Raw genomic sequence first — 54,940 nt, 5'->3', positions numbered from 1 at the left:
GGCTACGACCGCAAACACCAGTCGGAGCTGGTGCGCACGCTCGGCGTCTTCCTCGACTGCGCCGGATCGTGGAACGCCTGCGCGGAACAGCTCCACGTGCACGTCAACACGGTGCGTTACCGCATCCGCAGGATCGAGGAGCTGACGGGCAGAAACCTGTCGACGATGGCCGATCGCGTCGACTTCTTCCTGGCGCTCAGGGACACGGGCACGCCGCCCTCTCGGTGACCCGGGCGGCCTGAGCATGGTGATGAGCGGCTCCGGTTACCGCCGGAACCGGCAGGGGCAGAGGGGGCACACGGTGACGAGGATGTTACTCGTCGTCCCCAAGTCGTCCTCTCGTGGGCACAGTGCGGTGTCGCGCCCTTGAGGTAGGGCGTATGCCCCCCTTCTGCCGGGCTTACCTCAGCAGCAGTCGCTTGAGTCCTGGTTCATGTTGTAGGGAGACGTTTCGGCACCGGCGGCCGTAACATTGGCTCCGACGGTCACCGCGACGACTACCGCGGCGACCAGTGCGGACAGAGCAATGCGCATTCGCATGGGGGTTCTCCCTCGCCTATGTGGGTTGCTCGAACTTTATCTTCTCAGGGAGCGACGGCTGTGACTACATCTGACCTGGTCGGACTCCGCATTAAGACGGTCCGGCGACAACGCGGCCTGTCACAGGCACAGCTCGCGCATCCCGAGCTGTCTGACAGCTACGTCTCGTTGATCGAGAGCGGCAAGCGTACCCCGACTCCTGCTGTTCTGGAGCTTTTGGCCCAGAAACTGGACTGCTCGCTGTCCTACCTGATCAACGGCGTCACCGCCGAGCAGATGGAGGACATCGAGCTGGCTCTCGGCTACGCGCGGCTGGCCCTCGAGAACGGCGAGGTCACCGAGGCCCGCACCCGCTTCACCGAGCTCCTGGCGAACAACAACCTGACAGGGCTCACCACCCTTCGTCAAGACACGAAATTCGGGCTCGCGCTCGCGACCGAGGCGTGCGGCGAACTCGACGAGGCGATCTCCATCCTCCTCCAGCTGCGCGAGGAGGAACTGCCCCAGGAGCGCCGCATCGAGGTCGCCATGGTGCTGTGCCGCGCCTACCGCGACAGCGAGCGGCTCACCGAGGCCGTCGAGGTGGGGGAGCAGATGATGGGCGGCAGCGCCCGCCTGCCCTGGAGCGACCCGCTGGTCGAGCTGGCCGCCACCCTGCTGTCGGCCTACATGCACCGCGGCGACCTGCTGCGCGCCCGCCAGTTCGCCGCCGAACTGCTCAACGCGGCCGACGCGCTCGGCACGCCGCGCTCCATCGTGGCCGCCAACTGGATGGCCTCCAACGTCGCCTACAACACCGGCCACAACGAGGAGGCGCTGTCGTTCGCCGAGCGGGCCATGGCGGTGCAGCTGGAGAACGGCCACCCCCGCAGCGTCGCCAGGATGCGCCTGGCGCTGCTGCAGCAGCGGCTCAAGGCCAGGCCCGCCGAGGCCGCGTCCCTGCGTGATGCGCTGCGGGCGGCGGTCGCCGAGTTCGAGCAGACCTCGACCAGCACGGTCGACAAGGCCCGCGTCCACATCGAGCTCGCCTACGCCGAATACATGAGCGGCGACTTCGACAAGGCCGCCGAGCACGCCATGCTCGGCAGGAGCCTGGTCCCCGAGTTCGGGCACGTGCTCGGGGCCGAGGCGGGCCTCCTGCTCGGCCGGGTCCACGGCGCTGTCGGCCGCTCGCAGGAGGCCGACAGGCACGTCACGTCCGTGCGCGACTGGCTGACGCCGCTGCCCGACTCCCGCCGATCGGCCTCGACCTGGTACGCCACGGCCGAGACGCTCGAGCAGCTCGGCGACGCCGAGGGCGCGGTGGAGGCCTACGAGCGGGCCCTGGTCTGCGCGGGGCTGTAGCGGCTGTCAGGACCGGGCACCGGCCTGGGTAGCCTTGAATCGTCATGAAGAGATCCCCGCTCGCGGCCCTCACCGCGATTCTCGCCGCTCTGCTGGTGCTCGGCACCGCCGTGCCCGCCCTGGCGCACGACGCGCTCAAGAGCAGCTCCCCGGCCAAGGACGCCACGGTCAAGACCCTCGACGAGGTCAGGCTCGAATTCACCGCGAAGGTGCGCATGCCATTCGTGATCGTGCGGGGTGCCGGTGACGCCCGGCACGAGAGCGGCGGGCCCGAGAGCGACGGGGCGGTGGTGACGCAGGCGCTCGACGGGCCGCTGGCCGACGGAGAGTACACGATCGCCTACCGGGTCGTCTCCTCCGACGGCCACCCTATCGAGGGCGAGATCCCGTTCACGGTGAAGGGCGCACCGGCGCCCAGCCCGAGCGAGTCCCTCTCGCCGTCGGCCACGCCCGTTCCCGAGCAGGCAGGTTCCGCCCCCGCGGCGGCGGCGCAGGACAGCTCGGCCCCGTCGGCCGCCGCCACCTCGCCCGCGGCCGTCGACACGGCCTCGGCGGAGCAGGGGGTGGCGTTCCCCGTGTGGCTGATCATCGTGATCGGCGCGCTCGTCGGCATCGGCATCGGCTTCCTGCTCAGCGCCCGGGGCAAGAAGCGATGAGCGGCCCGCGCGTGGCCAAGGAGCCCGTGGACGGGCAGGGCGCGCAGAGCGCGGTCATCGGCAGGGCCGCGCGGCTCGCGCTGGCCGGCGCCGCCGTCGCGATCGTCGCCCTGGTGCTCGGCATGATCGTCGGAGGCCGGGCGTTCCCGAGGATCATCCCGGGGCTGCCCGACTCTGGGGCGGTCGTGCGGTGGGGGCTGCCGCTGTCCAAACTCGCCATGGACGTGGCCGGCGTGGTCACCGTCGGCCTGCTGCTGATGGCCGCCGCGCTGCTGCCCAACGACAAGGGTGTGCTCGGCAGGACGGCCGTCCAGTACGTCAAGGCCGCCTCGTGGGCGGCGCTGACCTGGGCCGGCGCGGCCTTCCTCGCCATCGTCTTCGGCGCCGCCGAGTCCATCGGCAGGACCGTGCCCCAGATCCTCGAACGCACCATCCTGACCAGCTACGCCACCCAGACCACGCAGGGCGTGGCGCTGACGCTCGTGGTGCTGTTCGGGGTGGCGATCGCCCTGTTCTCGCGCGGCGCGATCACCGCGGGGGCGGCGGCGGGGCTGCTGGTGTTCGCCCTGGTGACGCTGCTGCCCGCGCCGCTCACCGGGCACACCTCCTCCTCGCCCAACCACGACCTGGCCACCTCCTCGGTCTCGCTCCACCTGCTCTCGCTCGCCCTGTGGGTGGGCGGCCTGGCCGTCCTGGCCCTGCACGCCGTCCGAGGGCAGCCGCAGCTCGAGGTGGCCGCGGCCCGCTTCTCCCGGATGGCGCTGTGGTGCTACGCCGGAGTGGGGCTGTCGGGGGTGTTCGCGCTGGTCGCGCGGCTGGGCTCGGTGTCCGACCTGTGGGCCTCCGAGTACGGCCTGCTGGCCTTCGCCAAGATCGTGGCCTTCGTGCTGCTCGGCTACGTCGGCTACTGGCATCGGCAGCGCACGCTGGCCGACCTGGAGGCGGGCCGGCCGCGCGCGTTCACCCGGCTGGCCGGCGGCGAGATGCTCCTCATGCTCGCCACCATGGGCGTGGCCGCGGCGCTGTCGCGCACGCCGCCGCCCGAGTTCAGCATCCCCGCCGACCGGGCCTTCGAGCTGCTCGGCTTCCCCCTGCCTCCCGAGCTGACCATCGCGAACATCTTCACGCTGTGGTGGTTCGACCTGTTCTTCGCCGTGGTGGCCGTCGTCCTGGCCGGGCTCTACGGGCTCGGCGTGTACAGGCTGCGGCGGCGGGGCGACGCCTGGCCCTGGGGGTACACGGCGTCCTGGTTCGTCGGCGTCGCGCTGCTGGTGTTCGCCACCCAGAGCGGCCTGGCCAGGTACGCCCAGGTCATGTTCGACGTCCACATGATCGAGCACATGACGCTCTCCATGGTCGTGCCGATCTTCCTCGTTCTCGGCGGGCCCGTCACGCTGGCCCTGCGCGCGCTCAAGCCAAGCTCCCGGCGCGGCGACAGGGGGCCGAGAGAGTGGATCACCACGATCCTGCACAGCAGGTTCACCAAGATCATCACGCATCCCGTGGTCGCGACGTCCATCTTCGTCGCCTCGACGTACGCGCTCTACTTCACGCCGCTGTTCGAGTCGGCGATGAAGGAGCATCTCGGCCACATCTGGATGACCCTCCACTTCCTCCTCACCGGCTGCCTGTTCTTCTGGGTGATCATCGGGGTCGATCCCGGGCCTGGGCGGCTCCCGCATGTCGGCCGGCTGCTGATGCTCTTCGTCACCATGCCCTTCCACGCGTTCTTCGGCATCGCGCTGATGATGACAGGCACCGTCATCGCCTCCGACTGGTACGAACAGCTCGGCCGGTCATGGGGCGACAGCCTGCTGCAGACACAGCAGGACGGCGGGGCCATCGCGTGGGGGTTCGGGGAGATCCCGACGCTCATCGTGCTGCTGGCCATCGCCATGCAGTGGTACAGAGACGACGAGAGGCAGGCGCGGCGCGCCGACCGCAGGGCCGACCGCGCGGGCGCGAAAGACCCAGAACTCGACTCCTACAACGCCTACCTCGCCCGCCTCAACAAGGGTGACAAGGGCGAGTAGCGGTTCGGTCATGGCCGGCTGTCTTCACCCTGCACATCTCCCTACCTGCCGGGTAGCCTTTCTCGCAGGGGAGACGGGTATGACCCCGTCCAGCGTGTGCGGTCCTTGAGGGGGGATGCGCATCGCGCGGTAGGGCGCGCCGGAGTGGGGACCGGCGCGGCGGCCCGGGGTGCCGAGGAAGGCTGAACCAGTGGCGGAAGAGACACGGATGCGCGGGGGCCAGAGTCTGGCGGAGGCGCTTGAGAGCTGTCTCGCCGAATGGTCGGAGCGTACGGGGGTCACGGTCGAGACGTGGGCCTTGCCGGCCACCGACGTGCCCGCGCGCGTCTCCAGCGGGGTCATGACCACGATGCGGGAGGCGCTGTCGAACGTCGAACTGCACAGCGGGGCCCGCACCGTGTCGATCGCCGTGACGGTCGGCAGGGGCGGGCTGCGCATGACGATCAGCGATGACGGCCGGGGCTTTCCCACCTCGGGGGCGGGGCGCGGCATCGCCAGGATGCGGGCCGCGTTCGCCGAGATCGGCGGGAGCCTGTCGGTCAACAGCGTGCACGGCGAGGGCACGACGGTGACCGGGGCGGTGCCCTGGCGGGTCAGGGGAGAGTGAGGATCTCGCTGCCCGTCTCCGTCACCAGGATCGTGTGCTCGAACTGGGCCGTGCGCTTGCGGTCCTTGGTCACGGCGGTCCACTTGTCGGGCCAGATGTCGTAGTCGATCGTGCCCAGCGTCAGCATCGGCTCGATCGTGAACGTCATCCCCGGTACCAGCTCCACCCGCAGCGACGGGTCGTCGTAGTGGGGCACCATGAGGCCGGAGTGGAAGCTCGTGCCGATGCCGTGGCCGGTGAAGTCGCGGACCACGCCGTAGCCGAAGCGCTTGGCGTACGCCTCGATGACCCGGCCCACCACGTTGAGCTGGCGGCCGGGCGCGACGGCCTTGATCGCGCGCATCGTCGCCTCGCGGGTGCGCTCGACCAGCAGCCGCGACTCATCGTCCACCTCTCCCACCAGGTAGGTGGCGTCGGTGTCGCCGTGGACGCCGCCGATGTAGGCGGTGATGTCGATGTTGATGATGTCGCCGTCGCGCAGCACGGTGTCGTCGGGGATGCCGTGGCAGATGACCTCGTTGAGCGAGGTGCACAGCGACTTGGGGTAGCCCTTGTACCCGAGCGTGCTCGGGTAGGCGCCGTGGTCGATGAGGAACTCGTGGCCGATCCTGTCGAGCTCGTCGGTCGTGACGCCCGGCCGGATGTGCTTGCCGACCTCCTCGAGGGCCTGGGCGGCGAGCTTGCCGGCCACCCGCATGCGGTCGATGATCTCGGGGGTCTTCACGTCGGATTCGCCGGTCTTGGGGCGCTTCTTGCCGACGTACTCCGGCCGCTCGATGTGGGCGGGAACCTTTCGCATGGGCGAAACTCGCCCGGGCTGGAGCAGTGTCGTCATGAAACATGAGTCTACGGGGCAGAATTGAGCCTGTGAGCGAAGGCCAGTGGTGGTTCTGTCTCAAGCACATGCGGGTCGAGCCCGACAAGGGCTGCCCCAACAAGGACCGGATGGGTCCCTACGCCTCCGAACAGGAGGCGGCCGGGGCGCTGCAGCGCGCCGCCGACCGCAACAAGGCGTGGGAAGAGGCCGACCTGGACGACGATGACTAGGCGACGATCGCGCAGGCCCTGATCGGGAAGGTGCCCATGCCCCCGGTCATCGGGCCATCCCCACGCGCGCGAGCTTCACCAGGGCGACCACGCCGATGGCGGCCCACACGAGGTTGAGGCCGACCGACGGCCAGGCGGCGCTGTAGGCGCTGTTGATCATCAGCCCGAGTGAGCCCGCCAGGTTGACGAGCTGGTATGCCACACCGTCCGCCGACATGCGCGAGGACGAGACCAGCGCGTAGCCGGTCAGCAGCAGGGCGGCGCCGATCCAGCCGACGGCCGAGAGGAGAAGATCCATGGCGGCAATTGTCGCGCTCAGTCGGTGTACTGCGGGCCGCTGACCTTCTCCAGGAGACGGGCCAGGCGCGCGCGCAGGCCCGGGCGCCGCACCGGCTCGCCGGCCGCCGCGCTCACCAGGTGCTGGGCCCCGTCGAAGGTCACCAGCCCGTCCTTCGGCACCGCGATCGAGTCGTGCGCCAGCCCCGCCAGCTCGGTGTCGCCGCCCCCGATCGCCAGGATGGTCGCCCCGGTGCGCCGTGCGTCGTCGACGCGTTCGAGCAGCGGCACCGGCGCCTGCTGCTCCGACAGCACGAACAGGGTCTCGCCCTTGGCCGTGTGCTCCAGGCGTTCGAGGCCGACGCGTAGATGGGGTGGCGCGTCGGCGGGCGGCGCCCAGCGCACCAGCGTGGGCGTGAGCTGCGTCAGGCCGGACAGGCGGGCCTCGTCGCCGAGGTGGGCGGTCAGGTGCCAGGGCTCGTCGTCGGGCGTGCCCACCAGCAGCAGGCCGCCGGGCGAGCGGGTCGTGCGCAGGGCGACGCCCAGCTCGCGGGCCTGCTGGAGCCAGCCGGTGTCGGCCAGGAGCTCGCGCAGGAGTGCCACCGATCCCGAGTCCATGTGTTCCATGGTGCCTGACGCGCACGCCCGGGGTGGCTGATTCGCGAGTGATGGACGGTGTGTTTCCCCATCATTTCGGGCCTTGACATGGAGTTACTCCCGGGTAACGATCCTCTCGCGGCGCCGCCGTCCCAAGGGTATTCCTCACGGAGAGGGGCGGCACATGACCTTACGTGTGCGCGTCAGCATGTCCATGATCCTGTTATCGATCATCTCCCTCGTCGCGGCCCCGGCCCACGCGGCGGCGCCGGGCGACGTGGTCTCCGCCCGGTCCACCACCGTCTACCTCCTGCCGGGCAAGCTCCTGGAAGTGCCGGTCAACGCCTGGCACATCCTGTACAACTCGACCTCCGCCACGGGCGCGCCCAACACCGTCTCGGGCACGCTGCTGGTGCCCAAGAGCGGTTACCCGCTGGGTGCCCGCCCCATCGTCGGGTACGCCGTCGGCACGCACGGCCTCGGCGACCAGTGCGCCCCCTCGGTCAGCATGAGCCAGGGCAAGGAGGCCGAGCTCGCGCTGGTCAGCCTGTTCCTGCTCAAGGGGTTCGCGGTGGCGATCACCGACTACGAGGGCCTCGGCACGCCCGGCAGGCACACCTACATGGCCGGGATCTCGCAGGGGCACGCCGTGCTCGACTCGATCAGGGCCGCCATCCGCGTGCCGGGATCCGGCCTGTCGGACCGGGCGCCCGTCGCCGTCATGGGCTACTCCCAGGGCGGCGCGTCGGCGGGGTGGGCCGCGCAGTTGCAGCCCGCGTACGCGCCGGAGCTCCGGCTGAAGGGCGTGGCCGCGGGCGGCGTGCCCGCCGACCTGCACGCCGTGGCCGACCACCTGGACGGCGGCCCCGACTTCGGCCTGGGCGCCGCGGCGGGCATCGGGTACGACGCCGCCTACCCCGAACTGAACCTCGACGCCGACCTGAACGCCCGGGGCCGCGCCCTGCTCGACGACGCCGCCGACGACTGCGTGGGCGACCTCGACAAGCTCGCCGGGCTCAGCTTCGCCGACCTGAGCCCCGTCGACCTGCTCAACCAGCCCAAGTGGCTGGCGCGGCTCGGCGAGAACCGCCTCGGCGCGATCGCGCCGAAGGTGCCGATGTTCCTCTACCACGCGCGCGGCGACCAGATCATCCCGCTGGCGGTGGGATCCACACTGCGCTCGGAGTACTGCCGGGCCGGAGTGAAAGTGCGCTGGACCACCCTGCCCGCGCCCGATCACGTCACGGGGGCCGTCGAGGGAGGGCCGCTGGCCATCGAGTGGCTGGCCCTGCGCATCCTCGGCCTGCCCGCCTCCGGCAACTGCTGAGCTCGGCCGCCGGCCGGGCCCCCGCCATGGCCCGGCCGGCGGCTGGCATGATGCAGGTATGACTGAGCTGAACGGGCTTTCCATCGCCATCCTTGGCGGCACCGGTGACCAAGGGAAGGGGCTGGCGCGGCGGTTCGCGCTGGCGGGGCACCAGGTGCTCATCGGCTCGCGCAGCGCGCAGCGCGCCCAAGAGGCGGCCGACTCGATCGGCGCGGGCGCGGGCGGGGGCGAGAACGCCGACGTCGCGGCCCGTGCCGACATCGTGATCGTGGCGGTGCCGTACGAGGGGCACAAGGCGCTGCTGGAGTCGTTGCGCGGCGAGCTGGCCGGGAAGATCGTGATCGACTGCGTGAACCCGCTCGGGTTCGACAAACAGGGCGCCTACGCGCTGCCCGTCGAGGAGGGCAGCGCGGCGCAGCAGGCCGCGGCGGTGCTGCCCGACAGCCGGGTGGTGGCGGCCTTCCACCATGTGTCGGCCGTGGTGCTCATGGACCCGGCGGTCGACAAGGTCGACCTCGACGTGCTGGTGCTCGGCGACGACCGGGAGGCGACCGACACGGTGCGGGCGCTGGCCGAGGCGATCCCGGGGGTGCGGGGCGTGTACGGCGGGCGGCTGCGCAACGCGCACCAGGTCGAGGCGCTCACCGCCAACATCATCTCCGTCAACCGCCGCTACAAGGCCCACGCGGGGCTGCGCATCACCGACATCTGAGGTTGGGGCACCTGAGGCACTTGGGGCATCTGAGGCATTTGGGTATTTGAGGCTATTGAGGCACCTGGGGCATCTATGGCGCGCAACCGGCCTCCTCGGCTCGGCAGGCGCCTGCAACAGGGCCTCCCCGTCCTCGGCGGGCGCCTGCTACGGGCCTCTGCGGCTTGGCGGGCGGCTGCTACAGCCAGCCGGCGTCCTCGGCGATGCGGATGGCGTCGATCTTGTTGCGGGCGCCGGTCTTGGTGATGGCGCCGGTCAGGTAGTTGCGTACCGTGCCGGGCGACAGGTGCAGGCGGGCGGCGATCTCCTCGGCCGCCTCGGCCGCCGCGCCCTGCCGCAGCACGGTCGCCTCGCGTGGCGTCAGCGGGCTCTCGCCGTACTCCATCGCCGAGGAGACCAGCTCGGCGTCCAGCACGCGCAGCCCGGCGGCGGTACGCCTGATCGCATCGGCCAGCCGGTCGCCGGGGGCGTCCTTGACCAGGAACGCCTCGATGCCCGCCGCCAGCGCCCTGCGCACGTGGCCCGGCTGGCCCATGGCCGTGAGCACCAGGATCCGGCAGGACGGCAGGCGCTCGCGCAGCGTGGCGGCGGCGGTGATGCCGTCGAGGACGGGCAGGTCGATGTCCACGACCGCGACGTCGGGCCGGACCTCCATGGCCGAGGGCACGATCTCGTCGCCCCGGGTGACCTCCGCGACCACCTCGATGTCGGGTTCGAGGCGGAGCAGGGCGGTGAGGGCGGCGCGGATCATGTGCATGTCCTCCGCCAGGAGCACCCTGATCACGCGGCCACCTCCATGGCCAGCAGGAAGCCGCCGGCGCCGGTCGGCGCGGCGGCGCACGAGCCGCCCGCCTGGGCGGCCCGCTCCGCCAGCCCCGTGAGACCGCCGCCCGCGGGGCCTGCCTCGGGGGCGGCGCCGTCGTTGGCGACCTCCAACCGTAGCCGCCCGCCGTGCAGCGACGTGGTGATCGTGCAGGTCGTGGCCCTGCTGTGGCGCAGCACGTTGGTGACGGCCTCGCGCACCGCCCAGGCCAGCGCCTCCTCGGAACGTCTCGGCAGCGGCGTGTCGGCCAGGTGGGCCTGCGCGCCGACGCCCGACGACTCCAGCAGCGCCATCGCCCTGTTGACCTCGCCGGCCAGCGACATCGCCCGATAGCCCCTGGCGACCTGCCGGACGTCCTGGGCCGCCTCCCTGGCCACCTGCACCAGCTCGCCCACCTCGGAGCGGGCCGAGGCGGGGTCGCGCTCCATGAGGCGGGCGGCCAGGTCGCCCTTGAGCGCGATCGCGGTCAGGCTGCGCCCGAGCCCGTCGTGCAGGTCACGGGAGATCCGCAGCCGCTCCTTGAGCACCGCCGCGTCCGCCAGCTCGGCCCTGGCCTCCTCCAGCTCGGCCGTCACGCGGACGAAGCGCACCAGGGCGTAGATCATCGCACTCGTCGTGGGCACGGTGGCCAAGTAGAAGAAGGTGAGCACAGAGCCTTGCAGGCCGAACATCATGGACAGGCCGATGCCCTCGTACACCATCATCAGCCCCACCAGCGCGCCGCCCCAGCCCAGCGGCAGGAACACCAGCACCGTCCCGGCCAGCAGCGGCGCGGTCACCCCCGACATGCCGCCCGGCAGGAGGACGTCGGGCAGGTAGGTGGCGACCGCCTGGAGCACGAGCGTGGCAGGGAAGCGGGGCGGCCGCTCGCCGCGCAGCCCCGCCCGCATGTTGAGATAGTGGGTGCCGACGACCGCGACTATCGCGGGCACGGCCATCAGGCCCCAGAACGTGTCCTGCACGAAGTACGTCAGCGCGACCATCGTGTAGACGACGGAGACGGCCGTGATGAGGCCGCCGGCGAGCCTTCTGGCGGAGGAGGAGACCACGGCCACGATTATGACCTGCGCGGTTCCCAGCGGAACCACCGCAGGGCGACCAGCCCCACGACCGCCCAGACGGCCAGGTTCAGGGCGGGCAGCGCCGCCTCCCCGGTCCTGACGGCGTGCACCACGGCCGAGGTGGGCAGCAGGTCGAGCGCCGCCTGCAGCCACGACGGCAGCGGGATCGGGCCCATCGCGCCGGCGGCGACCCCGGCCGCCAGGAAGACGGGCATGGTGAACGCGGCCGCCAGTTCCGTGCGCGGGATCACGGCCGTGTAGGCGGCGCCGAGCAGGGACGACACCACCGCGCCCGCGACGGCGGCCCCCGCGAACAGCAGCGGGTTCTGCGGCAGCGCGACGCCCGCCAGCCGCACGGCCACCGCGCACACCGCGATCAGCACCACCGTCTGCGTGGCCGTGCTCGCGATCTGGCCGAGCAGGATCTGGGCGTCGGTCAGACGGCCGGCCCGCAGCCGCTTGAGGACGAGCTGGTCGCGGCGCGTGGTGAGGGTGACCACGATGTTCATGAACGCGGTGATCGACAGCAGGATCGCCAGCGAGCCCTGGAAGATCGCCGCGGCGGCGGAAGGGCTGACGACCTGCCGCATGAGCAGCGGCATCCCCACGGCCAGCCCGACGGGCGTGACCACCGAGGCGAACAACATGGGCTTGTCGCGCCAGAACAGGCGCGTGCCGAGGCGGTAGGTGGCGGTCAGGCTCATCGCACGCTCCCGAGGAAGAGGTCTTCGAGGGTGGCGGGGCGGACCTCCAGGCCCGCCAGCCGCAGGCCACGCCCGGCCGCCCAGGTCAGCAGCGTCTGCGCGGCCAGGTCAGGGTCCTGGGCCTGGCAGATCGCCTGGTCGCCGTCCACGGTGACGGGCAGCGGCAGGTCGGCAGGGTCGACGTGGGCGGGCAGCCGGAAGGTCACGCGTCCGCTCTGCGCCGCGAGCGTCTCGGCCATCCCGCCGGAGGCCACGATCGTCCCCGCGTCCATGATCGCCATGGTGGAGGCCAGGCGCTGGGCCTCGTCCAGGTAGTGGGTGGTGAGCAGGATCGTGGTGCCCTGCCCGGCCAGGTCGCGGATGACGGCCCACGTCCTGGCGCGGGCCTCGGGGTCCATGCCGGTGGTCGGCTCGTCGAGGAAGAGCACCTCGGGTCGTCCGAGCAGGGCCAGCGCCAGGTCGAGCCTGCGCTTCTCGCCGCCGGAGAGCTGGCGCACCCGGGTGCCGGACTTGGCCGTCAGCCCTGCCAGCTCCAGCGCCTCGTCGCGGGGGCGGGGCGCGGCGGTGAAGTCGCGCCAGGTGTCGACGGTCTGGGCGACCGTCAGGTCGGGGAAGAACCCGGCCTCCTGCAGCATGATTCCCACGCGCTGCCTGACGGCCGCGCGGTCGGCGACGGGGTCGAGGCCGAGCACGCGCACGGAGCCCTTGTCGGCCCGCTGGAAGCCCGCCAGCACCTCGATCGTCGTGGTCTTGCCCGCGCCGTTCCTGCCGAGCAACGCGAAGATCTCCCCTTGCGCCACCTCGAACGAGATGCCCTTCACCGCCTCGAACCCCTGGTGGCTCTTGCCGAGCCCGCTCACTTCAATCGTTTTCATGCCTTCCACTGTCGTGGCGGGCGATCTCCGGCGACAGTGAAGAATTCACGACTTCCTGGAGAGCTTGAGCAGCGCGTCCGTGACGCCCTCGGGGTCGATGAGCTGGTGCAGGTGGAGCCCCGGCACGCGGGTCACCGGCCAGCCGCGCCCGGTCGCCTGCTCGGCCACCCCGTCGTACGGCGGGCCGAACCACAGGAACGAGCACCGGACGTCGTCCCACCCGGCGGGCACCGGGATGGGCTGGGTGTAGAAGCCGAGCGGCAGCCGCGGTTGCTCGCCCGCCACCCGCACCCGCATCGCGGGGTCGGGCAGCATGGCCACCACGTCCTCCTCGTCCCACCAGTCCGTCCAGCGCGGCAGCACCCCGTCGGGGCCCGCCAGGCCGCGCAGGAACGGCAGGAACGTCTCCTCGGCGGCCTTGATCAGCCCGGCGCGCGGCGGCAGGTGCGCGTCGGCGAACACGCACGCCACCACCTTGTCGCCCAGCCCCTCCTTGATCAGCGGCAGGAACAGCCCGGCGTTGCTGTGCGCGACCAGCACGACGGAGGTGCCGGGGGTGGCCTCGCGCACCGCGGCCACCACCCGCTGCCAGTGCGGCGGATCGCCGGCCGCCACACCGGTCAGGTCTGGCACCACGGCCGCGAACCCGCGGCGCTCCAGCGACTCGGCGACGGGCGTCCAGGTCGACGGCCCCACGGAGGGGCTGTGCACGAGTACGAAGGTCGTCTCCATCCCTCCACCCTGTCAGACGAAGAGGGGGCGACGAGACACCGAACGGGCCGATCCATCGTAGACCGCCCAGGCCGCGGCCAGGTTGTTCACCGCTCGCGAAAGCTCCTGCTCGGAGAACAGGAAGTGCAGCCGCATGTGGTCGGCGTGACCGCCCAGGGGGTCGAACGAGCGTCCGGGCGCCACGGCCACCCCGTGCCTGAGCGCGACCTGGGAGAAGGAGTCGGCGTCGCCGTGCGGGATCCGCACCCACAGCGTCTGGCCGCCGAGCGCCGGCTCGAACGTCCAGGCCGGCAGGTGCGCGCGCAGCTCGGCGCACAGGTGGTCGTGCCGCCGCCGCAACACGCGGACGTGCTCGGCGCGGATCTCCGGCAGGCGGCGCAGCAGGGCGACGGCGGCGAGCTGGCTGAAGACCTCGCCCCCGAGGTCGTGCACGGCCCGCAGCCTGGCCAGCCGCGACACCAGCGGCGCCGCCGCGCGGATCCAGCCCACCCGCATCCCGCCCCAGACGAGCTTGCTCATCGAGCCGACCGTGATCACGTGCTCGCCCCGGCCGAACGCGGCCAGCGGCGCCGGCGTCTCGCCCGAGAAGCACAGCTCGGCCCGGACCTCGTCGTCGATCAGCGGCACGTCGTGCTCGGCGGCCAGCGCGGCCAGCCTGCGGCGTGAGGGGTTGTCCATGACGGCGCCGTCCGGGTTGCGCAGGGTGGGCACGACGTAGGCCAGCGCGGGGCGCTCGCGCAGGTCCGCGGGACGGATGACGGCCGCCGCGTGCCGGAAGACCTCCAGAGCCCCCGGATACGCCGGCGGCTCGACCGCCACCAGGTCGCCCGGCGCGACCAGCAGCCCGGTCAGCAGCGTCAGCGCCTGCTGCCCGCCCGTCGTCACGATGATCTCCTCGGGCGTCGTCGGCAGGCCGCGCCCGGTGTAGTACGCGGCCAGCGCGGCCCGCAGCGCCTGGTTGCCCGCCGGCTGGTAACCCAGGTCGTGGACGCGGGCCAGCCGCGCGCCGGCCTCCTCGTACGCCTCGAACAGCACCTGCGGCGGGTCGAGGGGCGCGGCGCAGGTCAGGAGCAGTACCCCGTCCGGCGGGTGCAGGATGTGCTGCAGCAGCGGGTTGGCCACCACGCCGTCGGCCGTCCGCGTGGCTGGCAGGTCGAGCGGCGCCACCCGGGTGCCGCTGCCCTGGCGGCGTACCACGCGGCCGTCCTGTTGCAGCAGGTCGTAGGCGGCGACCACGGTGCCCCGGCCCACGGCCAGACGTCTGGCCAGCACGCGGTCCGGTGGGAGCGGCTCGTCGGAGGCCAGCACGCCGTCGTCGATCAGCGCCCGCAGCCTGGTGGCCAGCAGCAGGTACAGCGGGCCCCGGCCCGACGCCCACCGGCCCAGCAGGTCGACCAGGTCGTCAAGATTGGCTCCAGCCATGGACCAATTCTGCCGCATTGGCTCTGACCCCGGAGCCCGCTGCGGGACATCCTTGACTCATGAACCCCGAAACGAGGGTCGTGCACATCCCCCTGCCGGCCGTCGAGGACAGCAGGCCGATGTCCGTGCCCATCTACCAGACGTCCGGATTCATCTTCGACGACCCCGCCGTGATGGGCGACGCGATGGGGCGTCCCGACGGCGCGTTCGTGTACGGCCGCTACACCAACCCCACCGTCCGCGCGCTGGAGTCGGCCGTCTCTGGGCTCGAAGGAGGCGCCCACGGGCTGGCCACCGGGTCGGGTATGGGCGCGATCAACACCGTGCTGCTCGGACTGCTCAAGCCCGGCGACCACCTGGTGGCCCAGCGCTCCCTCTACGGCGGGACGGCCGCGATGATCAACGACCTGGTGGACAGGTTCGGGATCACGGTCACGTACGTGCCGGAGAACGAGCCCGACGCGCTGCGCGCCGCCGTGCGGACCGAGACGCGGCTGGTCTACCTCGAGACGATCAGCAACCCGATGACGCTCGTGGCCGACCTGCCCGGAATGTGCGCCGTGGCCAGCGAGCTGGGAATCCTGTCGGTGGTGGACAACACCTTCGCCACGCCCCTGCTGTGCCGGCCGCTGGAGCACGGCGCGGACATCGTCCTCCACTCCACCACCAAATACCTGTCAGGACACACCGACATCGTCGGCGGGCTCGCCGTCTTCGCCGACCCGGCGCTCTACCAGAAGGTCTGGCACTTCGCGATCGAGCTGGGGGCCTCGGCGGAGCCGTTCACGTCGTGGCTGACGCTGCGCGGGCTGCAGACACTGGCGCTGCGCATGGAACGCCACTGCTCCAACACCGAATACCTGGCCACCCGGCTGGCCGCGCACCCGGCGGTGACCGCCGTCCACTGGGCGGGGCTCCCCTCCCACCCGTCCTACGAGCTCGGACGCAAGCTGCTGTCCGGGTTCGGCGGGGTGTTCTCCTTCGACCTGGCCGGCGGGCGGGCGGCGGGGGAGCGGTTCATGGGCGCCGTACGCCTGGCACACCTGGCGCCCTCCCTGGGCGGCGTCACGACCCACGTGCTGCACCCCGCGACGACCTCCCACCGTTCGCTCAGCGTGGAAGAGTTGTCACGCAGCGGCATCGGCGAGGGAACCGTGCGCATCGCCGTGGGCATCGAGCATCCCGAGGACCTGTGGGCCGACGTGCTCCAGGCCCTGTCGTAGCCTTTGTCCGATCCAAGGGGGAAAACGTTGACCACCGTCACCTATGACGACGTGCTGGCCGCCGCCGGGCGGATCTCCGGGCTCGCGCTGCGCACACCCGTGCTGGAGGTCTCTCCCGGGGTGTACTTCAAGCTGGAGACGCTGCAGCACTCCGGGTCCTTCAAGGTGCGCGGGGCCTTCAACCGCATCCTGTCCGCCGGAGAGCTGCCCGGCAGCGGGGTCATCGCCGCCAGCGGCGGCAACCACGGGCTGGCCGTGGCGTACGCGGCCAGGGAGCTCGGAGCGCGGGCCGAGATCTTCGTGCCCGAGGTGACCAGCCCGGTCAAGGTGGCGGGGCTCGAAGCCCTCGGGGCGCACATCACGCAGACCGGGGCCATCTACTCCGACGCCGCCGAGGCCGCCGCCAAACGGGCCGCCGAGACCGGGGCCCTGGTCGTGCACGCCTACGACCAGGGCGAGGTCGTGGCCGGGCAGGGCACGGTCGGGCTGGAGATCATGGAACAGACCGGGGGCGTCGACACCATCCTCGTGGCCGTCGGCGGGGGCGGCCTGGCCGCGGGCGTCACCATCGGCTCATCCGCCGCGCGGATCGTCGCCGTGGAGCCGGAAGGCATCCCGACGCTGCACGACGCGCTGCGGGCGGGGCGTCCCGTGCCCGTCCCCGTGCGCGGGGTGGCCGCCGACGCCCTCGGGGCCACGCAGCTCGGGCGCGTCGCCTTCGAGGTGCTTTCGTCGTCTCGGGTGTCCAGCGTGCTGGTCGGCGACGAGGCGATCGTGGCGGCCCGGCGGGAGTTGTGGCGGCGGCATCGGGTGGCGGTGGAGCACGCGGGGGCCACTGCGTACGCGGCGTTGTCGTCCGGGGGGTACCGGGCGGAGGCGGGGGAGCGGGTGGCGGTCGTGCTCTGCGGCGCCAACACCGACCCCGCCACCCTCGCCATCGGCTGAACGAGGGCCACCGGCTTCATCCGGCCCCGCCTGGTTCCCGTCGCCGTGCGTCCCGACTCATCCACCGCCCCTGGCCTCCGGTCTCTGGACCATCGGCCTCCGGGCATCGGACGTAACGGGCCGTCGGGGTGTCGGAGGGCCGGTGGCCGGGGTGGGGTGTGGGAGCGGTGGGGACCGGGTTCGGGCACTCGCAGGGGGTGGGTCAGGTGCTGTAGGTGTGTTCGGGGGCCGGGAAAGCCCCTGAGGTCACGTCGGCCGCGAAGGCCCGGACCGCGCGGTCCATTTCATTGGCAAGATCGGCGTACTGCTTGACGAACTTGGCCGGACGCGGCGTGAGCCCCATCAGGTCCTGCCACACCAGCACCTGCGCATCCGTCGCCGCCCCGGCCCCGATGCCGATCGTCGGGATCGCCAGCGAGGTCGTCACCCGCTGTGCCAGCTCGGCGGGCACGCACTCCAGCACCACCGAGAACGCCCCGGCCCGCTCCAGGTCCTTGGCGTCCGACATGAGCTCCTCGCCCGACTGCCCCCGCCCCTGTACGCGATAACCGCCCAGGACGTTGACCGACTGCGGGGTCAGCCCGAGGTGGGCCATGACGGGCACGCCCGCCGCCACCAGCGCCTCCACCTGCGGCAGAACCCGGCGTCCGCCCTCCAGTTTGACCGCGTGCGCCCCCGCCTCCTTCATGAACCGCGCCGCCGACTCCAGCGCCTGCTGGGGCGAGGACTGGTACGAACCGAACGGCAGGTCCGCGACCACGAGCGCGCGCGACGAGCCGCGAACGACGGCCGCCGTAAGGGGCAACAGGTCGTCCACCGTGACGGGCAGCGTGGAATCGTAGCCGTAGACGACCATGGCCGCGGAGTCGCCCACCAGCAGCACGGGGATGCCCGCCTGATCGAACACCCTGGCCGTCATCACGTCGTAGGCCGTGACCATGGGCCACCGCTCTCCGCGTTCCTTGGCCGCCAGCAGATCGCGAACCGTGACCCGCCGACCTGAGATCCCGCCGTACAGCATGTTTGAAGAGGACATGCGTAGCACCTCCAGAACGTCTCGAGGCGCCCTGTTTGCGTCCCCGGACTCACTCCGATGATGTCACGCGCCCGCCCATTCAGGCTCGGGGCGGCAGAGCTGACCGGTTTGGGCGCCGGCTGTAACGGAGGCCACAGGCTCGACACGGGCCGGTCCAGGCGTCGCAGACGCGCCACCGACCTGCCGCTCGCCGACCCCGGGCAGGACGGGAACGGGCGACCCGACGCGAGGAGGCGAGCGCCGGCGTGCCTGGTGCTCGCTCTTCTGGTGGGCGTGGTCCGTGGTGCGGGAGGCGGCCCGGGGCACGGCCGAGCGGCTTGGGCCGAGGCGGGGACGCGCTGGGAGAATCCCTCGGCGAGGAACCGCCAACCAGCGGTCGCCAGCGAGGAGCCGCCAGCGAACGGGCATCGGCCGGCGATCGCCGATCGGGAACCGTCCGCCAGGAACCACCGGGGGAGACGGTCGGGGAGGAAACCTCCGGTGAGGAAGCGTCAGAGAGAAGCCTTCGGGGCGAAACCCGCAGGAAGAAAACCTGTGGCGAAACTGTCGGTGCCTCTTGCCAGAATCAACCCGGAGGTAACACACACCATGGCTCTCGACCCCTACCGACGACTGCTCAAAATTCCGGGCGTCCCCACCCTGCTGTTAGTGGGGTTGCTGGCCCGGGTTCCGACCACGGCCACGGGCATGGCGCTGACCCTGCACGTCGCCGAGATGCTCGACCTGGGCTACACCAAGGCGGGGCTGATCACGCTCGCCAGCACCGTCGGCATGGCGATCGGTTCGCCGTTGTCGGGAAGGTTCGTCGACAAGTACGGCCTGCGTCCCGTGGTCACCGTGACCACGGCCGCGCAGGCCGCATTCTGGGCGTGCGCGTGGGCGTTGCCGTTCCCCGTCCTGGTGGGGACGGCGGCGCTGGCGGGGCTGCTGGGGCTGCCGGTGTTCAGCGTGACGAGGCAGTGCCTGGCAGCCCTGGTGCCGGAGGCTCAGCGGCGCAGCGCGTTCGCGTTGGACTCCATGCTGGTCGAGCTGTCCTACATGACCGGCCCGGCGCTGGCGGTGGCGGGCCTGACGACGCTCGGCAGCGGCATCACCATGACGGTCATCGGGGTCGGCATGACGGTCGCGGGCGTGGGCCTGATCGTCCTCAACCCGCCCACCCGGTCGGCCGCCGAGTTGGAGGAGCAGGCGGAGCGGGCGACGCCGCGGCGGCAGTGGCTGACGCCCGCGTTCGTGGCGCTGCTCGGCACGACGGCGGCGGCCACGTTCGTGCTGACGGCGACCGAGCTCTCCCTCGTGGCCACCATGGACCACACCGGCCAGACCGCGTGGATCGGCCTGGCGGTCGGCATCTGGTGTGTGTTCTCGCTGGTCGGCGGGTTCGTGTATGGCGGCCTCTCGCGTGGCATGTCGCCCTTGGTGCTCATCGCCGGCATGGGCCTGCTGACCATCCCCGTGGGCCTGGTGGGCGAAGACTGGCACTGGCTGGTCCTGGCCCTGTTGCCCGCCGGTCTGCTCTGCGCCCCGGCTCTGTCGTCCACGGTCGACGTCCTCAGCCGCTGGGTGCCCTCCGGGGCCAGGGGCGAGGCGATGGGCTTCCACGGCACGGCCCTCCTGATCGGCGGTGCCATCTCGGCCCCCATCGCCGGAGCCGTCATCGACGGGAGCGGCCCGGAGTGGGCGTTCGTCGTGGCGGGCCTGGTGGGCGTGGTCATGGTCCTGGTCGCCGCCCCGTTCTGGCGCCGCCGCCCCGCCCCCGCGCCCGCCCGCCTGGAGACGGCAGCCGCGCTGGACGAACATGCCGCCAGCGCGCCCGCCGTGGCGGAGCAGGTCGTGCGAGCCGAGGCCATGATGGGGGCGGAGACGGCTACGCGCGCCAAGGGAGCTGAGCCCGTCATGGGGTCCGAGGTGCCCGCATTCGGCGAGAGTGCGCTCGCTCTCGGGGACGGCGAGGCGAGTGCGCGTGGGGGCGCGGCGGTCCTTGCCGAGATGGAGACCAAACCGCAGGAATCAGTCAACTAGCCCAGTTCCGTGACGCGACGCACGCGCCGACGTCGGACTCTCCTCCGCTGGTGACCGCAGAGGAGGTCCGGCACGGGGGCCGGCGCGGGCGTCGCGCCCATCGGTGAAGCTGCGTTGACGACGGGTTGGTTCCGCGTCCCCCTGATGGTGGTGGGCCGGGACGCGGTAGGTCCGGACGATGTGCGTCCTGCCCGCGTTCGGTGGGCCGGCGTCTTCGTGGCGGGCGAAGTGGCGCGGTGACGCATCGAGGGCGGATTGCGGGGGCGTCCGTCTGGGCTGTGGTCCTGGGGGGACGCCACCCGCCGAGGTGCATGGTGCTTGCCCATTTGGCCTTATCTGTTCTGGTTTGCGGCTGCCAGGATCGGCGGTCGTGCCCGCAGCGGCGCATCCACATCTGGGCGTTGAGCGAGGGGGAGCCGTCGAGCGCCTCGTGATGGGGCGTACGGGTGAGGCTCGCCTCATGGGTGTCTTGGCGGTGTATGGGCTGGTCTGGGAGTGTTTACCTGGTGTTTACGAAACGGGACCGTTGCGTATCGGAATGCCTTGCGATACGGTGTCGTTGCGAAACTTAAGCGTATCGAAATTAAGGACCTTTCATGGACCCGAACACGGGACATCCACGCCGGTGGACCATCCTCGGCGTTCTGGTCTTCAGCCTCCTGGCGGTCGTGCTCGACAACACGATCCTCAACGTGGCGATGAAGACCATCGCCGACAAGACAGTCGGTTTGGGCGCGACGCAGAGTCAGCTCGAATGGGCGATCAACTCCTACACGCTCGTCTTCGCCGGCCTGCTGTTCACGTTCGGCGTGATCGGTGACCGGACGGGGCGCAAGCGGATGTTGTTCATCGGCATGGCGCTGTTCGGCCTGGCCTCGCTGGCCAGCGCCTACTCGCAGGATCCGACGCAGTTGATCCTGGCGAGGGCGGCGATGGGCATCGGCGGGGCGGCGATCATGCCGGCGACGCTGGCCATCATCTCGAACGTCTTCCCACCCGGCGAGCGCGGCAAGGCGATCGGCGTGTGGGCCGGTGGCGTGGGGCTCGCGGTGGCCATCGGGCCGATCACGGGCGGCCTGCTGATCGAGCACTTCTGGTGGGGCTCGGTCTTCCTGATCAACGTGCCGATCGTGGTGATCAGCATGATCCTCATCGCGACCATCGTGCCGGAATCGCGTGACCCGAAGCCGTCCAAGCTGGACCCGGTCGGCGTGATCCTGTCGATCATCGGCCTGGTGGCCATCGTGTACGGGATCATCCGCGGCGGCGAGCTGGCCACGGTGGCGAGCGCGGAGGTGCTGGTGCCCACGGTGATCGGCCTGGTGGTGCTGGGCCTGTTCGTGTGGTGGGAGCGGCGCATCGACCACCCGGTCTTCGACGTGCGCAGTTTCTCCAACGTCCGCTTCAGCTCGGCCATCGGCATGATGGGCATCGTCTTCTTCGCGATGATGGGCGGGATGTTCTTCCTGACGTTCTACCTGCAGATCGTGCTGGGCTTCACGCCGATACAGGCGGGCGCGCTGATGATCCCGTTCGCCGCCGCGCAGCTCATCTTCGCGCCGCTCAGCCAGCGGGTGAACGAGCGGTTCGGCGCCAAGCTGTCGGCCACCGTGAGCATGCTCGTGGTGACGGCGGCCCTGGGCAGCTACGCGTTCCTGGACCAGAACACGCCCATCTGGCTGATCGAGGTGATCTTCTTCGTCCAGGGTGCCGCGATGGCGAACATCATGCCGCCCGCCACCACGGCTATCATGGAGTCGCTGCCCAGGGAGAAGGCAGGGGTCGGATCGGCCATGAGCAACACCGTCCGTCAGGTAGCCGGCGCGCTGGGCGTGGCCGTGCTCGGCTCGGTGTTGTCGTCCAGCTACCGCGGAGAGATCGCGCCGGCGCTGGCCGGGCTGCCCTCCAACGTTCAGCACTCGGCCGGTGAGTCGATCATGGCGACGATGGGCGTCGCCCAGACGCTCGGTGAGCAGGGGCAGGCGCTGGTCAAGCCCGCGTTCACCGCGTTCGTGAACGGAATGCATGTCACGGCGCTCGTGTCGGCCGTGATCGCGCTGCTCGGCGTCGCGCTGGTGGCCAGGTGGATGCCCGGCAAAGCGCGCCCCGTGCAGCAGGCGGAATCGAAGGAACCAGCGGTAGTGTGAGGCCGCGATGACGATCCAGGAATCAGGGACTGCCCGGCCCGCGGGGCGGCCGCGCAGCGAGAAGGCGGAGAAGGCGATCATCGAGGCGACCCTCGACCTGATCGGCGATGGCATGGGCGTGTCCGAGCTGTCCATCGAGGCGATCGCGTCGAAGGCGGGGGTCGGCAAGACGACGATCTACCGGCGCTGGTCCAGCAAAGAGGACCTCATCGTGGACGCCCTGTCCACGCTCAAGGCGCCGTTGCCGCCGCTCACCGGGGTGTCGGTGCGCGACGACCTGATCAGCCTGCTGGACGCCATGCGCAAAGAGGCGGGCAACCGGCGCAACCGCTGCGTGATGAACATCGCGATGAACGAGGCCGACCGCTACCCCCGGCTGATGGAGCGCTTCATGAAGCGGGCCGTCGAGCCGCGCAAGGAGGCGCTGCGGTCCGTGATCGAACGCGGCATCGCCACCGGCGAGCTGAGGGCCGACCTGGGCGTCGACATGTGCGTGGCGGTTCTGTCCGGGGCCATGCTGTGGCACACCAAGTGGGGGCCGGCCGGCGATCTCCCGTCGGATCTGGCCGAACGCGTGGTGGACGCGGCCCTGGAGGGGCTGGCTCCCTGACCCTGGATGTCCTTCACTGAGGGAGGTGCCCTGCGGGGTGCCTCCCTCAGTGCGCGTTGCGGGCGCGGACGGCTGGGCGGAGGACAGCGACTTCGTGTTCCGTTCCTCGACGGCGTCGAGCAGTTGATCGCGCGGCGCGAGAGGATGACCCCGAGTGGCTGTCCGGCTCGGTAGGCTGGTCGTACGGTTTTCCGTACACCGCACGGGAAGGTCTACGCATGTCGATCTGGCTGCGCGAGGATGGCCCGGCGCGCAAGCCGCGGCTGTCGCGCGAACGCATCGTCGAGGCCGCCGTCGCTCTGCTCGACGCCGAGGGCCAGGCAGGCTTGTCCATGCGGGCGCTGGCCGCCCGGCTGCGGGCCGGGACGATGTCGCTTTACGAGTACGTCCAGAGCAAGGAGGACGTCCTCGACCTGGCACTCGACACGGTCATCGGCGAGATCGAACCCGCGGGGCCGGGCCCGTGGCGCGAGGTCCTGGTCAGGCAGCTCACGCAGAACAGGCAGGTCATGCGCCGCCACCCCTGGGTGCCCGCGCTCACCGCCACCCGCCCCCTGCTCGGCCCCAACGCGCTCGACCGCTCCCGCCGCGTCCACACCGCTCTGGCCGGGGCCGGGCTCAGCGGCTTCGAGCTGAGCGCCGCCGTCGGAGCCGTCACCTACTACGTGAACGGGTACGTCGCCGCGGAGAACGCCTGGTGGGCCACCATCCGCACCCCCGAAGCCGACGCCGAGATCCGCGAACGGGTCTACCGGCACCTGCGCGAGCACGTCACGGAGCTCGCCACGCTCTCCCAGGTCGAGTACGGCGACTTCGACGGCGCGTTCCTGCTCGGGCTCGACCTCATCCTCGACGGCATCCAGGCCCGGCTTCCGGCGAAGGGCTGACACCACCGGGGTGCGCCCAGCGCCGCGCTCGCCACCTGGTGCCGTCCCGCGAGAAATTCCCAGGCCGGCCATGAATTTCCGTTCAGAACGTCAGCACTTTTTGACGAACGTGATGTGCGTGACGCCGAATCCGGCGTGCCCGACCTTCTTCCTGCCCTTGGTCCCGGCGTTCACGGAGATGCACGCCAGCGTGCCGAATTTTGGCGGCTTCTGGCCTGCGGCGCCCATCACCTTGAACGACCGCCGCTGTTTGCAGTGGTTGTTGAAATAGAAGGTGGTGCTGACAATGCCCGTCTTGTAGGACACGTTGAACTTCTTGCCCTTGGGAGACGTGCACTTGGAGCCCTTGTCGACCAGGATTTCCGGAGCATCGGGCGGATCGCTCGGTGTGGGCGAGGGTATGGCCGTCGGCGGAGCCGACGGGGTCGGCTCCGCGGCGGCGGGAGATGTCGATGTCGTGATGACTCCCAGGGCGATTACCAGCGCCCCCAGGTATCGATGATTCCGCATCTACTCTCTCTCTGTGCATCCGAATTTGCCGATAATGCGGCTTGCGAGATTTCAAAGTATCGACATTCCATACAAAATCCATACAAATTATCTATATCGGCGAACGTTTTACCTGAATCCATGGCGTGATTTCGTCTGGTCATTTCCCGGTTCAATTCCCTGGACCTGGATGAGCAGGGCGGTGATGTTGTCGTGGCCGCCGGCGTCGAGTGCGGTTCCGACCAGATTCCTGGCGTCCTGCAGGAGGTCGCCGTGACCCGGGCGCAGGGCGGGGGCGGGCGGGAGGTGGCGCCAGAGCCCGTCGGTGCACAGCAGCAGGCGGCCCGGGCCTCGGGGGCGGTAGCTGCGGATGCGGGGCTCCGGGGCCTGCGCGTCCGCGCCCAGCCAGGCCGACAGGGCGTCGTGGGCGCCGGTGTCGTCCTCGGTCAGGGCCATCGCGGTGCCCTCGTCGGGCAGCCAGTACGCGCGGCTGTCCCCGATCCAGCAGGCCCAGATGCCATCCTGGCCGGCGATGGCCGCCACGTAGGTACAGGCCGGAGCGGCGCGCACCGACGTGGCCAGGGCGGCGACCGCGCGGGCCGCCCGGATGGCGGACTGCGTGAGGGCGTCTTCCGGCAGGACGTCCGCGCGCAGGGCCGAGGCCAGGGCCGACGTACCCGTCTCCGCCGCCACCTGGGCCGCCCGCTCGGGGCGTGGGGACATGGAGATGCCGTCGCACACCACCCCGATCGTCCACGTCCTCGCGGTGGCCAGCGCCATCGCGTCGGCGTTGCGCCCACGGCGCTTGCCCCGGTCGCTGACCCCGGCCCCGAGCATGTGGCCTGGACCGCAGTTTGCCGTGGATTGTCCGGGCACGGGTGGGTGGGCGGTGTGCTGGTCGGCCATGCGCCGGCCGGACGCCGTCGGTCGTTCGGTCGTGGGCGGGTCGGATGGGGTGGTGGGGCTGGTCAGCGTGATTTCCAGATGGGCGCGGAAGTCCGGTTGCTCAGCGCCACAGTCCCAGCAGAAGCCGTCGGGGGCCACCGTCCCGCCGCACGAAAGGCAGTCTGTCAGCATCCGGCGGTAGCTTAGCCCGCAGCGACGCGGGGAGGACGGGCGATGGAGAGCATGACGATGGAGTTGCTGGCTGCGGCGCGAGAGGGAGACCAGGACGCCTTCGGCCGGCTCGTGGGGCCGTTGCGGGGGGAGTTGCGCGCGCATTGTTACCGGATGCTCGGCTCCTTCCACGACGCCGACGACGCCGTCCAGGAGACGCTGGATCGTGCCTGGCGCAACCTGGAGAGGTTCGAGGATCGGGGGTCGATCCGGCCATGGCTGTATAAGATCGCCACCAATCGTTCCCTGACCCTCATCGAACGCCGGGCCCGGCGCGAACTGCCCGCCGACCTCAGCGGGCCGTCGGCGGAGGTGGCGTGGCTGGAGCCGTACCCGGATCGGCTGATGAGCTGGACGGCGGAGCTGTCGCCCGAGGCCAGGGCCGTGGCGCGGGAGAGCGTGGAGCTGGCGTTCGTGGTGGCGCTGCAGCACCTGTCGGCCCAGCAGCGGGCCGTGCTGCTGCTGCGCGACGTCCTCGGCTACGCCGCCCGCGAGGCCGCCGACCTGCTGGAGACCACGGTCGCGGCGGTCAACAGCGCGCTCCAGCGGGCCAGGAAGTCCCTGGACGACCTGCTTCCCGAGACGACTCGGCCGGACGAGGCCGAGCAGCGGGAGCTGGCGCGGCGGTATGCGAGCGCCTGGGAGGCCGGCGACGTCGAGGCCATCGTGGCGATGCTGACCGAGGACGCGAAGTTCTCGATGCCGCCGCTGACCGCCTGGTACGCGGGCCACGACGCCATCCGCGCCTTCCTGCTCGACGGGCCGCTACGGCACCGCTGGCGGTTCCTGCCCACGCGGGCGAACGGCCAGCTCGCCTTCGGCACCTACATGTGGGACGACGACCGCGCCGCCTTCCTCCCGGCCGGGGTGGACGTGCTCGTCGTGCGCGGCATGCGGGTCGCGGAGGTGGTGTCGTTCCTGGACGCCGATTTCGGCGCGTTCGCACTTCCCGCGATGATTTCCGGCGACGGCCCGGGTTCTACCCCTGACGGAGGCAACTGACCCGGAAGGAACCGTGCCATGCCGACCAACGACGAGCAGATCCGCGCCCTGATCGAGAGCTGGGCCGAGGCGGTGCACCTCGGCGACCTGGAGACCGTCGCCGCCGAGCACGCCGAGGACATCGTCATGTACGACGTGCCCGAGAACGTCCACGGCATCGAGGCGTACCGGAAGGCATGGCCGCCCTTCTTCACCTGGCAGGCCGACGGGGCGGTGTTCGAGATCGAGTCCCTTGACGTCACCGCCGGTGAGGACGTCGCCTTCGCCCATGCCCTGCTGCGCTGCGGCATGCCCGAGGACGTGGCCAGGAACCGGATGCGGCTGACGCTCGGCCTGCGCAAGGAGGGCGGGCGGTGGGTCGTCGCGCACGAGCACCACTCGTTCCCCCTCACCGACGACGGGACCTTCGTTGAGGAGGGAGAAGGGAACGGGGAGCGGGAGGTGCGGCGGAGCGGCGCCTGGTGATGATCCACCAGCACCTCTCGGTTCCGTACGACCTGGACACGGGCGTCGTGAGGAGCGACCTGCGCCCGTAACGGGCCTCGGGGCACGGTTCCCGGCCGGCAACCCCCACAGGGTTGTCTATCGGGGCTGTCCGAGGGCGGTGTCGAGCAGGGTGTCGAGTGCCTGTTGCGTCGCCCGCAGCCGTTCGATCGACTCCGTGATGCGCCGCCGCTCCCGCCGCAGACTGGACAGCATGGTGGGGCAGGAGCTGACCACCATCAGGTCGCCCACGTCATGGACGCACTCCAGCAGCCGGGCGATGACCGCCGTCGGCAGCCCGGCGGCGAGCATGGCGCGGATGTGGCGAACGGCCGCCACGTCCGGCTCGCCGTACTCGCGGTAGCCGTTGGGCAGCCGCTCCGGCCTGAGCAGCCCCTGCTCTTCGTAGTACCGCAGCAGCCGCCTGCTCACCCCGGTCTCCCGAGCCAGGTCGCCGATGCGCATGCCGTCCCCCTTGACCTTCACATGGATGTGACGCCCTAGCGTCGCGCGTATCACACGCAACAACGCGAAGGAGTGGATGATGCCGGGTGCGGTGATCATCGGAGCGGGGCCGGGGATCGGACGGTCGGTCGCCAGGAGGTTCGCACGCGAGGGGATGCCGATCGCCCTGGTGGCGCGTACCCGGGAAAGCCTGGAGGCCGTCCGGCTCAAGGAGGGGGCGCTCACGTACACCGCCGACGCCGCCGACGAGACGGCACTGCGCGCCGCGCTCGACGCGGCGACGGCCGAGCTGGGCACGCCCGACGTCGTCGTCTACAACGCCGCGATCGTCAGGGCCGACACCGTCGCGGAGGCGACCGTGCGCGCCCACCTTGACGCCTGGGCGGTCGACGTGGTCGGCGCGCTGATCGCCGCCGCCCATGTCGGGCCCGCGATGGCGCGGCGCGGGAGCGGCTCGTTCCTCGTGACCGGCGGGATGCCGACGCCCAAGGCGGGGTATGTCAGCCTCTCTCTCGGCAAGTCCGGCGTGCGCACGCTGGTGGAGCTGCTCGACCAGGAGTACGGACCCTCGGGCGTCCACGTGGCGAGCGTCACCGTCGACGGGCCCGTCGCGCCCGGCACCGGCTTCGACCCCGACGACATCGCCGAGCACTACTGGCGCCTGCACACCCAGCCGCGCGGGGAGTGGGAGCGGGAGGTCCTGCACAGCGGCCTCAGCGTGTGAGCTTCCAGAGCCAGCCGACGCATCGCAGCCCGAGCCGGGCGGCGACGCTCTGGGAGGAGCGGTTGCCGGCGCTCGTGCTGTAGAACAGGCGGGTTCCGGGCAGCAGATCGGCCCACACGGCGGTGGTCGCGGCGGCGTAGCCCCGGCCGCGGAACTCGGGTGCGGTCCACACGCCGGCCTCCGCCCCTTCGGGGGTTCTGCGCGCGCTGTGGCAGAGGGAGGCGACCTGCCCGTCCTCGACGATCATCGCCCATGGCGCCCCCGCCCCGCCGCCGACGAGCTCGTCCCACTCCTCCGGGGCCCAGGTGCCTGGACGCAGGGGACGGACGAGCCTGGCGTGCGCCGGATCGTCGGACCGCAGGACGCGGGCGGCGGTGTCGAACCGGATCGGCGGGCAGACCAGATAACTAGGCCCGCCGGAGACTGCCAACCCCTCGCCCAGGAGCGCGCGGCACCGCTCCAGGACGGTCGGCGGCTCCCCGAACGGAGGTGCGTGGGCGTCGTCGGCGATGAGGGCGCGCGGAGGCGGCGGGGTGTCGGTGGTGCTCGGGGTGGGTGGAAGCGGTGGGCGGTTGGTGGTGTCGAGGACGGGCGGAGGTGGCGAGGCGGCGGCGATGAGGGTGAGGAGCTGCGCGGACAGGTCGTCGGGCACGTCGGCGGCGACGGTGGCGGCCAGGCCGTCGGCGGCCACCCCGACCACCAGGGTCGGCGGGACGTCGTCATCCAAGGAGCCGGTCAGCCGCCCTCGGCCGTCGAGCCGCCAGATGACCCCCATCTCCACGCGCAGCAGGTCGGCGTCGCCGGCTGGTCGTGTCATGGTCTTTCCCTCCGGCTCGGGCAGGCCGCCGTCGGCTGGTTGTGTCATGGTCTTTCCCCGGTTCAACGGTCCGGGAAGGCTGTCGCCGGCCGGTTGTGTCATGGTCGCTCCCCCCCAAGTCACCGGTCCGTGAGGGCGTCGTCAGAGGTCAACGTGAACGCGGTGGTCGCGGCCACCCGCCCGTTCACGATCACGTCGAGCTCGCGTGGCCCGGGCGGCTCGCGGCGGGTGGTCACCGGCCGGAACGAGTGGCTCTTGCGCACGACGAACGCCGCCCCGGCCTCGTCAGCCTCCCGCTGGGCCAGGTGGAACACGCGACGCGAGCCCGGCCGCCTGACCGCGTACTTGAGCAGCAGCGGCCCAGGAGCCTCGGCCGTGACCGTGAGCGTGAAGGTCAGGTGGCCACCCACGGCCACGGTGTCGGACTCCAGGCTCAGCGCGTCGACCGAGCCGCTGCCCGGGGTGGCGCCCACCAGCGCGAGCGCCTCCGGATGGCCCGCCCGCAGCAGCCCGCGCGCGGCGTGCCGCAGCACCCGCTCGACGTGTGAGCCGCCGTCGGAACGCCAGCGGGCCAGCAGCTCGATCGCGGCCCGCGGATGGTCTTTGGCCAGGTCGTTGACATGGTTGGCGACCGAGCGGCGGACGTATTCGCTCGGGTCGTCGCGCAGCAGGTCGAGCAGGGGCAGCGTGGGGCCGGGCGTCATCAGCCAGCCCACCCGCGCGGCCCACGGCAGCCGCGGACGCGATCCCTCGGAGGCCAGGCGGCGCAGGTGCTCGTCGGGCGACTCCGCCCAGCCGTACATGATCTTGAGGGCGTCGTCCCGATGGCGCTCAAGGAACGGGCGCACGGCGAACTCGCCCGTGGAGTGCGGTGTGAGCACGGCCAGCGTGGCCATCGCCACGTCGAGGTGGTCGAGCCCGTGGACGGCCGTGTGGTCGGTGGCCGGCCAGCCGCTCCACATGTCGAGCGGCGTGCGGGAGACGGACTCGCGGACGATCTCGGCGGCCTGCGGGTAGGGCAGCGGAAGCGCGTCGTGCAGGACCGCGGAGACGTGCCTGACCCGTTCCTTGAGCTCCAGCCCGTCGAGCCCGGCCAGGGCCCGCGCGGTGAAGCGAGCCCGGGGGAACGGCGCCCACGCGGCGGCCAGCCCGTCGGCGAGCACCGACACGGATCGGGTGTTGATCATGTTCTTCAGCGGTTCTGCCACGCGAACACTTTGCCAGCCGTCACCGACAATCCCGCCGGGGATCCGGTCCCGACCCGAAGCCCATTCCAGCCAGTGCCTAAAGGAAGAGCTGGGTGAGCTTCAGCATCAGCTCGTAGAGCCCGAACGCGAACGGCAGGCCGACCCAGGCCCACGCCAGCGCCATGAGAGCGGTCCTGCGGCTCATCGGGCGACCTCCTGTCCTTCGACCGGCGCGGGCCGTTCGTGGTAGCGCTCGCTCACCGGCCGGATCAGCTCGTTGGCGAGCAGCCCCACCAGGAGCAGCCCGATCATGATGTAGAGCGACGTCGTGTATAGGGCGGGCCCCGACCTCCCCGCCGCCTTCTGCGCGTCGGCGATCGCGTTGACGATCAGCGGCCCGAGCACGCCCGCCGTGGACCAGGCCGTCAGCAGCCGTCCGTGGATCGCGCCGACCTGGTAGGTGCCGAAGAGGTCCTTCAGGTACGCGGGGACCGTCGCGAACCCGCCGCCGTAGAAGGACAGGATGCCCAGCGCGCACACGATGAACAGCGGCCTGGAGGAGTCGCCCGCCAGCGAGATCACGAGGTACAGCAGCGCCCCGACCCCCAGGTAGACCCGGTACATGTTCTTGCGCCCGATCAGGTCCGAGGTCGAGGACCAGACGAAGCGTCCCGCCATGTTCGCCAGCGACAGCAGCGCGACGAAGCCGGCGGCCGCGCCCACGGCGACGGGCGTCGCCGTGCCCGAGAAGAAGTCCCTGATCATCGGCGCGGCCTTCTCCAGGATGCCGATGCCCGCCGTCACATTGCAGCACAGCACGATCCACAGAAGGTAGAACTGCGGGGTGCGGATGGCGTTGCGCGCCGAGACGTCGGCCGTCGTGATCAGCTTGCGGGCCTGGACCGCGGGCGGCGTCCAGCCCGGCGGAGACCAGCCGTCGGCCGGGACGCGCACGAGCAGCACGCCCATCGTCATGAACACCGCGTAGACCAGGCCGTGGATCAGGAACGTGGTGGCGATGCCGCCGGTGTCAGAGCCGAAGGCGCCGAGCATCTGCGCCGACCACGGCGAGGCGATCAGGGCCCCGCCCCCGAACCCCATGATGGCGATGCCCGTGGCCATGCCGGGACGGTCGGGGAACCATTTGATCAGCGTGGAGACGGGCGAGATGTAGCCGATGCCGAGCCCGATCCCGCCGACGACGCCGTACCCGAGGACGACCAGCCAGTACTGCCTGGTGGCCACGCCCAGCGCCGACAGCAGGAAGCCGGAGGAGAAGCAGACCATCGAGACGAACATCGCCCAGCGAGGTCCGTTGCGTTCCACGAGTGTGCCGCCGAAGGCCGCCGACAGGCCCAGCATGACGATGCCGAGCTGGAACGGCAGGGCGCTCTGGGTGCCTGACAGGTTGAGCGAGGACTCCAGCGGGGGTTTGAACACGCTCCACGCGTATGCCTGCCCGATGGCCAGGTGGACCGACAGCGCCGCCGGCGGCACCAGCCACCGGCTCCACGTGGGTGGCGCCACGATACGGGAACGACTGAAGAATCCGGTGCGACTCGCTAGCTGCGTGCTGTCTGTCACGCGACATGGGTACCACATACTGTATGCAGCTTTGGCGAGCTGTACGGCGAACGGTCGTAAATGATCGACGAACGGCATCCGGCTCGTGGGAGTCGCCAACGGGCGGAGGCCGGGCCGCCCGATTTTTCCGGTGAACCCCTGAAATCGCGGATCCGCTGAATTCCAGTGGCGTCCCCGCCCGCCTCTCCTCGGGCGGGGACGACCCCGGTCAGTGCTTAATCAATTTCTGGGTCATTTGCGTGATCAGTGACTGGCGGTGTACCTGCTTGCCCCGGGATTCGGCGGACAGTTCGGTGGTCCATTGGGTGAAGGCGGCGTTGCCGAGGAGTCTGTTCAGCAGGCCGCCGGGGGCCTCGTCGTCGAAGATCCAGGCGGGCAGCGAGTAGTTGCCGTACTCCTTGGAGGCGCCGGCCATGGCGGGCACGTTCGTGATGCCGACCGAATAGAGGACGGCGCAACACACCATGCACACCGGGTTGGTGAGCGCCTGGAACGTTCCATTCTGCAGGTTCTCGCCGGCGTCGTAGGCCTGGTTCAGGCAGTCGACCTCGCCGTGCATGCCGGAGTTGGACGAGCCGTTGTAGGTGTTGCCACCCCAGGCCATGGTGCAGGTGGTCTGCTGGCCCGGGGCCATGATGGCACCGGCCGTGACCATGAGGCCCGGAATGTTCTGCTTGATGTACGTGGCCCACAGGCCCGCGACCTCGGGGATCACGTTCTCCGGAGGCTTGCCCCTGGTCCGCGTCGGCCTGCCCACACTCTCCGCCGTCATGACGCATTCCTTTCTGCCGCGTGCGCGGCAATGCGTGGAAGGGAATGGGAGTCCCCCGAAACGCCTTCCTGGATTCCCCCCGGAATCTCGCCGAAGGCGCACATAACTGGTCATCGTACGGGCGTCCCAGCCGAGCGCAAGGTGGCCTTCCGGTCATATGAAGGTGACCGCGCCGTGCATATGAGAATGCGCATGACTGTCAAATGGCGGCTTACCATGAATTGGTCTCGGTGTGAAATTCCGCCGCCACGTGGGGGTCTCAGCCGGTCGTCTCCCGCCACCGGTTCGTGATCGGCAGGCGCCGGTCCCTGCCGAAGTTCTTCGGGGTGATCTTGGGGCCGGGCGGGTACTGACGCCGCTTGTACTCCGCCATGTCCACCAGCCGGATGACGCGGGTCACCAGCGCCGGGTCATGGCCGGCCGCGATGAGCTCCTGGGAGCCCATGTCCTTCTCGACGTAGTCGTCCAGCAGCCGGTCGAGCACCTCGTACGGCGGCAGCGAGTCGGTGTCGCGCTGGTCGGGACGGAGTTCGGCGCTCGGCTCCTTGGTGATGGAGTTCTCCGGGATCGGTCGCTCGGCCCGCAGCAGGAAGCCCTCGCAGGTGTTGGCGTTGCGCCACCTGGACAGCTCCCACACCATCGTCTTGGGCACGTCCTTGATCGGGGCGAAGCCGCCGGCCGAGTCGCCGTACAGGGTCGAGTAGCCGGTCGCCAGCTCGCTCTTGTTGCCGGTGGTCAGCACCAGGTGGCCGTGCTGGTTGGACAGGCCCATGAGGATCATGCCGCGCACCCTGGCCTGGAGGTTCTCGGCGGCCAGGCCGGACAGCTCGATCTCCTTCTCGAAGGCGGTGACGATGTTGGCGATCGGGACGATCTGCGAGGTGACGCCCTGCCTGCGCACCAGCTCTTCGGCGTCGGTCAGCGAGTGGTCGGAGGAGTAACGGGAGGGCATGGGGACGACGTTGACGCGCGAGGGGCCGATGGCGTCGGAGGCGATCGTGGCCGTCAGCGCCGAGTCGATGCCGCCGGACAGGGCCAGGATGACCGACTGGAAGCCGTTCTTGGCCACGTAGTCGCGTACCGCGAGCACCAGCGCCGAGTAGACCTCCGCGTGCGGGTCGAGCCGTTCGGCGACCGTCGAGGGCACGGGCGGGTAGGGCGGCACGGGGTCGGACGACAACACGACGCGCTCGACGGTGATCGTGGAGCCGTCGCTCGCGTCGTAGGGGAAGCTGCCCGGCTCGGCGTCCGACACCGGCAGGTCCAGGTCCACGACCAGCAGTTCCTCACGGAACTGACCGGCCCGCGCCACCGGCTCGCCCGAGCCGTCCACCACGATCGAGTCGCCGTCGAAGACCAGCTCGTCCTGCCCGCCGACCTGGTTGACGTAGACGAGCGCGCACCCCGCCTCGCGGGCCCGGCGCGCGCACAGCTCCAGCCGTACGTCGTCCTTCTCCTTCTCATACGGAGAGGCGTTCGGCACGACCAGCAGCCCGGCTCCGGCCTGCCCCACGACGGACACCGGCCCGCCCTCCTGCCAGAGGTCCTCGCAGACCGCGATCGCCACGTCGACCCCGTGCAGCCGGAAGATCGGCAGCCGGTCGCCGCGCACGAAGTAGCGGTACTCGTCGAACACGCCGTAGTTGGGCAGGTGGTGCTTGGCCGTGCGGACGACCACCTCGCCCCGGTGGAGCAGCGCCGCCGCGTCCAGGGGGGCGCCCTTCGGCTGGCCGACGCGGGGGGCCAGCCCTGCGCGGTCGACGTAGCCGACCACCACCGGCAGCTCGCCCAGGCCCTCCCGCTCCAGCCTGCGCGCCACCTCCTCCAGGGTCTGGATGCTGGCGTCCACGAAGGACGTGCGCAGCACGAGGTCCTCCACGGGGTAGCCGGTGAGGAGCATCTCGGTGAAGACCACGAGGTGGGCCTCGCGCTCGGCGGCGTCGCGGGTCCAGGCGACGAGCCGGTCGGCGTTGGCCGACAGGTCGCCGACGGTCGGGTTCGTCTGGGCGAGGGCGATGCGCAGTTGTGCCACGCGCCCAGCCTAGTACGACCCGATTTTTATCGTCAAAACGACGAAAAGTGCGCCTTTTCCCCGGGAGTCACCAAACCTGACTCGTAGGCGGCCATCACCAACTGCGCCCGATCGACCAGATCGAGGTGTTCGAGCAGCGCCTTCACCAGCCCCGCCACCTCTTCCTCCGGCAGCGCCAGTGTCCGCCCGATCTGGTGGTTCGACAGGCCGCGGGCGACGAGCTTCAGCACGTCGAGCCGGGCCTCGGACAGCCCGGCCAGCGCCGGGGGAGAGCCGGGGTCGCCGCGCCCGGCGAAGGCGGAGATCAGCCGCGTGGTGACCGCGGGGTCGATGAGCGCGTCCCCGGCCGCGGCCGCCCTGATCGCCGCCAGGAACTGCTCGGGCGCCGAGGTCTTCAGCACGAAGCCGCTCACCCCCGCACGCAGGGCCGCGTACAGGTTCTCGTCGCTGCCGAACGTCGTCATCATGACCACCTTCGGCGGCCGGTCCTCGGCCAGGATCCTGCGGGCGGCGGCCAGCCCGTCCAGGTGCGGCATCTGGATGTCGAGCAGCACCACGTCGGGCCGCGTCGCGCGGACGCCCGCGATGGCCTCCTCGCCGTCGGCCGCCTCGCCGGCCAGCGTCACGCCCGGCTCCGCGCCCAGCATCGCCCGCACCCCGGCCCGGACGAGCGCCTGGTCGTCGGCCACCAGCACCCGCAGCGCGGCGGACTCCTCGGGGACGGGCTCCTCCATGCGCTGGGCGAGCATGTCGGCCTCCAGGATCCGCAGCCCGGCCGACAGGTCCAGGCCCAGCTCCTCCCGCCACACCGAGCGCGCCCTGCGCAGCGCCGCCAGCGCCTCGCCCTGGCGCCCCATCCGGTACAGGGCCACGGCCAGCAGCCGCCAGGCCTCCTCCCGCAGCGGGTACGCCGACGCGTGCGCCTCCAGGTCGGCCGCCAGCGACGTCGCCCTGCCCAGCGCGAGCCCGGCGCCGGCCCGCCGCTCGACGGCGATCAATCGCAACTCCTCCAGCCGCGCCGCCTCCGTCGCCGCCCAGCTCAGCTCGCCGAACTCGGCCAGCGCCGGCCCGCGCCACAACCCCAGGGCGGTGTCCATGGCCGCCCACACCTGGGCCGCGGACCCGTCGGTCTTCACCAGGCTCTCGAACCGCCAGGCGTCCACCTGCTCGGCCGCCGCCCGCAGCGCGTATCCGGGCGTCGCGGAGACCAGCACCCCGGCCTCCTCGCGGGGCGCGCGGGCCGGTTCGAGGGCGCGGCGCAGGCGGGAGACGTAGCCCTGGATCGTGGACAGGGCCTGCGCGGGCGGGTCGCCCGGCCAGAGTTCGTCGATGAGGGTGCTCACGGGCACGGCGCGGCCGCCGGCCACGAGCAGGCGCGCGAGCACCGCCCGTTGCCGCTGGCCGCCGAGGTCGAGTGGGGTGCCGTCGGCCCAGGCCTGGAACGGTCCCAGCGCGGTGAAGGTCAACATGTCAGGCGTAACTGTAGAGGCAGAACGTGTCCGGGTATATGGCGAAACCTCACAGGAAGATCCGCGCGGACGCCGGCGGGCCGGAGTTCTCTCAACGGCGCCGGATCGCAGGGCCGAGCAGCAGCATGCCCACGGCCGAGACCGCGCCGATCCCGCCGATCGTGAACCACAGCGCCTCCATGCCGATCTCCAGCAGCGGCCCGCCGATCAGCGGGGCCAGCACGGCCGCCAGCGACCAGGCGAAGCCGAACAGCCCCGCGTAGCGCCCCCGCAGGTCCGCCGGCGCGAGTGTGGCCACGATCGCGCCCGGGATGCCCGCCGTGACGATCTCACCGGCCGTCCAGACGACGAGTGTCGCGGCCAGTCCGAGCGTGTCGGTGACGAACGCGGTCATCGCGAACCCGGCGCCCATGACGGCCACGCCGAGCGCCAGCGTGCGGGCCGGATCCCTGCGGCCCAGCCAGCCCGACACCAGCGGCTGAACCAGGACGATCAGCACCCCGTTCAGCGCCATGGCCAGCCCGAACTGCCCCGGCGTCAGCTTCACGACATTCGTCATCGCCACCGGCAGCATGGTCATCGTCTGCGAGTAGACCAGCGCCATGCCCAGCATCGCCAGCGTGAAGCCGACCATCGTGCGGTCGCGCAGCACCACCCCGAACCCGCCGGCCGACTCCCGCGCCTGCGGCCGCGTCTCGGGCACCGCCCGCCACACCAGCACCGCGAAGACCACGCTCGAGACCGCGTCGATCCAGAACAGCCAGACGAACCCGAGCCCCGCCAGCCAGCCGCCGGCCGTCATGCCGACCGCGTAGCCCAGATTGATGCCCCAGAACAGCAGCCCGTAGGCCCGGGGCCGCTCCGCGGGCGAGACCAGGTCGGCGACCAGGGCGTTCGAGGCGGGCCTGTAGACGTCGATCACCAGGCCGAGCACGAACATCGAGGCCACGATGGCCGGCAGCGATGAGCTGTAGCCCAGCGCCAGCATGGTGGCGGCGGTGAGCAGCATGCCGCCCGACAGTGTGGCGCGGCGGCCGATCCGGTCGGTCAGCACGCCCGCGAGCAGTTGCGACAGTAGCGAGCCCGCGCCGAACACGCCCATGACCAGGCCGGCCACGGCCAGCGACAGGCCGCGGCTCTGGGTGAGGTAGACGCCGGTGAAGGGCATGACCATGGTGCCCAGCCGGTTCACCAGCGTGCCTCCCCATAACGCCCAGAACGCGCGGGGCAGGCCGCCGAGTTTGGAGTGGAGGAAGGAGGGCTTCTCGATCGTTGTGCTCGACACCCACAAAGAGTGATATTTGAGCTTTTGCTGGGGCGAACGATTTAGCGCACACTAAAAGGATGTCCATCAGCTGGGTCATGACGTCGGGCGACGTCGCGCGCATCCGCTTCGCGTTCTCCCCGGTGTGGGAGCTCGTCGCCAGCCTGCGCACCCTCCAGGGGCCCGCCAGGCAGTCGATCCACCTGCCGTGGCTCAAGGCCGTCCGGCCCCGGCTGGCCGGGCTGGACCTCGCCGAGCTGTTCGCGCTCGTGCCGCCGTCGGGCTACATCGCCGACTTCGTCACCCCGCCGCCCGACACGCCGATGCCGGAGTTCGCCGCGGAACTCGACCGGGTCAGGCGCACGCCGCCGGAACGGGCCCGTGCCGAGGCCGCCAAGGTGCGGGGGGCGGACCCGGCGGCGCTGGCGCGGTTCACGGCCGACCCCGAGGCCGGCGTCGCCAGGGTCGCCGACACGCTGGAGGCGTACTGGCACGGGTGCTTCGCCGAATTCTGGCCCCGCGTGTACGGGCTGCTCGAACGCGACGTCCTGCGCCGCTCGCGGCAGCTCGCCCAGGGCGGGGCCCGCGAGCTGTTCGCCGGGCTCGACCCTGCCGTGGTGTGGACGGGGGAGCGGCTGCTCATCGACCGGCCCTGGTGTGATGCGGGCGGCCTGCACGGCGACGGGCTGGTGCTGGTGCCCAGCGCGTTCTGGGGGCCGACCGTGGCGGTGATGACGGCCCCCTACCAGTCGACGCTGGTCTACCCCGTGCTCGGCGTCGGCACGCTGTGGGAGCAGGGCCCGCCGCCCGCGCCCGGCGCGCTGGCCAAGCTGATCGGCCGCAGCAGGGCGCAGATCCTGCTCGCGCTGGCCGAGCCCGCCACCACCAGCGCGCTGGCCGGGCGCATGGCGCTCACGCCGGGCGCGGTCAGCCAGCACCTGTCCGTGCTCAGCGGCGGCGGCCTCACGGTGGGGATGCGGGTCGGCAAACAGGTCGTCTACCGCCGCACCCCCGCCGGGGACACACTGGCCGGAGCCCCGTGAGCGCCCTCACGCGTACCGTTTCGACTCCAGGAGCCAGTCGAGGTGGGCGCGCGGCGCGGCCAGGTAGGCGCAGGCGACCTTGCTGACGTCCCTGGCCTCCTTGGGCTCAAGGTCGTCCAGCGGCAGCCGCCTGGCCGCCTTGTGCATGTCCTGGCAGCGGCCGGCGATCCGGTCGAGAACCCAGGCGGTCGCCTCCCGCTCGCCCAGCCCGAGCTGGCGCATCGCCAGCACCACGAAGTTGTGCACGTCGCCGCGCTCCTTCGGGCGCGAGGCCACATCGTTGCACCACGCGGTCACATCGCTGCAGGCGCGCACGAGCTGCTGCCACGGCTCGCTCTCCTGCACCCACGACGGCACCTCCACCCGCAGGCACGGCTCGACCAGGTCGTACAGGTACGGGCCCACCGTGCCCCTGCGCAGCGCCGGATACTCCTCCAGCGTCGGCATCCGGCCCGCCGCCCGGTTGTCGGCCTCGGTACGGCAGGCGTCGTACTGACGCTGCAACCCCACCGCGAACCTGGCCCGCCACCGGTCGCTCATCCGCGCGCTCGTCACCCGCCACAGATCCGCGAACGCGGCCTCCAGCGGATGCCGGGAAGCGCCGTTGAGCATGCCGGGGAAGATGTCCAGCGGGCACGACCCCTCGTCCAACTCGTCATCCAGGTGGAACAGCCACGTCAGCCACTGCGCGAACAGCGCCGCCGCGGCCGCGTCGAACTCGGCGAACGCCCGGCCCGCCATGCGGTGGTAGCCGACGCCAGGATCGGCGCGCAGCCCCGTCCGCCTGGCCCAGTCGATGACGGCGGCCTCGATGGCGTAAACGGCCGGGTGCATCCGGCACGGGGCCGCCATCGCGGGCACCCGCTCGGTCAGCGGCAGCAGCGACAGGGCCGCCGAGCCGCCCCTGCGGGGCAGCGGCAGCAGCGAGGTCAGCGCGGAACGCAGCGCGGTGCGCACCGTGGCCAGCACGGTGGTGCTCATGGACGTGCCCACAACGGTCTTCACGGGACTCCTCACCGGGCTCTTCACCGGGCTCTTCACCTGGCTCTTCACTGGGCCCTTCACAGAGGCCCGAAAAGCCAGTTGCCCGTGGCGTTCGGGTCGTCGCTGCGGTAATAGTCGGACGCCGCCAGGACCAGCTCCTCCACGGTGAGCGTGCCCCTGGCCTCCCGGTCGAGCCGGTCGAAGGCCTCGTCCACGTCGTCGTAGGCGACCCCGAACGCGCACAACATCGTCCGGAACTCGCCCGGACCGATCCGGCCGTCCCTGTCGGCGTCGCACAGCTCCGCCACGGCCACCGTCGCCGGTTTGAAGATCGGCTCGTACTGGTCGCCCGTGACGAAGGCGGCCGTCATGGCGGTGCGGAAGTCAGGGCGCGCGATGCCGAAGTCGCCGTCGCGGTCCAGCGTGCGCGACAGGGTGGACCAGATGCCGTCGAAGCTGCTCACCAGGCTGGCCCCGGTGACCGAGGTGGGGGATTCCCCGAAACCCACCAGGATTCTGGCGCCCAGCCCCAGCAGATCCTCGCGCTCGACGACGCCGGTGCCGCTCGCGTCGATGTGGTCGAACGCCCGATCGAGTTTGTGATTGAGCAGGTCGATAGCCACCAATGCCTCCCCCGAGACTGACTGCGTGATCACAGTAAGTCGGGGCGGGCCCTTTGTCAGCGAGGCTCGCACCGGCACCCCCCGTAACGTGTGCGAAACACGGACACGGCATCCTGGATAAGAGACCCGTACTGTCTTCTTGAGGGGATGCCTTGGACCGCCAGCAGGAGTTCGTGCTCCGCACGCTTGAGGAACGCGACATCCGGTTCATCCGGCTCTGGTTCACTGACGTGCTCGGCTTCCTCAAGTCCGTCGCCATCGCGCCCGCCGAACTCGAGGGCGCCTTCGCCGAGGGCATCGGGTTCGACGGCTCGGCCATCGAGGGGTTCGCGCGCGTCTACGAGTCCGACATGCTCGCCAAACCCGACCCGGCCACCTTCCAGATCCTGCCCTGGCGCAGCGAGACGCCGGGCGCGGCGCGCATCTTCTGCGACATCCTCATGCCGGACGGCTCGCCGTCCCACGCCGACCCGCGCTGGGTGCTCAAGCGCACGCTCGCCAAGTGCGCCGACATGGGCTTCACCTTCTACACCCACCCGGAGATCGAGTTCTTCCTGCTGAAGAACCGCCCTGAGCCGGGCCAGCGGCCCGAGCCGATCGACTCCGGCGGCTACTTCGACCACACGCCGCACAGCTCCGGTCACGACTTCCGCCGCCAGGCGATCATGATGCTGGAGTCGATGGGCATCTCCGTCGAGTTCAGCCACCACGAGGGCGCGCCCGGCCAGCAGGAGATCGACCTGCGCTACGCCGACGCGCTGACCACGGCCGACAACATCATGACCTTCCGCCTGATCATGAAGGAAGTCGCGCTGGAGCAGGGCATCTGGGCCTCGTTCATGCCCAAGCCGTTCACCGAGCACCCGGGCTCCGGCATGCACACGCACATGTCGCTGTTCGAGGGCGACAGGAACGCCTTCTACGAGGCCGGCTCCGAGTACCGGCTGTCCAAGATCGGCCGGTCGTTCATCGCCGGGCTGCTCAGGCACGCCGCCGAGATCACCGCCATCACCAACCAGTGGGTCAACTCCTACAAGCGGCTGTGGGGCGGGGCCGAGGCCATCGCGGGCCAGGGCGGTGAGGCGCCCTCCTACGTGTGCTGGGGCCACAACAACCGCTCGGCCCTGGTCCGGGTGCCGATGTACAAGCCGCACAAGGGCGGCTCGACCCGCATCGAGTTCAGGTCGCTCGACTCGGCCTGCAACCCCTACCTCGCCTTCGCGCTGATCCTGGCCGCGGGGCTCAAGGGCATCGAGGAGAGCTACGAGTTGCCCGCCGCCGCCGAGGACAACGTCTGGACGCTGACCAGCGCCGAGCGGCGGGCCCTCGGCATCCAGCCGCTGCCGGGCTCGCTCAACGACGCGATCGCCGTCATGGAGCAGAGCGAACTGGTGGCCGAGACGCTGGGCGAGCACGTCTTCGACTTCTTCCTGCGCAACAAGCGCTCGGAGTGGCGCGAATACCGTCGGCACGTCACCGAGTTCGAGCTCGGCCGCTACCTGCCGGTCCTCTGAGCCGCGCGGCGGGCGGATTCCGCCCGCCCGCCCCGGCCGTTACTCCCTGCGGGAACGGGGTGCGCCGGACGCGTCGAACACGATGGCCTCCAGCAGGTCCGCCTGCGCCCGGCTGACGACGTACGCGCCGCTCGCGGGGGCCGGGTCACCGCCCGTGACCTGCGTGATCAGAGTGTTCCATCGGCGCTCGTGGCGGGCGAACGTCCTCGGCTGCACCACTCTGCCCCGTGCCTGCTGGCCCGCCAGCGCCTCCCTGGCCGGGGCGTCCAGCAGGAGCAGGTGCAGGCTCGCGCCGCGCCTGCGGGCCAGCCAGGCGAAGCCCTTGAGCACGTACGGGCCGCAGCCCCTGTTGTGGGCGACGACCGAGTGGCCGCGGGCCAGGGCCTGGCGGATGCGCCGCAGGTGGGTGACGAACACCACGGCCCTGCGTACCGGGTAGGGCGCCCAGGTGAGCCTGCCGTACCAGTGGCGCCTGGACTGGGCCGAGTCGATCACCACGACCGCGCCCGCGGTGACGGGCAGGGTCTCGCCGCCGTGCAGGTTGTACAGGCGCTCCAGCAGGGTCGTCTTGCCCGCGCCTGGAAGCCCGGTCACGATGACCAGGGATTTGGGCGGATACCGCAACATCGCCCCCTGCACGGGCTCACCCCACCATTCGTCTCGTTCTGTCGGTGCCTTGCGGCGTCAGCATAGGACGCCTGCCTTACAGCCTTGCCAAGGATGGAGGAAGACGCGCACTACGGGCCGTAAGCGTTGCCAACGAGCAGGGCGGAGGCGAGGAGCGTGGGGCGATCTTGGGGGAACGGGTGCGGGAGGAGGGAAAGGCGGGATAAAGTGCCTCCTGACGCCTTGATCGGCCTCACTCCTGGAACACGTGTGGAGTGAGGCCGATTTTCGTTGCTTCTGACCCCCGTGTCACATCCACGCGATGTCCGGCCCCTAGCGTCCCAGGTACCCCTGGTGACGGGACGGCCGGAGCGGGCTGGGAAGTTTCGACCTCGTACTAGGCGTTACGCAGGAGTACTGAGCGGCCTCAAGGACCCCCAGCCTCTCGCTGAACCGGGAGTCCAGTAAAATCGGCCTGCTCATTATGATATTTCAAGACTTGTCGCCAAGCGTGGCGATATTGGAGGGTGTGGCATGACGACGGCTGCCCTGCAGACCGTGTTGACCGTTCCCGAGCGTTTCCGGGGCCCGGCAGGCGTCGCCAATGGCGGCTGGATAGCGGGAACCATGGCGGAGGCGCTGAACGGCGGTCGATCAGCCGTCGAAGTGACGCTGCACGCCCCCACCCCGCTGGAGACCGAGCTACGCCTGGAACACATGGCCAACTCCGTCTCCCTGCTCGACGGCGAGGCGTTGCTGGTCGAGGCCATCCCCGTGGCCGAGGACCTGGAGGGGCCCGGGTTCGTGCCGTTCAACGACGCGGCCCGCGCCGAGGCCGGGTTCGCGGGGCTGAAGGCGCACCCGTTCGCCGAGTGCTTCGCCTGCGGCCTGCGTGAGCCGGGCGACGGCCTGCGCATCTTCCCCGGCCCCGTGGCGGGTACGGACCTGGTGGCGGCCGGCTGGCGGGTGCCGTTCACGGTGACGGGCGAGGACGGCGTGCCCGCCTCGATCGTCGGCGCCGTGCTCGACTGCATCACCGGCTGGGCCCACTTCGGCCCCGGCGAGAGCGCCCTGCTGGGGCGGCTCGCCGTGCAGATCCACCGCCCGGTCCACCCTGGCGGCCGCTACTCCGTCGTGGCCCGCCCGACCGGCACCGACGGGCGCAAGATGTTCGGGCAGAGCGCCATCTACGAGGCGGACGGCACGCTCGTGGCCGCCGCCCGCGCCACCTGGATCGCTCCCCGCTGACCACGGCGGCACGGGACCCCGAGCGAGGGTCCCGTGCTCGGAAAGCGGTCCTGAAAGCCGGGAATCGACGCCTATGCGCAGTGTCGCGACGCCCCGTAAAATCGCTCTATGGCGGGCACAGGCACCCACACTGCAGCTTGGATCGCCGCATGGATCGGGGGCGGGTGCACGCTCGTCGCCGCGTTGATCGGCGCCTACGCCACTCTGGCGGCCCAGGGTTTCCTGCGCCTCGTGAGCACCAAGGGTGCCGGAAATGTGGGCATGCAGATCGACGCCGTCATCTGGGAGCACTAGGCGGGTCACTCGTCGTCGCTGACGGAGGCCATCGACGAGGGGTGACTGGATGACCCGCCTTCATCGCGGAGGCCAGGGCCAGTTCGCCGCCCGTGCTGCGTTACCTGGGGCGCGTCCCTGATCCTGGCCTTGGCCGTCAGATCCTCTACCGGTCGCATGCGTTTCGGTGGTTCGGTGGCACATCAGGGTGAGATGAGCCGCGTCACGACGGTCGAGGCGCAGCGGTCGTCGAACAGGATCGTGTAGTGGTTGCAGTCCGGCACCACCTCGTCGCTCAGCCGGGGCAGGCGGGCGACCCAGGGCAGGGCCAGGTCGTCGGGCAGCATGCCGACGTCCTGGTTGAGCAGGCCGCGCGGGGCCCGCAGCAGGCGAATCGGGGCGTCGATCTCCTGGAGGGCCGCGCCGATCCGCTCCGGCTCCAGGAACATCCACCGCCCGTCCTGCCGCACCGCCTCCTCGACGGTGCGCGAGCGCAGCCCCCCCTCGGGTCCGGTGAGGTCGTAGCGGACGTACGCCTCGACGTCGTCGTTCCAGTGCCCGGCGAAGGCGGGGTGCGCCTTGAAGAAGTCCACGTACGCCTCGGCGGACGGGAACGTCTGCCGCAGCCGCGCCAGGGCCGGTCCCAGGGTGGACTCCAGGGCCTGGTCCGCGTCCGAGCCCTCGGGCGGCGAGGGCAGCGGGAGGCCGCCGTCCACGAGCACCACCCGGGCGAAGTCGTGCCGCGCGGCGGCCAGCGCGGCCACGTACGCGCCCATCGAGTGGCCGGTCAGCACCGTGCCGGGGCCCGCCCCGACGTGCTCGGCCACCCGCAGCACGTCCTCGGCGTGTCTGGGCAGCCCGTATGGGCCCGGCAGCGCGGCGCTGTGCCCGCGTCCGCGCAGGTCCATGGCCACCAGCCGCCACCCCTCCGGGAGCCGCCGTCCCACCGCGCCCCAGGCCATGAGCGAGGCGGTGATCCCGTGGACCGCGATGATCAGGTGCGGCCCTTCGCCGAACGTGGCAAATCTTGTGCCGTCGACCTCGTTCACCTCAAATGTCATAACCGGAGCATTTCACCTCAAATGAGAGAGTGCTGGATATGCGCATCACCGTGATCGAACATGAGGCCGACGCCGGGCTCGGCTACCTCGCCGGGTGGCTGGGGCCCGGATGCGAGGTCGTGCGGCCGTACCTGGGGGAGGAGATCCCCATGCGGGCGGCGGACGGGCTCGTCGTGCTCGGCGGCGAGGCCGCCGCCTGGGAGGACGAACGCAGCCCCTGGCAGCCCGCCACCCGCGACCTGCTGCGCAGAGCCGTCGACGAGGGCACCCCGACGCTGGGCGTCTGCCTGGGGGCGCAGTTACTCACCATGGCCTGCGGCGGCACGGTCGAGCGGGGCGCGAACGGGCTGGAGGTGGGCCTGCGCGAGGTGGTCGCGCTGCCGGCCGCCGCCTCCGACCCGCTGCTGGCGGGCGTGGGGGAGTGCGTGGCCGTGCAGTACCACCGCGATGCCATGACGCGACTGCCCGAGGGCGCGGTGCCGCTGATGACCGGACGGCAGTACCCGAACCAGGCCTACCGGCTCGGAGAGGCGGCCTGGGCGGTGCAGTTCCACCCCGAGGCCACGCCGGAGATCTTCGCGTCGTGGACGCACGCGTCGGGGCTGGACGCCGCCGAGGAGCTCAACACCGAGGTCAAGGCCGCGGAGAAGGCGCTGATCGCGACCTGGCGCCCGGTGGCGGAAGCCTTCGCGCGGGTGGTCAGCACGAGCGCCCGCGCCTGAGCTGCCGCCGGTCCGCGCGTTTGGTGATCGCGTGCGCCAGCCCGTGGACGCCCCCGAGCACCAGCGGCAGCAGGGCCGCCGCGTGCGCGTTCCCCGCCTCCACGGGCACCCCGGCCGCGCGCAGCCGTCTCAGGGCCCACACCGTGAACGGGATCACCACCACGGGCGCGGTCACCGCTCCTGGCGTGTATCCCCGGTAAAGGGCCGCCTGGGCCAGATGTCCCACCCCGTGCGCCCCGAACCCGACCAAGGCGGCCTGGAACACACCGCTGCGCCCGCCCGTGCGCGCGCCGAGCGCCGCGGCCCCGGCCATGACCCCGCCCATGAGCCCGATGGCCACGTTCACGTGCCGCTGCGAGACCTCCAGCCGCTCCCACGGAACCCCGGGGAAGCGCTCCTCCAGTCGGGGCCGCGCCGCGCGGAGCCAGCCCGCCATCGTGGCGAGCTCCTCCGCGTCGTGCACCGCCCACGCGGCCAGTAATCCCCAGGTCACCGTCGCGGGAACCCGTCCCATGCCCGTCTCCATCCAATAAAGTGCAACGCAACGTTGCGTTCTAGGCTACGGGAAATCGCGGGAGAGCTGTCAAGATGGAAGGGTGCCCAGGATCGAATCCACCGCAGCCAGGCTCGCCAAGCGCGGTTTCGCCGACGGTGCCAGGGCCGCCCAACTCCTCCGGCACGCGGAGACCGGCATGGAAGACCTCCTGGACTCCCTGGTGGACGTGGCCGACCCCGACCTCGCCCTGGCGTCGCTGACCCGCCTGGCCGAACGCGAGCCCGCCGTCCTCGACACCCTGCGCGGCGACGAGCGGCTGAGAACCAGGCTCCTTTCCGTGCTCGGCGTCAGCGCGGCCCTCGGCGAGCACCTGGTCCGCCATCCCGGCCAGGTCGCCGGCCTGGCCGCGCCCGACCTGGGCGACGCGCGGGCGGGGCTGCTGCGGGCCGTCGGCGCCGAGCCCGAGGAGGCCGAGCCGCGCGCCAGGACCGAACACGCGCTCGTGGCGCTGCGCGTGGCCTACAGGGAAAGGCTGCTGCACCTGGCCGCGCGCGACCTCACCGGCGAGACCACCCTGAGCGAGGTCACCTCCGAGCTGTCCGACCTGGCGGGCGCGGCGCTGGAGGCGGCGCTGGCCGTCGCCAGATCCGAGGTCGACGACGGCGAGGTGCGCCTGGCGGTCATCGGCATGGGCAAGTGCGGCGCCCGCGAGCTCAACTACATCAGCGACGTCGACGTGATCTTCGTGGCGGAGCCGCGCGAGGGCGCCGACGAGGCCAAGGCGCTGCGCACCGCGACCCGGCTGGCCCAGGCCATGATGCGGGCCTGTACCGTCACCACCTCCGAGGGCTCGCTGTGGGAGGTCGACGCCGGGCTGCGGCCAGAGGGGCGCTCCGGGCCGCTGGTGCGCACACTCGGCAGCCACCTGGCCTACTACCGCCGCTGGGCCAAGACGTGGGAGTTCCAGGCGCTGCTGAAGGCCCGGCCGCTGGCAGGCGACCTGGAGCTGGGCAATGCCTACGTCCAGGCGGTCGACGACCTGGTGTGGACGGCGGCCACGCGTGAACACTTCGTCGAGGACGTCCAGGCCATGCGCCGCCGCGTCGAGGCCCATGTGCGCGGCGAGGGGGAACGCCAGCTCAAACTGGGCCCAGGCGGGCTGCGGGACATCGAGTTCGCGGTGCAGCTCCTGCAACTCGTGCACGGCAGGCTCGACCCCCTGCTGCGCCGCAGGGCCACGCTCCCGGCGCTGGCGGCGCTGTCCAGGGGCGGCTACGTCGGACGCGACGACGCGCGGGGGCTGGCGGAGGCGTACGCGTTCCTGCGCCAGGTCGAGCACCTGCTGCAGCTGCACCGGCTGCGGCGCACCCACATCGTGCCGGACGACGAGGCCGACCTGCGCAGGCTCGGCAGGGCGCTCGGCATGCAGACCGACCCGGTGGGGGAGTTCACCGCGCGGTGGCGGCGCCACGCCATGGAGGCGCGGCGGCTGCACGAGAAGCTGTTCTACCGGCCGCTGCTGCAGGCCGTCTCGCGCCTGCGCGAGTCGGAGGCGCGGCTGTCGACCACGGCGGCCAAGGCCAGGCTGGAGGCGCTCGGCTACGTCGATCCGGCCGGGGCGCTGCGCCACATCGCGGGCCTGGCCACCGGGGTCTCCAGACGGGCGGCGATCCAGCGCACGCTGCTGCCGGTCATGCTCGGCTGGTTCGCCGACACGCCCGACCCGGACGCGGCGCTGCTCGGATTCCGGCAGGTCAGCGACAAACTGGGCAGCACACCCTGGTACCTGCGGCTGCTGCGCGACGAGACGGCGGTGGCCTCCAGGATGGCGCGCGTGCTCGGCACCAGCCGCTACGCGACCGGGCTGCTCATGCACGCGCCCGACGCGGTCGCGATGCTCGGCTCCGACGAAGAGCTCGCCGTACGCCCGGCGGAGACGCTGCTCGGCGAGGCGTCCGCCGCGGTGTCCAGGCACGCCGGCGACCCGGTGACCGCGGTGACGGCCGTGCGGGCGCTGCGGCGCAAAGAGCTGTTCCGTACGGCCGTGGCCGACATCTCCGGGCTCATCGACATCGAAGGAGTCGGCGGCGCCCTGTCGGCGCTGAGCGACGTGACCCTCCAGGCCGCGCTCGACGCCGCGCTGACCAAGGCCCCGGCCGTGACCTCCTTCGCGATCATCGCCATGGGCCGGCTCGGCGGCATGGAGTCCTCCTACGCCAGCGACGCCGACGTCATGTTCGTCCACTCGCCGCTGCCGGGGGTCGAGGAGCGCGAGGCCACCGACGCCGCCTTCGCCGTCGCCAACGAGCTGCGCCGGCTGCTGTCGCTGCCCGCCCCCGACCCGCCGCTGATCATCGACCCCGACCTGCGCCCCGAGGGCAGGCAGGGCCCGCTGGTGCGCACGCTCGCCTCCTACCGCGCCTACTACTCGCGCTGGTCGTCTCCGTGGGAGTCGCAGGCGCTGCTGCGGGCCAGGTTCTCGGCCGGTGACGCCGCGCTGGGCAGGGAGTTCATCTCCATGATCGACGAGCTGCGCTACCCGCAGGGCGGCCTGCACGACGACGCGGTCAGGGAGATCCGCCGCCTCAAGGCCCGCATGGAGGCCGAACGCCTGCCGCGCGGCGCCGACCCGGCCCTGCACACCAAGCTCGGCCCCGGCGGCCTTTCCGACGTGGAGTGGGTGGCCCAGCTCCTCCAGCTCCGCCACGCGGGCACGCTGCCGTCCCTGCGCACCACCCGTACCCTCGACGCCCTGCGCGCTGCCGTGTCCGAGGGCCTGCTCGCCCCGGCCGACGAGAGGGTGCTGGCCGAGGCCTGGCGCTTCGCCTCCCGCATCAGAGACGCGAACATGCTGGTCAAGGGGCGGGCGGGCGACAGCGTCCCGCGCGAGTCCGGCGAGCGCAAGCTGGTCGCCCAGACGCTCGGCTACCCGCCGGACGGGTCGGAGGACTTCCTGGACGACTACCGGCGGGTGACCCGGCGGGCGCGACAAGTGGTGGACCGGGTCTTCTACGGAGAATGAACCCGCCGTCATTGCGGCGTCGTGCCCCGCGGGTGTATCAAAGCGCGGTGCTATCCGTTTACCTGGATCTGGCCCTCGGCCTGGTGATCTCGTTCCTGCTGCTGTCGTTGCTGGTGAGCGGGGTCAACGAGGCGTTCGTACGGTTACTCGCCATCCGCAGCAAGTTCCTGTGGGCCTACCTCAGGGACACCATGGACGGCTCGGACGCCGACGGGAAGTCCTGGCTGCCCGCCAAGGTCCGCGACGTCTTCGCGGCGCTGCCGTTCGTCCGCGACCCCCGTCCCAAGCACAGCGACCAGCCCGCGCCCCCCGAGCCCGGGGCGCTGCCCACGCAGGAGAACAAGGCGGACGACACCCTGGTCAACCTGCTCTACCAGCGGGTTCAGGAAATCGATCACCCCAAGAAGGGGCGCACCAGCATCGCCAACCTCCCGCCCGGCCGGTTCTCGGTCGCGCTGATGGAGCTGGCCGCGACCGAGCCCGACGGCGTCGAAGGCTTCCTGGGCAAGCTCAAGGCGATGCGCAGCCCGCTCCACGGCCACCTGCAGGGCGTGTGGGAGGCCTCGCAGCGCGACCTCGACCGCTTCAGGCAGGGGGTCGAGACCTGGTTCGACGGCGAGATGCAGCGCCTGTCCCTGCTCTACAAGCGCTACGTCAAGTGGGTCCTGGCCGTGCTCGGCCTGCTGGTGACGCTGCTGTTCACGATGGACGGCCTCGAATACGCCAAGACGCTGCTGCGCGACAACGCCTTCCGCGCCTCGGTCACGGCCGTGGCGGGCTCGGGGCAGAACGCCTACGACGAGCTCAAGGCGCGCTGCACCGGCGGCGACCCGGTGCCGTGCGTCACCGAGACGCTCAGCCAGCCCGCCCTGGTCAGGATGCTCGACCAGGCGCTGGTGAGCGTGTCGTTCCCGGAGCAGGGCGACCCGAGCCTCCACTGGAACGGCGGCCCGTGGTGGGACCGGCTGACCACGCCAAGCCACTGGCCGGGGTTCCTGCTGACGTACGTGGCGCTGCTGTTCGGCGCCCCGTTCTGGTGGGACGTCTTCCGCCGGATCACCGGCATCAAGTCACGGCGCTGAACCGCCGTTCCGGCGGCGGCTATCGTTTGACTGATGGAGACGAAACGGTTGATCATGCGCAGGTGGCGAGAGGCCGACAGGGCGCCGTTCGCCTCGATGAACGCCGACCCGGAGGTGATGGAGCACTTCCCGTCCCTGCTGACCCCGGAGCAGAGCGACGCCATGGTCGACAGGATCGAGCGCGACTTCGACACCTACGGCTACGGCCTGTGGGTGCTGGAGGAGCGCGAGAGCGGGCGGTTCATCGGGTTCACCGGGCTGGTGCTGCAGTCGTTCGACGCGCCGCTGCTGCCCGCGGTGGAGATCGGCTGGCGGCTGACGCGTCCCGCCTGGGGGCACGGGTACGCCACCGAGGCGGCGCGGGAGGCCGTCCGCTACGCCTTCGACGAGGCCGGGCTCGACGAGATCGTCTCGATGACGGCCGAGCGGAACACGCGCTCGCGGGCCGTGATGGAGCGCCTCGGCATGACCTACGCGGCCGGCTTCGACCATCCGCTGGTGGCGCGGTTGACCCCGCTGTCACGACACGTCATCTACCAGCTCAAACGCCCGTAGCGGGGCGCTCATGGGCGCGAGTATCGTGATCGACGTGTCCGACCAGGCGCTCATGCGTTTCCAGCATTCCGATGACATGTGGCGGGATTTCCCCGAGCTCGTTCCCGGGGTGATCTTCGCCAAGGGCGTCAGCGCGGACGTCTCCGTGTCCGGCCAGGTCGCCCGCTTCGCCGAGATCGCAGCCAAACGCCTGGCCACCGCCACGGAGGGCGAACTGCCGGAGATCCAGGCGTGGCGGCGGGCGTTCTCGCAGATGGGCCTCAAGCCGACGCAGTACCGCTGCGCGTCCGAGTCGCTGCTGCGCCGCTTCAGGAAGGAGGGCGCGCTGCCGCGCCTGCACCCCCTGATCGACCTCTGCAACGCGGTGTCCATCGCCTACGCCGTCCCGGTGGCGGTGTTCGACGTGTCCAAGATCTCCGGGTACGTCGAAGTCGGGTACGCCACCGGCGACGAGACCTACCTGACCTTCTCCGGCGAGAGCGAGCACCCGCCGGCCGGGGAGGTCGTCTTCGCCGACGCCGCGTCGAGGGCCCATGCCCGCCGCTGGAGCAACCGGCAGAGCGGCCACTCGGCCGTCCGCGACACGACCACCGACGTCCTGATCGTCGCCGAAGCCCTGCACGGCACGGCCCTGGCCGACATGGAGTCCCTGACGACCACGCTCGCCGACGAACTGAGCGCCATCTGGCCGGGGACCCCGCGCTCGGCGATCCTGAGCGCCTCAGAGCCCCGCTTCGAGTTCACGCCGTAACGCCGCCCGGCGCAGGCCGGTGCTCGGTGCCGCCTGCGCATCGGCCCGTCATGGATGGATGCGGGCGCGACCCTTCGGCGGCCTGCTGGCGCTGGGCGCGCTGCGTGCGCACCGTTCCGTTTGTGATCAGACTCGGGCAGGATGGGCAGCATGCGGGGATGGATGCTGGATTTCGCCGAGTACGTCCGGGAGCTGTTACCCGAAGAGCTCGCCGAGCCGTTCATCGCCCTGGCCCGTCCGGCCATCCGGTTGTCGATCGCCGAGGATCGAGAGACCGTTGTCGGTCGGCTGGGCGGACTGCCTCGGCTGCCCGAGGGGATGCCGTGGCCCCGTGCCGGCGGGGGCGGTTCCGCGATGCAGTTCCTGGCCGAACTGGACTGCGCGGCGCTCGCGGCGTACGAGTCGGACATCGGCCTGCCCGCCGAGGGCGCGCTGCTGTTCTTCGCCACCTGGGACGGCGCGGCCGCGCACGTGATCCTGCTGCCTCCCGGGGCCGTTCGTGTGCCCGAGCGCGAGGTGCCCGTCAGCGGGGAGGCGCGGGTGTTCTCGGAGGTCCCGCTCGCCGCCGAGACCGTGTGCACCTGGCCGACGCGCGGCCACGACGACCTCGTCAAGCTGGGCGATGAGCTCTGGGACCGCGTCGTGGGGGAGGAGCCCTGGGAGGTGTTCGCCGACCAGCTCGCCGAGTTCGCCGAAGCGGAGGGCGGTCGTGCGCACCAGGTCGGCGGCTATTCCGACGCCCTGCACTGGCCGATCGAAGCCAAGGCCGCGTACGCAGCCGGGCTTAACCTGCGGGATCCCGGCTTCGCGGCGGAGGCCTCCCAGTGGGTCAACCTGCTCCAGCTCGACGAGGACAACGGGATGATCTTCGGGGATGGGGGTATCCTGATCTTCGGCATCCGCCGGGACCGGTTAGCCGCCTGCGACTTCACCAAGATCTTCCCTTATGTCCAAGGCCACTGACTCACTAACCCAGAAGGCTGGGCTGATCGATCACCCACAACCACGTGCCGTCATCTTGACGGCGAGCCACCTCGACCGTGACACCGCCATCGGGCAAGCGCACCGAGGTAAGCGCCAGATCGCCGTTACGCAGCGTGGGCTGCTGCCGCCCAGGGGCAAAGGTGGGTCCATCGGCGACCAGGCGCTCATACGCCTGACGGATCTCGTCGGCCCCCTGAGCGACCCGGCCGCCCGGCAACGCCAGCACCGCGTCCGGTTCGTACAGCGCCACCAGTCCTTCGACATCGCCCGCGTTGAGCCGCTCGACGATGTACCGGCTGAGGTCCTCGGGTTGGACGGCACGCTTCCGAACGTCATCAATGGTCATTGCCTGTAACTCCCATCAGATCAGAGCAAACTGCCTCAGACGGCAAGTGATCATGCCAGGTAGGTACGACAAACCATCCCTACCAGAGACCCGCAGCCCTAGCCGGGGCAAGGGCTGCGGGACGTTACGGGGAACGGCCCGCAGCGGGGAAGGTCGGTGTGGGGCTATTGGCCTATGGGCGCCGTCCAGTCCCCGCGCCGGAGGGTGATCATTCCCTCCGGGGTGATGGTCGCCCGCGCGCCACGGAACGGCAGTTCGCCGTGACGGATCCACCGGTCCCTGACCGCGTCCAGGTAGGACCAGAGCCTGCGGGGGCCGGACTGGTGCACGGTCACCATGCCGCCGCGTTCCTCGGCACGGGCCCATGACCCATCGGGATGAGCCATGAGTGCGACGCGGTCGCCGTTGTCGGTGATGTAGCGGTGCTCGATGCCGGGGGCGATGAGCTCCAGCATCGTGCCCACGTCCCAGGCGTTGACCACGTCCAGCACCGGGTATCGGCTGGATTCGACGTTCTCGCCCTCCTCGACGCCTGCGCGCTCGAGGAGGGACTGATCACGGGCTGGGTAGTCGGCGCCGGCCCGGGCGCGCATGAACCCGGCACGGTCGTACTCGACCCGGCCGACCGCGCCGCCGTCCTCCTGCTTGTCCGCGGTGAGGATGAGGCTGGTGCCGGTGATCGTGGTCGCCAGCCGTCCGCCGGTCTTCAACGCGGCCAGCCACGAGGGCGGAACCGGTCTGACCGACACGGTGGCGACGATCCGATCCCCTTCCCAGTCGAGCGGGCCGGTCGCGTCGCCGGTGATGATGCGCGGCTTGTAGCCGTTCTTCTCCAGCCGGGCGGCGGCTGCCTCGTTGAGGTAGGGGTCCACGTCGATCGAGGTGACCCGGGCAGCGCCGAGACGGTTGCAGAGGACGGCGGTGCCGTATCCGCTGCCGGTGCCCACGTCCAGAACCGTGCACCGGTCCCCGATCGAGGCGTGCCGGAACATCTGGGCGATCAGGCCGGGCAGCGTGGACGACGACGTCGGGGAGCCGTCCGCGCACGCTCCAGGTTCGGCGTGGTCGGCGTGCAGGTTGCCCACCCTGGTCACGAGCGTCCAGTCGCGGTAGACGGCGGCCAGCCACCGGTCGTGATCGCTGTCGCCATCGCGCAGCTCCCACCCGTCGCGGGTATTCGCCCACCATCGGGGGACGAACGTGTGGCGCGGCGTGGTGGCGATCGGCTCCCGCCAGCGCGACCCCGGCGGGGTCGCGCTGGCGGCAAGCGTGGCCGCGTGGTCTTTCCACTCCATGAGGCAGTATCCCGTGCTCATCGCTCGCCACTCACGGCGCGGACCTGGAGAGCCCGGATGACGGGCAGGACGAGCGCGTTGCCCTCGCATTCGGTCGAGGCGGGCGGGCAGTCGTTGCCGTCTGACGCCGGCGGGCACTCTGACACCGGCGCGCAGGGCGGCTTGTCGCCGCGGCGAGGCACCATCGTGACCAGTTCGCGCCAGACGGGCCCGGTCAGGATCTCGCGGAGGTCGGTTTCACGGACGTTCCCGGCCGAAGGCAGGAACCGCGACATGACGCATATCCGGACGTCCCCGTCTGGGGAGACGGCAGCGCGGCCGTTCCCACACTGGCCGCACAACTCGTTGACGTTCGCCTGGATGTTCATCTCCTCGGCGGCGCGGCCGATGCCGCGCATCCGGTCGACTGGGGCGAGTTGGGGGACGCCGAGGGCTTGCATCTCGGCGTGCGCTTTGTCGGCGCGCTGCCCGTCGAACAGTTCGACGATGGCGACCTTGATCGGGATGGCACGTTCCAGCGCTTCGGCGATCGCGGCCCGCGTCCGTGCGTGGGAGCCGGGACGGCGGGTGACCCTGTCGTGCAGCTTCGCCACGTCGCTGTAGTACGACGTGGCCAGGGTGACGTTCGGCCGGGAGTACAGCTCCCACTGCGCGTCGGTGACGAGGTACAGGTTGGAGAACATCTGCGACTCCAGGCCGACGCCGAGGGCGAACTCAGCGAGCGGGACGAACTCGGGGTGCATGGTGGGCTCCCCACCGATCGGAGATCTAGGGCGCGGACCCCTGGCTTCAGCCATGGGGTAAGCCCTTCTGTCGAATCTTTGAGCGGTAGATAGATCAACGCTGTATGTTGATCTGCGTGGCGGTGACCTTGCGTCAACAGCCGCGCACGAACAGCAATATCGCCTTCCAGCGCGCCTTTCACGTGGTGTGGTGCCCCAAGTACCGCAGGCGGGTGCTGGGCGGACGGATCGAGGCGCGGTTGAAAGAGCTGATCCGCGAGGTGATCGAGGAGAAAAGGGGGCATGGCTGGTGGAGATGGAGATCATGCCCGGCCACGTTCACCTCCTGGTGGAGGTGGATCCGCAGTTCGGCATCCACAAGCTGGTCAAGGCCATCAAGGGCCGCTCCTCCCGCGCCCTGCGTCAGGAGTTTTCGAGTTTGACGTCGAAACTGACGGCATTGTGGACCAACTCCTGCTTCGTGGCCACCGTGGACGGCGCACCCCTGGATGTGATCAAGCGGTACGTCGAGAACCAGAAGAACCGGTGATGGTGGATGCTGACCGGACGTCAGTACCGTCTG

At 71.0% G+C, this 54,940-nt stretch carries 56 protein-coding genes and 1 pseudogene (1 of these 57 cut by a window edge); 28 read left to right on the top strand and 29 right to left on the bottom strand.

All coding sequences use genetic code 11. The features are described 5' to 3' along the window. The 5 genes from ACFOY2_RS47175 to ACFOY2_RS47155 all read left to right on the top strand — a co-directional run. Positions 1 to 228, top strand: the final stretch of a protein-coding gene (locus ACFOY2_RS47175; RefSeq protein ID WP_379534701.1) for a helix-turn-helix domain-containing protein. Its footprint begins 1,272 nt before the window's first position; 228 of the gene's 1,500 nt are visible here — the last part of the coding sequence; its start codon lies off the left edge, out of view; the stop codon is at positions 226 to 228. Positions 229 to 600: 372 nt separating this feature from the next. Then, positions 601 to 1,884, top strand: a complete 1,284-nt coding sequence (locus tag ACFOY2_RS47170; protein WP_379534700.1) for a helix-turn-helix domain-containing protein — start codon at positions 601 to 603, stop codon at positions 1,882 to 1,884. A 44-nt stretch (positions 1,885 to 1,928) separates the two neighbouring features. After that, on the top strand, positions 1,929 to 2,540 hold the full coding sequence (locus ACFOY2_RS47165; protein WP_379534699.1) for a copper resistance CopC family protein: 612 nt from the start codon (positions 1,929 to 1,931) through the stop codon (positions 2,538 to 2,540). Then, positions 2,537 to 4,573, top strand: coding sequence for a cytochrome c oxidase assembly protein (locus tag ACFOY2_RS47160; protein ID WP_379534698.1), 2,037 nt, complete (start codon positions 2,537 to 2,539; stop codon positions 4,571 to 4,573). Before ACFOY2_RS47165 ends, ACFOY2_RS47160 begins: the two co-directional genes overlap by 4 nt. A gap of 208 nt (positions 4,574 to 4,781) precedes the next feature. Beyond that, positions 4,782 to 5,180: a sensor histidine kinase gene (locus tag ACFOY2_RS47155; protein ID WP_379534697.1), complete on the top strand. Its 399-nt coding sequence runs from the start codon at positions 4,782 to 4,784 to the stop codon at positions 5,178 to 5,180. On the opposite strand, the gene map is transcribed toward ACFOY2_RS47155, so the two are convergent. Next, positions 5,167 to 6,015, bottom strand: a complete 849-nt coding sequence (gene map / locus ACFOY2_RS47150) for a type I methionyl aminopeptidase (protein ID WP_379534696.1) — start codon at positions 6,013 to 6,015, stop codon at positions 5,167 to 5,169. The genes ACFOY2_RS47155 and map overlap by 14 nt on opposite strands. 5 nt (positions 6,016 to 6,020) lie before the next feature. Between map and ACFOY2_RS47145 the strand changes: the two genes are divergently transcribed. Then, the gene (locus ACFOY2_RS47145) at positions 6,021 to 6,227 is read left to right on the top strand and encodes a hypothetical protein (RefSeq protein ID WP_379534695.1); all 207 of its coding nucleotides are present in this window, start codon (positions 6,021 to 6,023) and stop codon (positions 6,225 to 6,227) included. Between the two features lie 46 nt (positions 6,228 to 6,273). On the opposite strand, the gene ACFOY2_RS47140 is transcribed toward ACFOY2_RS47145, so the two are convergent. Continuing rightward, entirely contained in the window at positions 6,274 to 6,525 is a 252-nt protein-coding gene (locus ACFOY2_RS47140) for a CBU_0592 family membrane protein (RefSeq protein ID WP_379534694.1), read from the bottom strand. A 17-nt stretch (positions 6,526 to 6,542) separates the two neighbouring features. Further along, positions 6,543 to 7,121, bottom strand: coding sequence for a hypothetical protein (locus tag ACFOY2_RS47135; RefSeq protein ID WP_379534693.1), 579 nt, complete (start codon positions 7,119 to 7,121; stop codon positions 6,543 to 6,545). Between the two features lie 163 nt (positions 7,122 to 7,284). On the opposite strand from ACFOY2_RS47135, the gene ACFOY2_RS47130 reads away from it, so the two are divergent. Together ACFOY2_RS47130 and npdG are read left to right on the top strand one after the other, a co-directional pair. Then, positions 7,285 to 8,427 carry a lipase family protein gene (locus ACFOY2_RS47130; protein WP_379534692.1) on the top strand — a complete coding sequence of 381 codons (1,143 nt, stop codon included), beginning with the start codon at positions 7,285 to 7,287 and terminating at the stop codon, positions 8,425 to 8,427. 58 nt (positions 8,428 to 8,485) lie between these two features. Continuing rightward, positions 8,486 to 9,139, top strand: a complete 654-nt coding sequence (gene npdG, locus ACFOY2_RS47125; RefSeq protein WP_379534691.1) for an NADPH-dependent F420 reductase — start codon at positions 8,486 to 8,488, stop codon at positions 9,137 to 9,139. Between the two features lie 178 nt (positions 9,140 to 9,317). Here npdG and ACFOY2_RS47120 read toward each other — a convergent pair whose 3' ends face one another. Genes ACFOY2_RS47120 through ACFOY2_RS47095 form a run of 6 tightly spaced genes read right to left on the bottom strand, consistent with a single transcriptional unit; the run spans position 9,318 to position 14,756 of the window. Next, positions 9,318 to 9,923, bottom strand: a complete 606-nt coding sequence (locus ACFOY2_RS47120; RefSeq protein ID WP_379534690.1) for a response regulator — start codon at positions 9,921 to 9,923, stop codon at positions 9,318 to 9,320. After that, entirely contained in the window at positions 9,920 to 11,011 is a 1,092-nt protein-coding gene (locus ACFOY2_RS47115) for a sensor histidine kinase (RefSeq protein WP_379534689.1), read from the bottom strand. The genes ACFOY2_RS47120 and ACFOY2_RS47115 overlap by 4 nt, the downstream gene beginning before the upstream one ends. 8 nt (positions 11,012 to 11,019) lie before the next feature. Beyond that, on the bottom strand, positions 11,020 to 11,727 hold the full coding sequence (locus ACFOY2_RS47110) for an ABC transporter permease (RefSeq protein WP_379534688.1): 708 nt from the start codon (positions 11,725 to 11,727) through the stop codon (positions 11,020 to 11,022). Continuing rightward, complete coding sequence (locus ACFOY2_RS47105) at positions 11,724 to 12,602, bottom strand: ABC transporter ATP-binding protein (RefSeq protein WP_379534687.1); 879 nt, start codon at positions 12,600 to 12,602, stop codon at positions 11,724 to 11,726. The genes ACFOY2_RS47110 and ACFOY2_RS47105 overlap by 4 nt, the downstream gene beginning before the upstream one ends. 45 nt (positions 12,603 to 12,647) lie before the next feature. Then, positions 12,648 to 13,334 (bottom strand): alpha/beta hydrolase, encoded by a 687-nt coding sequence (locus ACFOY2_RS47100; protein WP_379534686.1) that lies wholly within the window; start codon positions 13,332 to 13,334, stop codon positions 12,648 to 12,650. Between the two features lie 12 nt (positions 13,335 to 13,346). Continuing rightward, positions 13,347 to 14,756, bottom strand: a complete 1,410-nt coding sequence (locus ACFOY2_RS47095; RefSeq protein WP_379534685.1) for an aminotransferase-like domain-containing protein — start codon at positions 14,754 to 14,756, stop codon at positions 13,347 to 13,349. A 59-nt stretch (positions 14,757 to 14,815) separates the two neighbouring features. Between ACFOY2_RS47095 and ACFOY2_RS47090 the strand changes: the two genes are divergently transcribed. After that, complete coding sequence (locus tag ACFOY2_RS47090) at positions 14,816 to 15,979, top strand: trans-sulfuration enzyme family protein (protein WP_379534684.1); 1,164 nt, start codon at positions 14,816 to 14,818, stop codon at positions 15,977 to 15,979. Between the two features lie 27 nt (positions 15,980 to 16,006). Next, the gene (locus ACFOY2_RS47085; RefSeq protein ID WP_379534683.1) at positions 16,007 to 16,924 is read left to right on the top strand and encodes a serine/threonine dehydratase; all 918 of its coding nucleotides are present in this window, start codon (positions 16,007 to 16,009) and stop codon (positions 16,922 to 16,924) included. A 202-nt stretch (positions 16,925 to 17,126) separates the two neighbouring features. On the opposite strand, the gene panB is transcribed toward ACFOY2_RS47085, so the two are convergent. Beyond that, entirely contained in the window at positions 17,127 to 17,960 is an 834-nt protein-coding gene (gene panB / locus ACFOY2_RS47080; RefSeq protein WP_379534682.1) for a 3-methyl-2-oxobutanoate hydroxymethyltransferase, read from the bottom strand. 588 nt (positions 17,961 to 18,548) lie between these two features. On the opposite strand from panB, the gene ACFOY2_RS47075 reads away from it, so the two are divergent. The 4 genes from ACFOY2_RS47075 (at position 18,549) to ACFOY2_RS47060 (ending at position 23,626) form a co-directional block, all read left to right on the top strand. Next, positions 18,549 to 19,982, top strand: coding sequence for an MFS transporter (locus ACFOY2_RS47075; protein WP_379534681.1), 1,434 nt, complete (start codon positions 18,549 to 18,551; stop codon positions 19,980 to 19,982). 596 nt (positions 19,983 to 20,578) lie between these two features. Then, on the top strand, positions 20,579 to 22,129 hold the full coding sequence (locus ACFOY2_RS47070) for an MFS transporter (RefSeq protein WP_379534680.1): 1,551 nt from the start codon (positions 20,579 to 20,581) through the stop codon (positions 22,127 to 22,129). A gap of 7 nt (positions 22,130 to 22,136) precedes the next feature. Next, positions 22,137 to 22,739, top strand: a complete 603-nt coding sequence (locus tag ACFOY2_RS47065) for a TetR/AcrR family transcriptional regulator (protein WP_357805646.1) — start codon at positions 22,137 to 22,139, stop codon at positions 22,737 to 22,739. Positions 22,740 to 22,957: 218 nt separating this feature from the next. Next, positions 22,958 to 23,626, top strand: coding sequence for a TetR/AcrR family transcriptional regulator (locus ACFOY2_RS47060; RefSeq protein ID WP_379534679.1), 669 nt, complete (start codon positions 22,958 to 22,960; stop codon positions 23,624 to 23,626). A gap of 90 nt (positions 23,627 to 23,716) precedes the next feature. Here ACFOY2_RS47060 and ACFOY2_RS47055 read toward each other — a convergent pair whose 3' ends face one another. Then, entirely contained in the window at positions 23,717 to 24,136 is a 420-nt protein-coding gene (locus ACFOY2_RS47055) for a hypothetical protein (protein WP_379534678.1), read from the bottom strand. Between the two features lie 108 nt (positions 24,137 to 24,244). Continuing rightward, on the bottom strand, positions 24,245 to 25,192 hold the full coding sequence (locus tag ACFOY2_RS47050) for a PP2C family protein-serine/threonine phosphatase (RefSeq protein ID WP_379534677.1): 948 nt from the start codon (positions 25,190 to 25,192) through the stop codon (positions 24,245 to 24,247). Positions 25,193 to 25,234: 42 nt separating this feature from the next. On the opposite strand from ACFOY2_RS47050, the gene ACFOY2_RS47045 reads away from it, so the two are divergent. Both ACFOY2_RS47045 and ACFOY2_RS47040 read left to right on the top strand, forming a co-directional pair. Continuing rightward, on the top strand, positions 25,235 to 26,233 hold the full coding sequence (locus ACFOY2_RS47045; protein WP_379534676.1) for a sigma-70 family RNA polymerase sigma factor: 999 nt from the start codon (positions 25,235 to 25,237) through the stop codon (positions 26,231 to 26,233). 18 nt (positions 26,234 to 26,251) lie between these two features. After that, the gene (locus tag ACFOY2_RS47040; protein WP_379534675.1) at positions 26,252 to 26,698 is read left to right on the top strand and encodes a nuclear transport factor 2 family protein; all 447 of its coding nucleotides are present in this window, start codon (positions 26,252 to 26,254) and stop codon (positions 26,696 to 26,698) included. A 117-nt stretch (positions 26,699 to 26,815) separates the two neighbouring features. On the opposite strand, the gene ACFOY2_RS47035 is transcribed toward ACFOY2_RS47040, so the two are convergent. After that, positions 26,816 to 27,181 (bottom strand): MerR family transcriptional regulator, encoded by a 366-nt coding sequence (locus tag ACFOY2_RS47035; RefSeq protein WP_379534674.1) that lies wholly within the window; start codon positions 27,179 to 27,181, stop codon positions 26,816 to 26,818. 76 nt (positions 27,182 to 27,257) lie between these two features. Between ACFOY2_RS47035 and ACFOY2_RS47030 the strand changes: the two genes are divergently transcribed. Continuing rightward, positions 27,258 to 27,905 (top strand): SDR family NAD(P)-dependent oxidoreductase, encoded by a 648-nt coding sequence (locus tag ACFOY2_RS47030; RefSeq protein ID WP_379534673.1) that lies wholly within the window; start codon positions 27,258 to 27,260, stop codon positions 27,903 to 27,905. On the opposite strand, the gene ACFOY2_RS47025 is transcribed toward ACFOY2_RS47030, so the two are convergent. The 8 genes from ACFOY2_RS47025 to ACFOY2_RS46995 form a co-directional block, all read right to left on the bottom strand. Then, complete coding sequence (locus tag ACFOY2_RS47025; protein ID WP_379534672.1) at positions 27,895 to 28,770, bottom strand: GNAT family N-acetyltransferase; 876 nt, start codon at positions 28,768 to 28,770, stop codon at positions 27,895 to 27,897. The genes ACFOY2_RS47030 and ACFOY2_RS47025 overlap by 11 nt on opposite strands. Before the next feature lie 71 nt (positions 28,771 to 28,841). Next, positions 28,842 to 29,930 carry a DNA alkylation repair protein gene (locus ACFOY2_RS47020; protein WP_379534671.1) on the bottom strand — a complete coding sequence of 363 codons (1,089 nt, stop codon included), beginning with the start codon at positions 29,928 to 29,930 and terminating at the stop codon, positions 28,842 to 28,844. A gap of 76 nt (positions 29,931 to 30,006) precedes the next feature. Further along, positions 30,007 to 30,114: an MFS transporter small subunit gene (locus ACFOY2_RS54770; protein ID WP_449290161.1), complete on the bottom strand. Its 108-nt coding sequence runs from the start codon at positions 30,112 to 30,114 to the stop codon at positions 30,007 to 30,009. After that, positions 30,111 to 31,511 carry an L-lactate MFS transporter gene (locus tag ACFOY2_RS47015; RefSeq protein ID WP_379534670.1) on the bottom strand — a complete coding sequence of 467 codons (1,401 nt, stop codon included), beginning with the start codon at positions 31,509 to 31,511 and terminating at the stop codon, positions 30,111 to 30,113. Before ACFOY2_RS47015 ends, ACFOY2_RS54770 begins: the two co-directional genes overlap by 4 nt. 190 nt (positions 31,512 to 31,701) lie before the next feature. After that, positions 31,702 to 32,265, bottom strand: a complete 564-nt coding sequence (locus tag ACFOY2_RS47010) for a hypothetical protein (protein WP_379534669.1) — start codon at positions 32,263 to 32,265, stop codon at positions 31,702 to 31,704. Between the two features lie 259 nt (positions 32,266 to 32,524). Beyond that, entirely contained in the window at positions 32,525 to 34,297 is a 1,773-nt protein-coding gene (locus ACFOY2_RS47005; RefSeq protein WP_379534668.1) for an NAD+ synthase, read from the bottom strand. Between the two features lie 32 nt (positions 34,298 to 34,329). Next, positions 34,330 to 35,766 carry a BTAD domain-containing putative transcriptional regulator gene (locus ACFOY2_RS47000; protein ID WP_379534667.1) on the bottom strand — a complete coding sequence of 479 codons (1,437 nt, stop codon included), beginning with the start codon at positions 35,764 to 35,766 and terminating at the stop codon, positions 34,330 to 34,332. A gap of 91 nt (positions 35,767 to 35,857) precedes the next feature. Continuing rightward, positions 35,858 to 37,051 (bottom strand): MDR family MFS transporter, encoded by a 1,194-nt coding sequence (locus ACFOY2_RS46995; protein ID WP_379534666.1) that lies wholly within the window; start codon positions 37,049 to 37,051, stop codon positions 35,858 to 35,860. 59 nt (positions 37,052 to 37,110) lie between these two features. Here ACFOY2_RS46995 and ACFOY2_RS46990 point away from each other — a divergent pair, with 59 nt between their 5' ends. Then, the gene (locus tag ACFOY2_RS46990; protein ID WP_379534665.1) at positions 37,111 to 38,073 is read left to right on the top strand and encodes a DUF5937 family protein; all 963 of its coding nucleotides are present in this window, start codon (positions 37,111 to 37,113) and stop codon (positions 38,071 to 38,073) included. A gap of 6 nt (positions 38,074 to 38,079) precedes the next feature. On the opposite strand, the gene ACFOY2_RS46985 is transcribed toward ACFOY2_RS46990, so the two are convergent. Together ACFOY2_RS46985 and ACFOY2_RS46980 are read right to left on the bottom strand one after the other, a co-directional pair. After that, complete coding sequence (locus ACFOY2_RS46985; protein WP_379534664.1) at positions 38,080 to 39,078, bottom strand: terpene synthase family protein; 999 nt, start codon at positions 39,076 to 39,078, stop codon at positions 38,080 to 38,082. Between the two features lie 56 nt (positions 39,079 to 39,134). Further along, positions 39,135 to 39,680: an EF-hand domain-containing protein gene (locus ACFOY2_RS46980; RefSeq protein WP_379534663.1), complete on the bottom strand. Its 546-nt coding sequence runs from the start codon at positions 39,678 to 39,680 to the stop codon at positions 39,135 to 39,137. 152 nt (positions 39,681 to 39,832) lie between these two features. On the opposite strand from ACFOY2_RS46980, the gene glnA reads away from it, so the two are divergent. Continuing rightward, complete coding sequence (glnA, locus tag ACFOY2_RS46975; RefSeq protein ID WP_379534662.1) at positions 39,833 to 41,194, top strand: type I glutamate--ammonia ligase; 1,362 nt, start codon at positions 39,833 to 39,835, stop codon at positions 41,192 to 41,194. A gap of 39 nt (positions 41,195 to 41,233) precedes the next feature. Here glnA and ACFOY2_RS46970 read toward each other — a convergent pair whose 3' ends face one another. Beyond that, the gene (locus ACFOY2_RS46970) at positions 41,234 to 41,833 is read right to left on the bottom strand and encodes an AAA family ATPase (RefSeq protein WP_379534661.1); all 600 of its coding nucleotides are present in this window, start codon (positions 41,831 to 41,833) and stop codon (positions 41,234 to 41,236) included. Between the two features lie 501 nt (positions 41,834 to 42,334). Between ACFOY2_RS46970 and ACFOY2_RS46965 the strand changes: the two genes are divergently transcribed. Beyond that, positions 42,335 to 43,048, top strand: a complete 714-nt coding sequence (locus tag ACFOY2_RS46965) for a PaaI family thioesterase (RefSeq protein WP_379534660.1) — start codon at positions 42,335 to 42,337, stop codon at positions 43,046 to 43,048. Positions 43,049 to 43,156: 108 nt separating this feature from the next. Next, a complete protein-coding gene (locus ACFOY2_RS46960) occupies positions 43,157 to 43,342 on the top strand; it encodes a hypothetical protein (RefSeq protein WP_379534659.1) in 186 nt (61 codons plus the stop codon). Positions 43,343 to 43,524: 182 nt separating this feature from the next. On the opposite strand, the gene ACFOY2_RS46955 is transcribed toward ACFOY2_RS46960, so the two are convergent. After that, positions 43,525 to 44,382, bottom strand: a complete 858-nt coding sequence (locus ACFOY2_RS46955; RefSeq protein WP_379534658.1) for an alpha/beta hydrolase — start codon at positions 44,380 to 44,382, stop codon at positions 43,525 to 43,527. Between the two features lie 38 nt (positions 44,383 to 44,420). Here ACFOY2_RS46955 and ACFOY2_RS46950 point away from each other — a divergent pair, with 38 nt between their 5' ends. Further along, positions 44,421 to 45,104 carry a type 1 glutamine amidotransferase gene (locus ACFOY2_RS46950; protein WP_379534657.1) on the top strand — a complete coding sequence of 228 codons (684 nt, stop codon included), beginning with the start codon at positions 44,421 to 44,423 and terminating at the stop codon, positions 45,102 to 45,104. Here ACFOY2_RS46950 and ACFOY2_RS46945 read toward each other — a convergent pair. Further along, on the bottom strand, positions 45,082 to 45,618 hold the full coding sequence (locus tag ACFOY2_RS46945; protein WP_379534656.1) for an HXXEE domain-containing protein: 537 nt from the start codon (positions 45,616 to 45,618) through the stop codon (positions 45,082 to 45,084). The genes ACFOY2_RS46950 and ACFOY2_RS46945 overlap by 23 nt on opposite strands. A gap of 82 nt (positions 45,619 to 45,700) precedes the next feature. On the opposite strand from ACFOY2_RS46945, the gene ACFOY2_RS46940 reads away from it, so the two are divergent. The 5 genes from ACFOY2_RS46940 (at position 45,701) to ACFOY2_RS46920 (ending at position 51,973) form a co-directional block, all read left to right on the top strand. Then, entirely contained in the window at positions 45,701 to 48,622 is a 2,922-nt protein-coding gene (locus ACFOY2_RS46940; RefSeq protein ID WP_379534655.1) for a bifunctional [glutamine synthetase] adenylyltransferase/[glutamine synthetase]-adenylyl-L-tyrosine phosphorylase, read from the top strand. A gap of 47 nt (positions 48,623 to 48,669) precedes the next feature. Beyond that, a complete protein-coding gene (locus ACFOY2_RS46935) occupies positions 48,670 to 49,704 on the top strand; it encodes a hypothetical protein (RefSeq protein ID WP_379534654.1) in 1,035 nt (344 codons plus the stop codon). Positions 49,705 to 49,737: 33 nt separating this feature from the next. Further along, complete coding sequence (locus ACFOY2_RS46930; RefSeq protein WP_379534653.1) at positions 49,738 to 50,259, top strand: GNAT family N-acetyltransferase; 522 nt, start codon at positions 49,738 to 49,740, stop codon at positions 50,257 to 50,259. 10 nt (positions 50,260 to 50,269) lie between these two features. Then, positions 50,270 to 51,010 carry a B3/B4 domain-containing protein gene (locus tag ACFOY2_RS46925; protein ID WP_379534652.1) on the top strand — a complete coding sequence of 247 codons (741 nt, stop codon included), beginning with the start codon at positions 50,270 to 50,272 and terminating at the stop codon, positions 51,008 to 51,010. 150 nt (positions 51,011 to 51,160) lie between these two features. Continuing rightward, positions 51,161 to 51,973 (top strand): YwqG family protein, encoded by an 813-nt coding sequence (locus ACFOY2_RS46920; protein ID WP_379534651.1) that lies wholly within the window; start codon positions 51,161 to 51,163, stop codon positions 51,971 to 51,973. A gap of 4 nt (positions 51,974 to 51,977) precedes the next feature. Here ACFOY2_RS46920 and ACFOY2_RS46915 read toward each other — a convergent pair whose 3' ends face one another. From ACFOY2_RS46915 to ACFOY2_RS46905, 3 genes are all read right to left on the bottom strand, one after another. Further along, on the bottom strand, positions 51,978 to 52,340 hold the full coding sequence (locus ACFOY2_RS46915) for a YybH family protein (protein ID WP_379534650.1): 363 nt from the start codon (positions 52,338 to 52,340) through the stop codon (positions 51,978 to 51,980). Between the two features lie 164 nt (positions 52,341 to 52,504). Next, entirely contained in the window at positions 52,505 to 53,635 is a 1,131-nt protein-coding gene (locus ACFOY2_RS46910; RefSeq protein WP_379534649.1) for a methyltransferase domain-containing protein, read from the bottom strand. Between the two features lie 17 nt (positions 53,636 to 53,652). After that, positions 53,653 to 54,378 (bottom strand): SPASM domain-containing protein, encoded by a 726-nt coding sequence (locus ACFOY2_RS46905; protein WP_379534648.1) that lies wholly within the window; start codon positions 54,376 to 54,378, stop codon positions 53,653 to 53,655. Positions 54,379 to 54,494: 116 nt separating this feature from the next. Between ACFOY2_RS46905 and tnpA the strand changes: the two are divergent. Next, positions 54,495 to 54,907 (top strand): annotated as a pseudogene (tnpA, locus tag ACFOY2_RS46900) (IS200/IS605 family transposase). The last annotated feature ends 33 nt before the right edge of the window (positions 54,908 to 54,940 follow it).

This window comes from Nonomuraea purpurea, from assembly GCF_042650645.1.
GTDB classification, from domain to species: Bacteria; Actinomycetota; Actinomycetes; order Streptosporangiales; family Streptosporangiaceae; genus Nonomuraea; species Nonomuraea purpurea.
Note: the sequence above shows the minus strand (reverse complement) of the source record. Positions and strands in the feature narration are given on the sequence as shown.

Bases quoted from the DNA above. Each gene is read 5' to 3' on its own strand.
- npdG (WP_379534691.1), top strand. From the start codon at position 8,486: ATGACTGAGCTGAACGGGCTTTCCATCGCCATCCTTGGCGGCACCGGT.
- ACFOY2_RS47000 (WP_379534667.1), bottom strand. From the start codon at position 35,766: ATGTTGACCTTCACCGCGCTGGGACCGTTCCAGGCCTGGGCCGACGGC.
- ACFOY2_RS47140 (WP_379534694.1), bottom strand. From the start codon at position 6,525: ATGGATCTTCTCCTCTCGGCCGTCGGCTGGATCGGCGCCGCCCTGCTG.
- ACFOY2_RS47065 (WP_357805646.1), top strand. From the start codon at position 22,137: ATGACGATCCAGGAATCAGGGACTGCCCGGCCCGCGGGGCGGCCGCGC.
- ACFOY2_RS47050 (WP_379534677.1), bottom strand. From the start codon at position 25,192: ATGCTGACAGACTGCCTTTCGTGCGGCGGGACGGTGGCCCCCGACGGC.
- ACFOY2_RS47015 (WP_379534670.1), bottom strand. From the start codon at position 31,511: ATGTGGTACCCATGTCGCGTGACAGACAGCACGCAGCTAGCGAGTCGC.
- ACFOY2_RS47040 (WP_379534675.1), top strand. From the start codon at position 26,252: ATGCCGACCAACGACGAGCAGATCCGCGCCCTGATCGAGAGCTGGGCC.
- ACFOY2_RS47030 (WP_379534673.1), top strand. From the start codon at position 27,258: ATGATGCCGGGTGCGGTGATCATCGGAGCGGGGCCGGGGATCGGACGG.
- ACFOY2_RS47135 (WP_379534693.1), bottom strand. From the start codon at position 7,121: ATGGACTCGGGATCGGTGGCACTCCTGCGCGAGCTCCTGGCCGACACC.
- ACFOY2_RS47090 (WP_379534684.1), top strand. From the start codon at position 14,816: ATGAACCCCGAAACGAGGGTCGTGCACATCCCCCTGCCGGCCGTCGAG.
- ACFOY2_RS47045 (WP_379534676.1), top strand. From the start codon at position 25,235: ATGGAGAGCATGACGATGGAGTTGCTGGCTGCGGCGCGAGAGGGAGAC.
- ACFOY2_RS47155 (WP_379534697.1), top strand. From the start codon at position 4,782: ATGCGCGGGGGCCAGAGTCTGGCGGAGGCGCTTGAGAGCTGTCTCGCC.
- ACFOY2_RS47055 (WP_379534678.1), bottom strand. From the start codon at position 24,136: ATGCGGAATCATCGATACCTGGGGGCGCTGGTAATCGCCCTGGGAGTC.
- ACFOY2_RS46915 (WP_379534650.1), bottom strand. From the start codon at position 52,340: ATGACCATTGATGACGTTCGGAAGCGTGCCGTCCAACCCGAGGACCTC.
- ACFOY2_RS47035 (WP_379534674.1), bottom strand. From the start codon at position 27,181: ATGCGCATCGGCGACCTGGCTCGGGAGACCGGGGTGAGCAGGCGGCTG.
- ACFOY2_RS47145 (WP_379534695.1), top strand. From the start codon at position 6,021: ATGAGTCTACGGGGCAGAATTGAGCCTGTGAGCGAAGGCCAGTGGTGG.
- ACFOY2_RS46925 (WP_379534652.1), top strand. From the start codon at position 50,270: ATGGGCGCGAGTATCGTGATCGACGTGTCCGACCAGGCGCTCATGCGT.
- ACFOY2_RS47075 (WP_379534681.1), top strand. From the start codon at position 18,549: ATGGCTCTCGACCCCTACCGACGACTGCTCAAAATTCCGGGCGTCCCC.
- ACFOY2_RS46990 (WP_379534665.1), top strand. From the start codon at position 37,111: ATGTCCATCAGCTGGGTCATGACGTCGGGCGACGTCGCGCGCATCCGC.
- ACFOY2_RS47105 (WP_379534687.1), bottom strand. From the start codon at position 12,602: ATGAAAACGATTGAAGTGAGCGGGCTCGGCAAGAGCCACCAGGGGTTC.
- ACFOY2_RS46955 (WP_379534658.1), bottom strand. From the start codon at position 44,382: ATGACATTTGAGGTGAACGAGGTCGACGGCACAAGATTTGCCACGTTC.
- ACFOY2_RS46965 (WP_379534660.1), top strand. From the start codon at position 42,335: ATGACGACGGCTGCCCTGCAGACCGTGTTGACCGTTCCCGAGCGTTTC.
- ACFOY2_RS47095 (WP_379534685.1), bottom strand. From the start codon at position 14,756: ATGGCTGGAGCCAATCTTGACGACCTGGTCGACCTGCTGGGCCGGTGG.
- ACFOY2_RS46960 (WP_379534659.1), top strand. From the start codon at position 43,157: ATGGCGGGCACAGGCACCCACACTGCAGCTTGGATCGCCGCATGGATC.
- ACFOY2_RS47060 (WP_379534679.1), top strand. From the start codon at position 22,958: ATGTCGATCTGGCTGCGCGAGGATGGCCCGGCGCGCAAGCCGCGGCTG.
- ACFOY2_RS46920 (WP_379534651.1), top strand. From the start codon at position 51,161: ATGCGGGGATGGATGCTGGATTTCGCCGAGTACGTCCGGGAGCTGTTA.
- ACFOY2_RS47130 (WP_379534692.1), top strand. From the start codon at position 7,285: ATGACCTTACGTGTGCGCGTCAGCATGTCCATGATCCTGTTATCGATC.
- ACFOY2_RS47110 (WP_379534688.1), bottom strand. From the start codon at position 11,727: ATGAGCCTGACCGCCACCTACCGCCTCGGCACGCGCCTGTTCTGGCGC.
- ACFOY2_RS47025 (WP_379534672.1), bottom strand. From the start codon at position 28,770: ATGACACAACCAGCCGACGGCGGCCTGCCCGAGCCGGAGGGAAAGACC.
- ACFOY2_RS46950 (WP_379534657.1), top strand. From the start codon at position 44,421: ATGCGCATCACCGTGATCGAACATGAGGCCGACGCCGGGCTCGGCTAC.
- ACFOY2_RS46905 (WP_379534648.1), bottom strand. From the start codon at position 54,378: ATGCACCCCGAGTTCGTCCCGCTCGCTGAGTTCGCCCTCGGCGTCGGC.
- ACFOY2_RS47100 (WP_379534686.1), bottom strand. From the start codon at position 13,334: ATGGAGACGACCTTCGTACTCGTGCACAGCCCCTCCGTGGGGCCGTCG.
- ACFOY2_RS47165 (WP_379534699.1), top strand. From the start codon at position 1,929: ATGAAGAGATCCCCGCTCGCGGCCCTCACCGCGATTCTCGCCGCTCTG.
- panB (WP_379534682.1), bottom strand. From the start codon at position 17,960: ATGTCCTCTTCAAACATGCTGTACGGCGGGATCTCAGGTCGGCGGGTC.
- ACFOY2_RS46930 (WP_379534653.1), top strand. From the start codon at position 49,738: ATGGAGACGAAACGGTTGATCATGCGCAGGTGGCGAGAGGCCGACAGG.
- ACFOY2_RS54770 (WP_449290161.1), bottom strand. From the start codon at position 30,114: ATGAGCCGCAGGACCGCTCTCATGGCGCTGGCGTGGGCCTGGGTCGGC.
- ACFOY2_RS47160 (WP_379534698.1), top strand. From the start codon at position 2,537: ATGAGCGGCCCGCGCGTGGCCAAGGAGCCCGTGGACGGGCAGGGCGCG.
- ACFOY2_RS47070 (WP_379534680.1), top strand. From the start codon at position 20,579: ATGGACCCGAACACGGGACATCCACGCCGGTGGACCATCCTCGGCGTT.
- map (WP_379534696.1), bottom strand. From the start codon at position 6,015: ATGACGACACTGCTCCAGCCCGGGCGAGTTTCGCCCATGCGAAAGGTT.
- ACFOY2_RS47010 (WP_379534669.1), bottom strand. From the start codon at position 32,265: ATGACGGCGGAGAGTGTGGGCAGGCCGACGCGGACCAGGGGCAAGCCT.
- ACFOY2_RS46910 (WP_379534649.1), bottom strand. From the start codon at position 53,635: ATGGAGTGGAAAGACCACGCGGCCACGCTTGCCGCCAGCGCGACCCCG.
- ACFOY2_RS46945 (WP_379534656.1), bottom strand. From the start codon at position 45,618: ATGGGACGGGTTCCCGCGACGGTGACCTGGGGATTACTGGCCGCGTGG.